General features: G+C 70.5%; 45 protein-coding genes (2 of these 45 cut by a window edge). 13 read left to right on the top strand and 32 right to left on the bottom strand.

The features are described from left to right. From Q8A52_RS33945 to Q8A52_RS33930, 4 genes are all read left to right on the top strand, one after another. Window positions 1-325, top strand: partial view of a citrate synthase gene (locus tag Q8A52_RS33945; protein WP_316758471.1) — the end only. It extends 935 nt beyond the left edge of the window; only the last 325 of its 1,260 coding nucleotides appear in the window; its start codon lies beyond the left edge, outside the window; its stop codon occupies window positions 323-325. Between the two features lie 54 nt (window positions 326-379). Beyond that, entirely contained in the window at window positions 380-1,321 is a 942-nt protein-coding gene (locus Q8A52_RS33940; protein WP_316758469.1) for a sucrase ferredoxin, read from the top strand. Between the two features lie 104 nt (window positions 1,322-1,425). After that, window positions 1,426-3,093 carry a sensor histidine kinase gene (locus Q8A52_RS33935; RefSeq protein WP_316758467.1) on the top strand — a complete coding sequence of 556 codons (1,668 nt, stop codon included), beginning with the start codon at window positions 1,426-1,428 and terminating at the stop codon, window positions 3,091-3,093. Then, window positions 3,093-3,773: a response regulator gene (locus Q8A52_RS33930; RefSeq protein WP_316758610.1), complete on the top strand. Its 681-nt coding sequence runs from the start codon at window positions 3,093-3,095 to the stop codon at window positions 3,771-3,773. Before Q8A52_RS33935 ends, Q8A52_RS33930 begins: the two co-directional genes overlap by 1 nt. A gap of 18 nt (window positions 3,774-3,791) precedes the next feature. On the opposite strand, the gene Q8A52_RS33925 is transcribed toward Q8A52_RS33930, so the two are convergent. The 3 genes from Q8A52_RS33925 to Q8A52_RS33915 form a co-directional block, all read right to left on the bottom strand. Beyond that, complete coding sequence (locus tag Q8A52_RS33925) at window positions 3,792-4,862, bottom strand: ABC transporter substrate-binding protein (RefSeq protein ID WP_316758466.1); 1,071 nt, start codon at window positions 4,860-4,862, stop codon at window positions 3,792-3,794. A 133-nt stretch (window positions 4,863-4,995) separates the two neighbouring features. Further along, window positions 4,996-5,859, bottom strand: a complete 864-nt coding sequence (locus Q8A52_RS33920; protein ID WP_316758465.1) for an ABC transporter permease — start codon at window positions 5,857-5,859, stop codon at window positions 4,996-4,998. Further along, window positions 5,849-6,664, bottom strand: coding sequence for an ABC transporter ATP-binding protein (locus Q8A52_RS33915; protein ID WP_316758464.1), 816 nt, complete (start codon window positions 6,662-6,664; stop codon window positions 5,849-5,851). The genes Q8A52_RS33920 and Q8A52_RS33915 overlap by 11 nt, the downstream gene beginning before the upstream one ends. Before the next feature lie 159 nt (window positions 6,665-6,823). Here Q8A52_RS33915 and Q8A52_RS33910 point away from each other — a divergent pair, with 159 nt between their 5' ends. Further along, the gene (locus Q8A52_RS33910) at window positions 6,824-7,516 is read left to right on the top strand and encodes a response regulator (RefSeq protein WP_316758462.1); all 693 of its coding nucleotides are present in this window, start codon (window positions 6,824-6,826) and stop codon (window positions 7,514-7,516) included. A gap of 64 nt (window positions 7,517-7,580) precedes the next feature. Here Q8A52_RS33910 and Q8A52_RS33905 read toward each other — a convergent pair whose 3' ends face one another. The 6 genes from Q8A52_RS33905 to Q8A52_RS33880 form a co-directional block, all read right to left on the bottom strand. Continuing rightward, window positions 7,581-9,173: a solute symporter family protein gene (locus Q8A52_RS33905; protein ID WP_316758460.1), complete on the bottom strand. Its 1,593-nt coding sequence runs from the start codon at window positions 9,171-9,173 to the stop codon at window positions 7,581-7,583. After that, the gene (locus Q8A52_RS33900) at window positions 9,170-9,718 is read right to left on the bottom strand and encodes a DUF485 domain-containing protein (protein ID WP_316758458.1); all 549 of its coding nucleotides are present in this window, start codon (window positions 9,716-9,718) and stop codon (window positions 9,170-9,172) included. The genes Q8A52_RS33905 and Q8A52_RS33900 overlap by 4 nt, the downstream gene beginning before the upstream one ends. A gap of 68 nt (window positions 9,719-9,786) precedes the next feature. Further along, window positions 9,787-10,467 carry a response regulator transcription factor gene (locus Q8A52_RS33895; protein ID WP_316758456.1) on the bottom strand — a complete coding sequence of 227 codons (681 nt, stop codon included), beginning with the start codon at window positions 10,465-10,467 and terminating at the stop codon, window positions 9,787-9,789. Beyond that, a complete protein-coding gene (locus tag Q8A52_RS33890) occupies window positions 10,464-11,615 on the bottom strand; it encodes a sensor histidine kinase (RefSeq protein WP_316758455.1) in 1,152 nt (383 codons plus the stop codon). The genes Q8A52_RS33895 and Q8A52_RS33890 overlap by 4 nt, the downstream gene beginning before the upstream one ends. Beyond that, window positions 11,612-12,136: a DUF1453 domain-containing protein gene (locus Q8A52_RS33885; protein ID WP_316758453.1), complete on the bottom strand. Its 525-nt coding sequence runs from the start codon at window positions 12,134-12,136 to the stop codon at window positions 11,612-11,614. Before Q8A52_RS33885 ends, Q8A52_RS33890 begins: the two co-directional genes overlap by 4 nt. A gap of 287 nt (window positions 12,137-12,423) precedes the next feature. Next, window positions 12,424-14,547 carry a DNA gyrase/topoisomerase IV subunit B gene (locus tag Q8A52_RS33880; RefSeq protein WP_316758451.1) on the bottom strand — a complete coding sequence of 708 codons (2,124 nt, stop codon included), beginning with the start codon at window positions 14,545-14,547 and terminating at the stop codon, window positions 12,424-12,426. Between the two features lie 442 nt (window positions 14,548-14,989). Here Q8A52_RS33880 and Q8A52_RS33875 point away from each other — a divergent pair, with 442 nt between their 5' ends. Then, window positions 14,990-15,220: a DUF7455 domain-containing protein gene (locus tag Q8A52_RS33875; RefSeq protein WP_164587710.1), complete on the top strand. Its 231-nt coding sequence runs from the start codon at window positions 14,990-14,992 to the stop codon at window positions 15,218-15,220. A 96-nt stretch (window positions 15,221-15,316) separates the two neighbouring features. Here the strand turns inward: Q8A52_RS33875 and Q8A52_RS33870 are convergent, their stop codons facing one another. The 7 genes from Q8A52_RS33870 to Q8A52_RS33840 form a co-directional block, all read right to left on the bottom strand. Continuing rightward, window positions 15,317-16,180, bottom strand: a complete 864-nt coding sequence (locus Q8A52_RS33870; protein ID WP_316758447.1) for a S1 family serine peptidase — start codon at window positions 16,178-16,180, stop codon at window positions 15,317-15,319. Between the two features lie 120 nt (window positions 16,181-16,300). Then, window positions 16,301-17,842 carry an RNA polymerase sigma factor gene (locus Q8A52_RS33865; RefSeq protein WP_316758445.1) on the bottom strand — a complete coding sequence of 514 codons (1,542 nt, stop codon included), beginning with the start codon at window positions 17,840-17,842 and terminating at the stop codon, window positions 16,301-16,303. 428 nt (window positions 17,843-18,270) lie between these two features. Continuing rightward, on the bottom strand, window positions 18,271-19,158 hold the full coding sequence (locus Q8A52_RS33860) for a FadR/GntR family transcriptional regulator (RefSeq protein ID WP_316758443.1): 888 nt from the start codon (window positions 19,156-19,158) through the stop codon (window positions 18,271-18,273). Between the two features lie 162 nt (window positions 19,159-19,320). Continuing rightward, the gene (locus Q8A52_RS33855) at window positions 19,321-21,582 is read right to left on the bottom strand and encodes an ABC transporter ATP-binding protein (RefSeq protein ID WP_316758441.1); all 2,262 of its coding nucleotides are present in this window, start codon (window positions 21,580-21,582) and stop codon (window positions 19,321-19,323) included. A gap of 109 nt (window positions 21,583-21,691) precedes the next feature. Beyond that, complete coding sequence (locus tag Q8A52_RS33850; protein ID WP_316758439.1) at window positions 21,692-22,450, bottom strand: NUDIX hydrolase; 759 nt, start codon at window positions 22,448-22,450, stop codon at window positions 21,692-21,694. Window positions 22,451-22,581: 131 nt separating this feature from the next. Further along, entirely contained in the window at window positions 22,582-24,555 is a 1,974-nt protein-coding gene (locus Q8A52_RS33845) for a glycogen debranching N-terminal domain-containing protein (RefSeq protein WP_316758437.1), read from the bottom strand. 698 nt (window positions 24,556-25,253) lie between these two features. Beyond that, window positions 25,254-26,831 carry a DUF4192 domain-containing protein gene (locus tag Q8A52_RS33840; RefSeq protein ID WP_316758435.1) on the bottom strand — a complete coding sequence of 526 codons (1,578 nt, stop codon included), beginning with the start codon at window positions 26,829-26,831 and terminating at the stop codon, window positions 25,254-25,256. Window positions 26,832-26,973: 142 nt separating this feature from the next. Here Q8A52_RS33840 and Q8A52_RS33835 point away from each other — a divergent pair, with 142 nt between their 5' ends. Continuing rightward, entirely contained in the window at window positions 26,974-29,139 is a 2,166-nt protein-coding gene (locus Q8A52_RS33835; protein WP_316758433.1) for a RecQ family ATP-dependent DNA helicase, read from the top strand. Between the two features lie 284 nt (window positions 29,140-29,423). Then, window positions 29,424-30,044: a hypothetical protein gene (locus Q8A52_RS33830; RefSeq protein ID WP_316758431.1), complete on the top strand. Its 621-nt coding sequence runs from the start codon at window positions 29,424-29,426 to the stop codon at window positions 30,042-30,044. Window positions 30,045-30,507: 463 nt separating this feature from the next. Here the strand turns inward: Q8A52_RS33830 and Q8A52_RS33825 are convergent, their stop codons facing one another. The 3 genes from Q8A52_RS33825 to Q8A52_RS33815 form a co-directional block, all read right to left on the bottom strand. Further along, the gene (locus tag Q8A52_RS33825) at window positions 30,508-31,137 is read right to left on the bottom strand and encodes a hypothetical protein (RefSeq protein WP_316758429.1); all 630 of its coding nucleotides are present in this window, start codon (window positions 31,135-31,137) and stop codon (window positions 30,508-30,510) included. A 68-nt stretch (window positions 31,138-31,205) separates the two neighbouring features. Next, the gene (locus tag Q8A52_RS33820) at window positions 31,206-31,907 is read right to left on the bottom strand and encodes a ribonuclease HII (RefSeq protein ID WP_316758427.1); all 702 of its coding nucleotides are present in this window, start codon (window positions 31,905-31,907) and stop codon (window positions 31,206-31,208) included. Window positions 31,908-31,986: 79 nt separating this feature from the next. Beyond that, window positions 31,987-32,610, bottom strand: coding sequence for a TetR/AcrR family transcriptional regulator (locus Q8A52_RS33815; protein ID WP_316758608.1), 624 nt, complete (start codon window positions 32,608-32,610; stop codon window positions 31,987-31,989). Between the two features lie 184 nt (window positions 32,611-32,794). On the opposite strand from Q8A52_RS33815, the gene Q8A52_RS33810 reads away from it, so the two are divergent. After that, window positions 32,795-34,342: an MFS transporter gene (locus tag Q8A52_RS33810; RefSeq protein WP_316758425.1), complete on the top strand. Its 1,548-nt coding sequence runs from the start codon at window positions 32,795-32,797 to the stop codon at window positions 34,340-34,342. 335 nt (window positions 34,343-34,677) lie between these two features. Here the strand turns inward: Q8A52_RS33810 and Q8A52_RS33805 are convergent, their stop codons facing one another. From Q8A52_RS33805 to Q8A52_RS33795, 3 genes are all read right to left on the bottom strand, one after another. Next, on the bottom strand, window positions 34,678-35,583 hold the full coding sequence (locus tag Q8A52_RS33805) for an ADP-ribosylglycohydrolase family protein (RefSeq protein ID WP_316758423.1): 906 nt from the start codon (window positions 35,581-35,583) through the stop codon (window positions 34,678-34,680). A 12-nt stretch (window positions 35,584-35,595) separates the two neighbouring features. Further along, window positions 35,596-36,255, bottom strand: coding sequence for a histidine phosphatase family protein (locus Q8A52_RS33800; protein ID WP_316758421.1), 660 nt, complete (start codon window positions 36,253-36,255; stop codon window positions 35,596-35,598). Between the two features lie 119 nt (window positions 36,256-36,374). Next, on the bottom strand, window positions 36,375-36,980 hold the full coding sequence (locus Q8A52_RS33795) for a YdbC family protein (protein ID WP_316758419.1): 606 nt from the start codon (window positions 36,978-36,980) through the stop codon (window positions 36,375-36,377). A gap of 151 nt (window positions 36,981-37,131) precedes the next feature. Between Q8A52_RS33795 and Q8A52_RS33790 the strand changes: the two genes are divergently transcribed. Continuing rightward, window positions 37,132-37,665 (top strand): TerD family protein, encoded by a 534-nt coding sequence (locus Q8A52_RS33790; RefSeq protein WP_332845902.1) that lies wholly within the window; start codon window positions 37,132-37,134, stop codon window positions 37,663-37,665. Window positions 37,666-37,685: 20 nt separating this feature from the next. Here the strand turns inward: Q8A52_RS33790 and Q8A52_RS33785 are convergent, their stop codons facing one another. The 3 genes from Q8A52_RS33785 to nrdR form a co-directional block, all read right to left on the bottom strand. Next, a complete protein-coding gene (locus Q8A52_RS33785; RefSeq protein ID WP_316758416.1) occupies window positions 37,686-38,474 on the bottom strand; it encodes a DUF2785 domain-containing protein in 789 nt (262 codons plus the stop codon). 95 nt (window positions 38,475-38,569) lie between these two features. Then, window positions 38,570-41,464 carry a vitamin B12-dependent ribonucleotide reductase gene (locus tag Q8A52_RS33780; RefSeq protein ID WP_316758414.1) on the bottom strand — a complete coding sequence of 965 codons (2,895 nt, stop codon included), beginning with the start codon at window positions 41,462-41,464 and terminating at the stop codon, window positions 38,570-38,572. A 164-nt stretch (window positions 41,465-41,628) separates the two neighbouring features. Next, the gene (gene nrdR, locus Q8A52_RS33775) at window positions 41,629-42,180 is read right to left on the bottom strand and encodes a transcriptional regulator NrdR (protein WP_316758412.1); all 552 of its coding nucleotides are present in this window, start codon (window positions 42,178-42,180) and stop codon (window positions 41,629-41,631) included. A 565-nt stretch (window positions 42,181-42,745) separates the two neighbouring features. Between nrdR and lexA the strand changes: the two genes are divergently transcribed. Further along, window positions 42,746-43,525, top strand: a complete 780-nt coding sequence (lexA, locus tag Q8A52_RS33770; protein WP_263213418.1) for a transcriptional repressor LexA — start codon at window positions 42,746-42,748, stop codon at window positions 43,523-43,525. A 173-nt stretch (window positions 43,526-43,698) separates the two neighbouring features. Here the strand turns inward: lexA and Q8A52_RS33765 are convergent, their stop codons facing one another. The 4 genes from Q8A52_RS33765 to Q8A52_RS33750 form a co-directional block, all read right to left on the bottom strand. Beyond that, window positions 43,699-45,675, bottom strand: coding sequence for an ATP-dependent DNA helicase (locus tag Q8A52_RS33765; RefSeq protein ID WP_316758408.1), 1,977 nt, complete (start codon window positions 45,673-45,675; stop codon window positions 43,699-43,701). A gap of 211 nt (window positions 45,676-45,886) precedes the next feature. Beyond that, window positions 45,887-46,687: a GNAT family N-acetyltransferase gene (locus Q8A52_RS33760; RefSeq protein WP_408649301.1), complete on the bottom strand. Its 801-nt coding sequence runs from the start codon at window positions 46,685-46,687 to the stop codon at window positions 45,887-45,889. Window positions 46,688-46,725: 38 nt separating this feature from the next. Then, window positions 46,726-48,684 carry an IucA/IucC family protein gene (locus Q8A52_RS33755; protein WP_408649300.1) on the bottom strand — a complete coding sequence of 653 codons (1,959 nt, stop codon included), beginning with the start codon at window positions 48,682-48,684 and terminating at the stop codon, window positions 46,726-46,728. Between the two features lie 132 nt (window positions 48,685-48,816). After that, complete coding sequence (locus Q8A52_RS33750; protein ID WP_316758406.1) at window positions 48,817-50,346, bottom strand: diaminobutyrate--2-oxoglutarate transaminase family protein; 1,530 nt, start codon at window positions 50,344-50,346, stop codon at window positions 48,817-48,819. 286 nt (window positions 50,347-50,632) lie between these two features. Between Q8A52_RS33750 and Q8A52_RS33745 the strand changes: the two genes are divergently transcribed. Both Q8A52_RS33745 and Q8A52_RS33740 read left to right on the top strand, forming a co-directional pair. Then, window positions 50,633-51,865, top strand: a complete 1,233-nt coding sequence (locus tag Q8A52_RS33745; protein ID WP_316758404.1) for a trypsin-like serine peptidase — start codon at window positions 50,633-50,635, stop codon at window positions 51,863-51,865. A gap of 137 nt (window positions 51,866-52,002) precedes the next feature. Further along, window positions 52,003-53,211: a trypsin-like serine peptidase gene (locus tag Q8A52_RS33740; protein ID WP_316758402.1), complete on the top strand. Its 1,209-nt coding sequence runs from the start codon at window positions 52,003-52,005 to the stop codon at window positions 53,209-53,211. A 63-nt stretch (window positions 53,212-53,274) separates the two neighbouring features. Here Q8A52_RS33740 and hflX read toward each other — a convergent pair whose 3' ends face one another. The 3 genes from hflX to Q8A52_RS33725 all read right to left on the bottom strand — a co-directional run. Beyond that, window positions 53,275-54,768 carry a GTPase HflX gene (hflX, locus tag Q8A52_RS33735; RefSeq protein ID WP_316758400.1) on the bottom strand — a complete coding sequence of 498 codons (1,494 nt, stop codon included), beginning with the start codon at window positions 54,766-54,768 and terminating at the stop codon, window positions 53,275-53,277. A gap of 133 nt (window positions 54,769-54,901) precedes the next feature. Continuing rightward, window positions 54,902-56,467 carry a M1 family metallopeptidase gene (locus tag Q8A52_RS33730; RefSeq protein ID WP_316758397.1) on the bottom strand — a complete coding sequence of 522 codons (1,566 nt, stop codon included), beginning with the start codon at window positions 56,465-56,467 and terminating at the stop codon, window positions 54,902-54,904. Window positions 56,468-56,574: 107 nt separating this feature from the next. Beyond that, window positions 56,575-57,671: the 3' portion of a RelA/SpoT family protein gene (locus Q8A52_RS33725; RefSeq protein ID WP_316758395.1), read on the bottom strand. 1,186 nt of this gene lie beyond the right edge of the window; only the last 1,097 of its 2,283 coding nucleotides appear in the window; its start codon lies beyond the right edge, outside the window; its stop codon occupies window positions 56,575-56,577.

Here is a 57,671-nt window from a genome sequence, read left to right as displayed (position 1 = left end):
CTACGCGGGCGAGGACCCACGCGCGCGTGCCCTGTTCGCCCTCCTGGAGCGGGTCCCGCGCGCGGAGCCCGCCCTGCTCGCGGCCCGCGACGTCGTCGCCACCACTGCCCGCCACACCCCGCTGCACGCGAATGTCGACCTGGCCCTCGCCGTGCTCACCGTGTCCTCCGGCATGCCCGCCACGGCGGGCGAGACGATCTTCGCCGTGGCGCGGACGGCGGGTTGGATCGCCCACGCCCTGGAGGAGTACGGGGAACGCCCGTTGCGCATGCGGCCCAGCGGACACTACGTGGGACCGAGACCGCCTCAAGCCCTGCCGGAGTAGCACACCAGCACGACTGGAAGTCACTCCGAGGAAAGTCAGGTTAGGCTCACCTCTGTGAGTAGGTGTGCGACCGTCTCCCGGAGCCTCGAAGAGCCCGTCTCCGGTACGGCGGCCACTGCGACGACATGGCTGCTGCTGGAACAGCCCGGACCTTGGGGTGCCAAAGCGCTCACGTCGAGCCACTTGGACCCCGCTCTGGGGCGCGCCCTGGAGGCGGCCGCCGAGGGAACCGGCGTGCGGATCGCGCTGATCCGGCGTCCCGGACGGCACGCCGACCTCGGCAGGCCCGCCATGCGGCAGGTCTACGCCGCCCACACCGTTCCCGGGAACACCTGGCTGCGCAGCGCCACGACCTGCGACCCGGAACAGTTGCGCGCCCTCGACTTCGCCGCCCTCGGCGCGGGTGACCACCGTTCGTTCGACGTGGCACTGCGCGCCCGGGCGCACCCGGACGGCCCGCTGGCGCTCGTGTGCACCAACGGCAAGCGCGACCGCTGCTGCGCCCTGCTGGGCCGCCCCCTCGCGGCCGAGCTCGCCGCGTCCGGCGTGCGAGACACCTGGGAGGTCACCCATCTGGGTGGTCATCGCTTCTCGCCGACCGTGCTCGTGCTGCCGTACGGCTACGCGTACGGCAGGGCCGAGGCGCACGCCGTCAAGGAGGTCCTGCACGGCGTCCGGGAGGGCCGTGTCGTCGTCGAGGGCTGCCGCGGGTGCTCGGCCTGGGAACGGCCCGGCCAGGCGGCCGAACTGGCCGTGCGCACGGCCGCCGACGAGTACACGGCGGGCACGCTGCGCGTCGAACGGACAGACGGCGGGGCGCCGCGCTGGGAGGTGACCGTGGCCCATGTCGACGGCCGCCGGTGGCGCGTCACCGTGGCCCAGGGCGCCTCGCTGCCGCCCCGCCCTGAGAGCTGCGGGGCGTCGGTGCTCGGTACCCCGGCCCGGATGGACGTGGTGGCGGTGCACGAGCTGACGACGACGGCCCTGGCGAGCTGACGACGTCGCCGGAGCAAGGCCCACCCGGCTTTCCAAGATCCGGTCAAGAGATCCACGCCACACCCCCTACGGCAGGGCGCGCCCGTCCACGTACCTTCGTGGGCATGAGCCCCACTCCCCCCGCACGCCGTCTGCGCCTCGGTCTGCCGCGGCGGGTGTTCTCCCAGGTGCTGCTGATGCAGGTGGCGATCGCCGCGGGAGTCGCGGTGCTCGCGACCGGGCTGTTCCTGGCGCCGCTGAGCAAGCAGCTCGACAACGAGGCCATGCGGCGTGCGTTGGCGATCGCACAGACCACCGCCCAGGATCCGCAGGTCGCGACGGATCTCCAGGACACCCCGCCGACCGCCGGCGGCCCGGTGCAGCGGGAGGCGGAGCGCATCCGGCACGCCACCCACGCCGAGTACATCGTGGTGATGGACCTGCGGGGCATCCGCTGGTCGCACACGAACCCGCGGCAGATCGGCCTGAAGGTCTCGACCAACCCCAAGGAGGCCCTGGCCGGCAAGCAGGTCATGGAGATCGACACCGGCACCCTGGGCCGCTCCGCCCGCGGCAAGGTGCCGCTGTACGACGCCGACCACCGGATCGTCGGGGCGGTCTCGGTGGGCATCGCGTACGACAGCGTGCGGGCCCGGCTCATCAGCGCGATCCCGGGGCTGTTCGCCTACGCGGGCGGCGCGCTCGCGGTCGGCGCGCTGGCCGCCTGGCTGATCTCCCGGCGGGTCCAGCGGCAGACCCGGGACCTGGCCTTCTCGGACATCTCGGCGCTGCTCGCGGAGCGCGAGGCGATGCTGCACGGCATCCGGGAGGGCGTCGTCGCCCTCGACCGCACCGGCCGCATACGTCTGCTCAACGACGAGGCACGAAGGCTGCTGGGCATCGGTGACGAGGCCGTCGGCCGGACGCCGGACGAGGCGCTGGGGGCGGGCCGTACGACGGACGTCCTGGCCGGCCGGGTGACGGGCACCGACCTGCTCACCGTGAGAGGCCAGCGGGTCCTGGTCGCCAACCGCATGCCCACCGACGACGGCGGCGCGGTGGCCACTCTGCGCGACCGCACCGAACTGGAGCAGCTCGGCCGCGAACTCGACTCCACGCGGGGCCTCATCGACGCCCTGCGCGCCCAGGACCACGAGCACGCCAACCGTATGCACACCCTGCTGGGCCTGCTGGAACTGGAGATGTACGACGACGCCGTGGAGTTCGTCGGAGAGGTGGTCGGCGCCCACCGGGTCACCGCGGAACAGGTCACCGAGAAGATCCAGGACCCGCTGCTCGCCGCCCTGCTGGTCGGCAAGGCGACCGTCGCGGCCGAGCGCGGGGTCGCTCTCTGGGTCTCGGACCGCACCCGGCTCCCGGACCGGGTGATCGACCCCAGGGGCCTGGTCACCGTCGTGGGCAATCTGGTGGACAACGCGCTCGACGCCGTCGCGGGCACTCCGCACGCGCGCGTGGAGGTGGAGTTGCGCGCCGAGGGGCGTACCGCCGTCCTACGGGTACGCGACACGGGTCCCGGCATACCGGCGGAGCAGCGGGAAGTGGTCTTCACCGAGGGGTGGTCCACCAAGAAGCCGCCCGCGCACGGCAAACGCGGCATAGGGCTCTCCCTGGTGCGCCGGCTCGCCGAGCGGCAGGGCGGGAGCGCCACGGTGAGCGAGGCGGACGGCGGGGGCGCCGAGTTCACGGTCGTACTGCCGGAGGCCCTGACCGAGCCGGACCTGGCGCCGGCACTCACCGCATCCGTGGCGAACGCTGACGAGGAGGAGGCGTGATGATCGAGGTCCTGGTCGTGGACGACGACACGCGGGTCGCCCGGGTCAACGCCGCCTACGTCGAGAAGGTGCCGGGCTTCCATGTGGCCGGCGAGGCGCACACCGCGGCCGAGGCGCTGCGCCGGATGGAGGAGCTACCGCGGCTCGACCTGGTCCTCCTGGACCACTACCTGCCCGACAAAACCGGCCTCGCGGTCGTCCGGGAGATGCGCCGACGCGGCCACCAGACCGACGTCATCATGGTCACGGCGGCCCGGGACCTGTCGACCGTGCAGGCGGCGATGCGGCACGGCGCCCTGCAGTACCTGGTCAAGCCGTTCGCCTTCGCGGGCCTGCGGGCCAAGCTGGAGGCGTATGCGCAGCTGCGCCGCACTCTGGACGGCGGCGGCGAGGCCGAACAGGCGGAGGTGGACCGTATCTTCGGCGCGCTGTCCGTGCCGTCGGAGCCGGGACTGCCCAAGGGCCACTCCCGCACCACCGCCGAGTTGGTGCGGCAGTCCCTGATGAACGCCGAAGGCCCGCTGTCGGCCCAGGAGATCGCCGAGCGGACCGGGGTGAGCCGGCAGACCGCCCAGCGCTATCTGAAGCTCCTGGAGCGTACGGGACGGGCCCGGCTGACCCTCAAGTACGGCGACGCGGGCCGCCCGGAACACCGTTACGTGTGGGCGACCCGCGTCTGACCGCGGCCGATACGTCCGTCAGCCGGCCTGCTTCGCAGCCTTCTCGACGAATTCGGTCGTGTACGTCTTGCTCAGGTCCACCGTGGCGTTCTTGATGGTGGGGTTGAACGCCTTGAGGACCTTCTCGACGGTCTCGGGGCCGTTCGTGGGCATCACACCGTCGTCGGTGAACATCGGAAGGGTGCTTTTGATGGCCTCCGCGTAGAGCGTCTTGTTGCCCTGGGAGTAGTCGGCGGGCATCTTGGCCGCGATCTCGTCCGCGCTGTGGGTGGACATCCACTTGAGCGTCTTGACGAATGCATTGGCCAACTTTTGGACGGTGTCCTTGTGGCTGTTCACCCAGTCCGTCTGCATGTACAGACTTGACGACGGGTACGGACCGCCCAGTGCCTCCTGCGAGCCCTCGGGGGTCCGCATGTCGAGGAGGATCTTGCCCGCCTTCTTGTCCAGGATCGTGGCGACGGTCGGGTCGGTCGTCATGCCTGCGTCGATCGAGCCCTGCTGCAGGGCGGAGATGAACGTCGGGCCCGCACCCACGGCGACCGGAGTGAACTCGCTGGTCTTCACGCCGTTCTTGACCGCGAGGTACTTGGTGAGGAAGTCGGTCGAGGCACCGAGACCGGTGACGCCGAGCTTCTTCCCCTTGAAGTCCTTGGCCGAGGTGATGTCCCCCGCCTTCTTGGTGGAGACGACCTCCACCTCGCCGGGGGCGTGCGAGAACTGCACGACGGACTCGACTGCCTTGCCCTTCACCTGGAGGTCGAGGGTGTGGTCGTAGAAGCCGACGGCGCCCTGGACCTGGCCGGAGACGAGCGCGGTCTCCGCCTGGACGCCGGCGGGCTCGCTGAGCAGCTCCACGTCGAGGCCCTCGGCGTCGAAGTAGCCGAGCCGCTGGGTGAGCATCGCCGGCAGGTAGATGACCTTGTCCAGGCCACCGACCATGATCTTGACCTTGGTGCCCTTGCCGTCGCCCTTGCTCCCGGAGCCGGTGGAGGCCGTGCTGGCCGCGTCATTGGCGCACGCGGTGAGCGAGGAGAGGGCGAGCAGGCCGACGGCGGCGAGCGATGCGTATCTGGCGGACTTGCGCATGGCGGTTCACGTCCTTGTGAGAGGGCGGTGCGGGGATGAAAGAAGGGTCTGCGGGGGGCCGTTCAGCCGGCCGGAGCCGGTCGCTGGGCGAAGGGCGTCCGCCGGGCGAAGCGGGTTCGCCGTGCGGGTCGGATCAGCTGTCCGAACCGGTCGGCTTCCACCGGAAGATGCGGCGCTCGGCGAAGGTCAGCAGGCCCTCGGCGAAGAGTGCGACGACGGCGAGGATCACCATCGCGGCGTAGACGCCGGCGGCGTTGAAGGTGCCCTGCGACTGGGCGACGAGCAGGCCGATGCCCTTGGTGGCGCCGATGTACTCGCCGACGATGGCGCCGATGAGGGCGAAGCCGAAGCTGACGTGGAGGCTGGTGAAGATCCAGGAGGTGGCCGACGGGATGACCACCTGAAGGGTCACCCTGCGATCACTGGCACCGAGGATCCGGGCGTTGGCGACCAGGTTGCGGTCGACCTCACGGGCGCCCTGGAAGGCATTGAAGAACACCGGGAAGAACACCAGCACCACGGCCGACGCGACCTTGGAGGCCGGGCCCAGGCCGAACCAGATCACGAAGATCGGGGCGAGGACGATCCTGGGGATGGAGTTGAGCACCTTGATGTATGGACCAAGGACATCGGCCAGGAAGGCGATCCGCCCGAGGGCGATACCGAAGACCACACCGGCGACGACACCGATGATCCAGCCGAGCAGAGCCTCATGGAGCGTGTACCAGATCTGCTCGCCGAGGGAGCCCTGCGCGGTCCCGTGCATGATCCAGGTGTAGATCTGGTCCCAGATCTTCGACGGCATCGAGAAGTTGAACGGATCGATGACACCGGCACGGGACAGCGCCTCCCACAGGCCGAGTACGGCGACCAGGAGCAGCACACGAGTGCCGGCGACGACGATCTTGCGTCTGCGTGCGGCCTGCGCCCGCGACTGCGCACGGCCCGGTGCCTTGACGGTGTCGACGACGGGCGTGGTGATGACCTCAGGCGACATGGGCGGCACCCCTTTCGCGGGTGATGCGGACCTCTTCGCCGAGGGACTCCCAGATCTCGCGGTAGATCTCGATGAACCGGGGCTCCAGACGCACCGACTCGACCTTGCGCGGCCGGGGCAGGTCGATGTCGAAGACCTGTTTCACGGTCGCGGGTCCGGCGGTCATCACGACGACCTTGTCGGCCAGCGCGATGGACTCCTCCAGGTCGTGGGTGACGAAGACGACCGAGGCGCCAGTGCCCTCCCACAGTTCCAGGAGCTCGTCCGACATCAGTGCCCGGGTCTGCACGTCGAGCGCGGAGAAGGGCTCGTCCATCAGCAGGATCTCGGGGTCGTTGACGAAGGTGGCGGCGAGAGCGACGCGCTTGCGCTGTCCGCCGGAGAGCTGGTGCGGATAGCGGTCCTCGAACGCGGCGAGCCCGACCCGGGCCAGCCACTCGCGGGCCTTCTCCTTGGCCTCCGCCTTCGGCACGCCCCGGAAGCGGGGGCCCGCCATGACGTTGGACAGGACCGAGCGCCAGGGGAAGGTGGCGTCCTGCTGGAAGACGAAGCCGACCTTGTCACCGACGCCGGAGACCGGCCGCCCAGCCACCAGCACCTCACCCTCGGTGGGCTCCTCCAGCCCGCTGACCAGGGTCAACGTGGTCGACTTACCGCAACCGGTCGGGCCGACCACAGCCACGAACTCACCGCGTCCGACAGTGAGGTCCAGGTCGCGGACGGCCGTGTGCAGACCCCCCGAGGGGGTCTTGAAGATCTTGCTCGCGCCCCGCAACCGGATGGCGGGGCTGGTGTCTGCGCTCATGGCCCGGGACGGTAGGTGTGGCCCGGGCCACAGCAGCAGTCTTCTGGGCGCAAGCCGTTCTTTTGCTCGCAAGGGCCTGTTGTGCTCATTTTGCTCGCGCTACAACTGCGGAGCACGAAACACGGGCTTAACGCTCGCCGGCCTTGAAGGAGAGGCCTGATGATTGACGTCCTGGTCGTGGACGACGACTTCCGTGTCGCCGAGATAAACGCCAAGTACGTGGGAAAGGTTCCCGGCTTCCGGGTGGCCGCCCGCGCGCACAGCGCTGCCCAGGCCCTGGCCACCGTGGAGCGCGGGGGCATCGACCTGGTGCTGCTCGACCACTACCTGCCGGACCGGACCGGCCTCGAACTCGTCCACCTCATGCGGGAACAGGGCCACGGCACCGACGTCATCATGATCACGGCGGCCAGCGATGTGACGACCGTGCAGAAGGCGATGCGGCTGGGAGCCCTGCACTATCTGGTCAAGCCGTTCACCTTCGCCGCCCTGCGCACCCGCCTGGACTCCTACGCCGCCCTGCGCCGCACCGTCGACCGGGTCGGTGACCGGGGCCTGACCGGACAGGAGCAGGTCGACCGCATCTTCGGCGCGCTGCGGACCGCGCCCGCGCCGAACGCACCCGGCCTGCCCAGTGGCCACTCAGAGCCCACCACGGACCTCATCTGCGGCGTCCTGCACCGCGCCGAGCACCCGCTGTCCGCCCACGAGGTCGCCGCCGAGACCGGTCTGAGCCGCTCCACCGCCCAGCGCTACCTCCGCCATCTGGAACAGGCGGGCCGACTCCGCCTCTCACTGAGGTACGGCGACACGGGGCGTCCCGAGCACCGGTACGCATGGGTGGCACCCTGACGGGTCTCCGTCCGGGAGCACGGATGACGCCGCAGCGGTTCGCCGCCCTGGCACGCGGGCCGCACTACACGGCCCCCGCTCCGGTCAGCGACCGCACCTCGGTCTCCGCGTGCTTGGCCTCGTCCGGGACCTCGGCCGAGGTGACCGTCCCCAGCCAGCCCGCGAGGAAGCCCAGCGGGATGGAGACGATGCCGGGGTTCTGCAACGGGAAGTACTGGAAGTCGACCGCCGGAAACAGCGAATCCGGGCTGCCGGACACGACCGGGGACAGCAGGACGAGCCCCAGGGCCGGAACAAGCCCTCCGTAGACGGCCCATGCCGCGCCACGTGTGGTGAAGCCGCGCCAGAACAGCGAGTAGAGCAGCACCGGCAGATTGGCCGATGCGGCCACGGCGAAGGCCAGGCCCACCAGGAAGGCCACGTTGAGGTCACGGGCCAGCAGACCCAGCCCGATCGCGACTACGCCGATGCCGACCGCCGCGACCCTGGCCACGCCCACCTCGCTGCGCGGCTCGCCGCGCCCGCGCCGCAGTGAGGCATAGAGGTCGTGGGCCACCGACGCTGAGGAGGCGAGCGTGATTCCGGCCACCACCGCGAGGATCGTGGCGAAGGCGACGGCCGCGACGACCGCGAAAAGCACCGTTCCGCCGGTGGAGCCGGCGCCGCCGCCCAGGTTGAGCGCCAACAGCGGAACCGCCGTGTTCCCGGCCGCGTTCGAGCCACTCACGGCCTCCGGCCCGACGATCGCTGCCGCCCCGAACCCCAGCACGATCGTCATCAGGTAGAACCCGCCGATCAGCCCGATCGCCCACACCACCGAACGGCGGGCGGCCCGCGCGGTCGGCACGGTGTAGAACCGGGACAGGATGTGCGGCAGTCCGGCCGTGCCCAGCACCAGCGCGAGCCCCAGGCTGATGAAGTCGAATCGTGCGGTCCAGTCCCCGCCGTACTTGAGGCCGGGCGCCAGGAACGCGTCCCCGTGACCGCTGCGCTCGGCGGCCGTGAGCAGCAGTCGGTCGACGTCGCCGTGGAACCGCAGCAGGACCAGCACGGTCAGCGCGATCGTCCCGCCGAGCAGCAGAACCGCCTTCACGATCTGAATCCACGTCGTGGCCCGCATCCCTCCCAACGACACATAGATCACCATGAGCGCGCCGACCCCGATGACTGTCCACGCCTGCGCCGCCTCACCGGTCCGCCCGAGCAGCAGCGCCACCAGGCTGCCCGCCCCCACCATTTGCGCCACCAAATAGAGAACGGACACGGTGACCGAGGAAGTTCCCACCGCGATCCGCACCGGACGCTCGTTCATCCGCGCGGCCACCACGTCGGCCAGCGTGAACCGCCCGCAGTTGCGGACCAGTTCGGCGACCAGGAACAACACCACCAGCCAGGCCACCAGGAAGCCCACCACGTACAGCAGTCCGTCGTAGCCGAACAGGGCGATGAGACCGGTGACTCCGAGGAACGAAGCGGCCGACATGTAATCGCCCGCGATGGCAAAACCATTCTCCATCGGGGAGAAGAGTCGCCCGCCGGCATAGAACTCCTCAGCGGAACCACGCCGGTTACGGCTCACCCATGTAGTGATCGCCAGCGTGGTCGCCACAAAACCGCTGAACAGCAGTAGTGCCAGCATCTGGTGATGGCCCGTCATGAAGCACCACCTTGCACACCACGCGTCAACTCCTGTGTGTCCCAGCGCAGATCGAGCGCCGCCCGGTCCCTGTGCAACCGTGCATGCCGGGTGTAGGCCCAGGTGAGGAGGAAAGTGGTGACAAACTGCCCGAGTCCCGCGAGTATGCCCACGTTCACCGCACCCACCACGGGCCTGGCCATGAACCCGGGCGCCGTCGTCGCCGTGACCACGTACCCCACGTACCAGGAGATGAAGACCGCGACCCCGGGCACCACGAACCTGCGGTACCGCCTGCGCACTTCCTGGAAGGCCGCGCTGCGCTGCACCTCCAGGTACACATCGCGCGCGCGAAAGGCCACCCGCTCCTGCCCTTCACGCGCGGCCGGCAACACCGGGGTGGGCACGCCCGTGCCGTCCAACTCGCCCCAGCCGGAGGCCAGTGCGTCGTACCAGGGGTCTTCATATCCCACGTCGTGGGAAGCCGGGCCATGGTCTTCGTGGTTCCCGGCCGGACTCTCGGGGCCGCCTCCGCCTTCACAGGAGCGGCCGTTGCTTGACTGCATGCCCAAGGATGGACAGATCGGGAAGATCCCTGACTCTTCTTCCCTCGGCTCTCACCCCATCAGGTGACTCAACCGGCGGGTGGGCGCACCAGTCCCTTCCCGTACGCGTAACGCACCGCCTGGGCACGGTCCTTGAGCCCCGTCTTGGCGAAGAGGTTGTTGATGTGGGTCTTCACGGTCGCCGTGGAGACGTGCAGCCTGCGGGCGATCTCCTGGTTGGTGAGGCCCTCGGCGATCAGTACCAGGACCTCGGTCTCCCGCGCCGTCAGCCCGTCGGGCGCCTCGGCGCGCTCCGGTCTCGGCTCGGGCTCCGACAGCCGTTCCAGCAGCCGCCGTTGGACACTCGGCGACAGCCCCGCGTCACCGGAGAGCACGCTTTCCACGGCCCGCACGATCTCGTCGCCGCCCGCGTCCTTGGTCAGGTAACCGCGAGCCCCCGCTCTCAGCGCGGGGAACAGCGACTCGTCGTCCGCAAACGTGGTGAGCACCACGACCTGGGTCCCGGGGTGCTCCGCCCGGATCCGCCGGGTCGCCTCGACCCCGTCGCAGCGGGGCATCCGCAGGTCCATCAGGACGACGTCCGGGGCGAGTTCGGCCACCAGCTTCACCGCCTCCTCGCCGTCGCCCGCGGCTCCGACGACCTCGACGCCGGGCAGCAGCCCGAGCAGCATCACGATGCCCTCCCGGACCACGGTCTGGTCGTCCGCCACGACCACCCGTGCGGGCCTCGGCCCTGCCTCCTCCGTCATACGGGCACCTTCAACGTCACCGCGAACCCCTCCTCGTCCGGCCCGGCCTCCAGCGACCCGCCCAGCAGCTCGGCACGCTCCCGCATGCCCAGCAGACCGTACCCGGCGCCCGACCCGGTGAGTTCGCCCGCTGCACCGCCCGAGTCCCGCACATCCAGGGTCACTTCGTGGTCGCTGTAGTCCAGCCACACCCGGACCTTGGCGCCGTGGGCATGCTTGCGAACATTCGTGAGCGCCTCCTGGGCGACCCTGCGCACGGCCTGGGACGCCTCCGCGGGCAACGTTCTGCGCTCACCCGTGACGGTGACCGCGGCGCCGTCGGCCGAGCTGACGAGTTCGCCCAGGAAGTCCTCCAGCGGGGTCAGTTCACCGCGCAGTGCGGACAGTGCCTGCCGGGTCTCGGCGAGACCGTCCCGGGCCATCCCCCGCGCCGCCACCACCCGCTCCAGGATCTGCTCCCGGTCGGCACCACGCTCGATCAGCAGGCGGGCCGCCTCCAGGTGCACGAGTTGCGCCGAAAGGCTGTGCGCGAGCACGTCATGGATCTCCCGCGCGATCCTGGCCCGCTCCGCCAGCGCCGCCGACTCCGCCTCGGCCACCCGGGCGGCACGCTCCTGCGCGAGCAGACGCTGGGCGGTGCCGCGCGCCTCGGCGTCGAGGCGCAGGACATAGCCGGCGAGGGCCATGCCCGCGACGGTGGCGGCGGTGGTCAGCCAGACGTCGTTGTCGAAGGCCGAGTACGAAGCGAGGGCCACGGAGGTCACGGGCAGAGCGGCGCCGAGGGGAAGTCGCTCCAGGGCGGAGATGCCGCAGCCGCACCAGATCACGAGGGCAGGTCCCTTGAAGCCCGTGGCCTGTGCCGCCACCGCAATGCCCAGCAGCACCCCGATGAGAGCCAGGGAGGGCAGGAGCCGGTGCGCGTAGGTCGTGCGGAAGAAGGCCCAGGAGACGACTGCGGCCACTATGACGGCCACGGCGGCGGCGACCGCGCCCAGGGCATGGACGTGACGTGAGTCGAAGGCTTCCCAGAGGAGTATGGCGAGCACCAGGAGCCGCACGGCCCAGGCAAGCATCCGCCGGGGCCGGGAGATTCCCGCGCGACCCAGCGCCTCGCGGGAGGGCCAGCGCGTCCAGGCGTTCTCCGTCATACACGCTCCTTCCACGCCGGCCCGGCCACGCTGTCACCGTACGCCGTGCCCTGTGCGGCGGGCGCCCTCAGCGCCTGCGCACGCCAGGCCAGGATCCCGGAGCGAACCAGCAGGGTGCCCGCGAGCGCGACCATCAGCGCGGAGCTGTCCTGGTGCACGCCGACCAGGGCGCCGAGCGCGAAGAGTCCGACCCGCACGCCGATGCCTGCGCCCCAGACGAGGACGCTCGCCTTGGTGCTCTTGGTCCAGACGACGCCGTCCGGCTCCTCCCACACACGGGTGGTCCAGGCCCAGCCGACGCCGGTGGCCAGGCCTATGAGCACCTCGGCGGCGAGCAGCAGAGCGGACCCGGTGCGGTGGTGGGCGTCGAGTATGCCGGGCTCACGCAGCGCCAGGACCGCGAGGATCACGGGCACGACCCACCAGCGCCGGTCGGTGTCGATCGGACGGGCGCGGAACTGACGCACGACCACCAGCACGACAACGGCCGCGATCACCAACGCGTTGACGAGCCCGGACATCAGTACCTCCGTGAGCGGGAAGGGGATGCCGGCAGCGAGTCCTGCCGACGCCTTCGACGCTACGGAAGTTCGCAGGTCAGCAGATCGGAGCGGGGGTGGATCGTGGGTGGATCCCGTAGGCGGGCCTCGTCTACCCACGGGTGGAGAAGCAGCTCAACGGCCCTCAGAAAAGGCTCACCGCGGTCCGCCGGGCCAGTGCAGCCCGGCCGAGCCTGAGCAGTCAGTGGAGCCGGTCATGGAACCGGGCCTGGGCCGGTTCCATGACCGGCCCAGGCCCAGCGCAGCCGCTACGCGTCGATCCGCGACCGGTCCAGCGTCGCCGCCGAGCTGGAGATGAACTCCTTGCGGGGCGCGACGTCGTTGCCCATCAGCAGATCGAAGACCTGCTCGGCGGCCTCCAGGTCGGAGAGGTTGATCCGGCGAAGGGTGCGGTGGCGCGGGTCCATCGTGGTCTCGGCCAGCTGGTCCGCGTCCATCTCGCCCAGACCCTTGTAGCGCTGGATGGAGTCCTTGTGCCGGACGCCCTTGCTCTTGAACTCCATGAGCTTGTCGCGCAGCTCACGGTCCGAGTAGGTGTAGACGTACTTGTCCTGGCCCTTCTTCGGCTGGACGAGCTCGATGCGATGCAGCGGCGGTACCGCGGCGAAGACGCGGCCGGCCTCGACCATGGGCCGCATGTAGCGCTGGAACAGCGTCAGCAGCAGGCAGCGGATGTGGGAGCCGTCCACATCGGCGTCCGTCATCATGATGATCTTGCCGTACCGGGCCGCGTCGAGGTCGAAGGTCCGGCCCGAGCCCGCCCCTATGACCTGGATGATCGCGCCGCACTCGGCGTTCTTCAGCATGTCCGTCACGGACGACTTCTGGACGTTGAGGATCTTGCCGCGGATCGGCAGGAGCGCCTGGAACTCGGAGTTCCGGGCCAGCTTCGCCGTGCCCAGCGCGGAGTCACCCTCGACGATGAACAGCTCGCTGCGCTCGACGTCGTCGCTGCGGCAGTCGGCGAGCTTGGCAGGCAGGGACGAGGACTCCAGGGCCGTCTTCCGGCGCTGCGCGTCCTTGTGCTGACGGGCCGCGATGCGCGTACGGGCGGCGGCGACCACCTTCTCCATGACCACCCGGGCCTGGGCGGCCGCGTCGCGCTTGGTGGAGGTCAGGAAGGCCTTGAGCTCCTTGGCGATCACGTTGTTCACGATCCGGCGGGCGGCCGACGTGCCGAGGACCTCCTTGGTCTGGCCCTCGAACTGCGGCTCCGCGAGACGGACGGTGACTACCGCGGTGAGCCCCTCCAGGGCGTCGTCCTTGACGATGTCGTCCTCGGCGACGCGCAGCAGCTTCTTGCCGCGCAGCACCTCGTTCAGCGTCTCCTTGACGGCCTGCTCGAAGCCTGCGACGTGGGTGCCGCCCTTGGGGGTGGCGATGATGTTGACGAACGACTTGAGCGTCGCGTCGTAGCCGGTCCCCCAGCGCATAGCGACGTCGACGCCGAGCTCACGCGTGACTTCGGTGGGCGTCATCTGGCCGTGGTCGTCAAGGACCGGGACGGTCTCCTTGAAGGTGCCCTGTCCGGTGAAGCGGAGGACGTCGCAGACCGGCTTGTCGGTCGCCAGGTACTCGCAGAACTCGCTGATACCGCCGTCGAAGCGGAAGGATTCCTCGCCCTTGCTGCCGCCCTCGCCCAGGCCGTACTCGTCGCGGACGACGATGGTGAGGCCTGGCACGAGGAACGCGGTCTGGCGGGCGCGCTGGTGCAGCGTCTCCAGGGAGAGCTTCGCGTCCTTGAGGAAGATCTGGCGGTCGGCCCAGTAGCGCACGCGCGTGCCGGAGCGGGTCTTGGGGATCCTCTTGGCCTTGGTCAGGCCGCCCTTGGCCTCGAACTTGGCATCCGGGCCGTCCGCCGCGAAAGCACCCGGGACTCCCCGGCGGAAGCTGATGGCATGGGTGTGGCCGCTGCGGTCCACCTCGACGTCGAGACGGGCGGACAGCGCGTTGACCACGGAGGCGCCGACGCCGTGCAGACCGCCGGAGGCCGCGTACGAGCCACCGCCGAACTTGCCGCCGGCGTGCAGCTTGGTCATGACGACCTCGACTCCGGACATGCCGGTCTTGGGCTCCACGTCCACGGGGATACCGCGGCCGTTGTCCCGCACTTCCACGGAGCCGTCGTCGTGGAGGATCACCTCGATGTGGTCGCAGTGGCCACCGAGGGCCTCGTCCACTGAGTTGTCGATGATCTCCCACAGGCAGTGCATGAGGCCGCGGCTGTCGGTCGATCCGATGTACATACCGGGGCGCTTGCGCACGGCCTCGAGGCCCTCAAGGACGAGCAGGTGCCGCGCGGTGTAGTTGGAACCGTCCCGGTCTGCTCCTGCCAGCAGCGCTGTGGACGGCACGGACTTATCGGCGGTCACGCGGTTCGCTCCTCGCTGAATTTCAGTTGGGCCCCTTCTGGGTAGGGGCCCGGCTTCGGTCGCCGCTCAGAGGGTACCGAGGCCTGGTAGAGCCGTTGTAACGCCACCCTCACTCTGAACTCAGACTAGTCCAGAGTCGCATGAGTGTTCGATCCCTCGATGGAGTGAAGTACATATCACGTTCCCTTCGAGGCATGAACCATTTAGGCTCCGGGCACGTCCTCATGAACAACCGGCAACCCAGCCGGGGGGACCCAAACCGATAGACAGCGCGAACCCGTAAGCACACAAGACACGCAATACGGCACATTCGCCGCCAACCGGCAGCAGACAGCCGCCCCGGAAAGATTTTTTTCGAGGAAATGCCACGAGCGGGAACGTTTTCGGGCTGGTTGGATGTTGACCCTGGTACGACAGCTCGTCGAGCTAGAGAAGAGGCGACGTGACTACTGTTCTGACCCCCGCGAGCCCGCTGACGGCCGCCGATCGCTGCGACCGCTGCGGCGCCCAGGCCTACCTGCGTGTAGTCCTGCTCAGCGGCGGTGAACTGCTCTTTTGCGCCCACCATGGCCGCAAGTTCGAGCCGGAACTCAAGAAGATCGCCGCTGAGATACAGGACGAGACGGAGCGGCTGACGTCCGCCCCGGCATCCGCCTCCGAAGAAGAGCGCTGACCTCTCGCATCCACGACGAGCCAGCCCCGGCAAAGGCCGGTGATCGGGCGGCCGCTCCTCCCAGGAGCGGCCGCCCGTCCTCGTCCCCACGGCCCCTCAGGCCACCTGGTGCTCCTTGCGCGCCCCACCCCCGCCCACCTGGCCCAGCGTCCGTACGACCTCGGACACCCGGGTGTAGACCCCAGGGCTCCCCGCCCGGCCACAGCCGTCTCCCCAGGAGACGAGGCCGATCAGCCGCCCGTTGGCGACCAGCGGGCCCCCACTGTCGCCCTGGCAGGCGTCTGGACCGCCCTGTGTCTGCCCCGCGCACAGCATGGAGCCGGCCTGGTACGTGCCCTCGTCACTGCCGGGATAAGCCTCCTTGCAGAGTTCGTCGGGCAGCACACGTACACGTGCGGCGTGCAGTTGCCGCGTGTAGTCGCCACCACCCGTCGTGTCGCCCCAACCGGTGACCATGGCGCTCGTTCCCGGGGTGTACGCGGCGTCACCAGCGGCCGCCATGGCGATGACCGAGCTCTGCGGCAGGGGCTTGGCAAGGGTGAGCACGGCGAAGTCCCCGGAATTGCGGACCGGGTCGTAGTGCGGATTGATCCGGACCGCGCGAACGGCAATCTCCTCGCCCTGGCCCGACAAGAGGTCCGTGCGGCCCGCGATGACCCTGAGGTCGCCCGTCTCGTCCGGCGGGCCCCCAAGGACGTCCTCGCCCAGGCAGTGGGCGGCGCTCAGCACGGTGCTGCGGTCGATCGCCACGCCACCGCAGAACTGTCCCGCCCGCATACCCCCGAACCGGTCACGGCTGGACAGGGCGACCGTCCAGGGAACCTGTGACACATCGACGGGAAAGCCACCTACGACAACGCTGTCGGCGGCCACCGGGACCGCGGTCACCAGCGGTATCGCAGTCACGGCAGCCGCCATGACCAGCGGCCGGACCAGTGCCCGCGCAAACGTACGACGCATGCTCGCTCCTCACTCCGGGTGCTCTTGGAAAACCCAGAGTCATCCAGAGCGCCGCAGCGCGCAGCGCGAAGACCCGGTCCCCCACGGGAAACCGGGCCTTCGAGGTCGTACGAGCGCGACCTAGTCGAGGTAGTCGCGCAGCACCTGGGAACGCGACGGGTGGCGCAGCTTCGACATGGTCTTGGACTCGATCTGGCGGATCCGCTCGCGCGTCACGCCGTACACCTTGCCGATCTCGTCGAGGGTCTTCGGCTGACCGTCGGTGAGACCGAAACGCATGGACACGACGCCCGCCTCGCGCTCGGACAGGGTGTCGAGGACGGAGTGCAGCTGCTCCTGGAGGAGCGTGAAGCTGACCGCGTCGGCCGGGACGACGGCCTCGGAGTCCTCGATGAGGTCACCGAACTCGCTGTCGCCGTCCTCACCCAGCGGGGTGTGCAGCGAGATGGGCTCACGGCCGTACTTCTGGACCTCGATGACCTTCTCCGGGGTCATGTCGAGCTCCTTGGCCAGCTCCTCCGGGGTGGGCTCGCGGCCCAGGTCCTGGAGCATCTGGCGCTGCACGCGCGCGAGCTTGTTGATGACCTCGACCATGTGCACCGGGATACGGATGGTGCGGGCCTGGTCGGCCATCGCGCGGGTGATCGCCTGACGGATCCACCAGGTGGCGTACGTGGAGAACTTGTAGCCCTTGGTGTAGTCGAACTTCTCGACCGCGCGGATCAGACCGAGGTTGCCCTCCTGGATGAGGTCCAGGAAGAGCATGCCGCGGCCGGTGTAGCGCTTGGCCAGCGAGACCACCAGACGGAGGTTGGCCTCCAGGAGGTGGTTCTTGGCGCGGCGACCGTCCTCCGCGATGATCTCCAGCTCACGCTTGAGCTTCGGCGCGAGCTTGTCGGCGTTCGCCAGCTTGTCCTCGGCGAACAGACCGGCCTCGATACGCTTGGCGAGCTCGACCTCCTGCTCGGCGTTGAGCAGGGGGACCTTGCCGATCTGCTTGAGGTAGTCCTTGACCGGGTCGGCGGTGGCGCCGGCCGCGGCGACCTGCTGCGCGGGCGCGTCGTCCTCGTCCTCGTCGGACAGCACGAAGCCCGCGCTCTCGGCGCCCTCGGGCTCCTCGGCGCCCTTGGCCTCCTCGAGCACCTCTTCCTCGATGAGCTCGGCGTCGTCCTTCTTGGCGGTGGTCTTCTTGGCCGCCGTCTTCTTGGCGACGGTCTTCTTCGCGACCGCCTTCTTGGCGGTCGTCTTCTTGGCTGCGGCCTTCTTGGCGGGTGCGGCTTCCTCGGCGGGATCGACGGCGGCAGGTTCGGCGGACGCGACCGGGGCAGCCGTGGTGGCGGTGGCCTTCCTGGTGGTCACCGTCTTCGCCGCGACCGTCTTGGTGGCGGTGCGCTTGGCCGGACTCTTCGCTGCGACGCTCTTTCGGGTGCGCTTGGGCTCCGCGGCACTGACCATCAGCGTCACACCCTCTTCCTCGAGGATCTGGTTGAGGCTGCGCAGTACGTTCTTCCACTGAGTGGCCGGAATCTGGTCAGCTTCGAAGGCCCGACGCACGTCATCGCCGGCGATCTGCCCCTCAGCCTTTCCCCGCTCAATGAGCGCCATGACAGAGACGGACTCGGCAATCTCCGGCGGGAGCGTACGGGATGTGCTGGCCGACACGAACAACCTCTCGGAACGTTGGAAAACGGCTTCCGGCCCCGTCCAAGACGGACTGGAGCCGACCGCCGGCTTGGGGATGGGCCGACGGCGCGGGCGGGGGCCGGGAAGATTCACAGCGCCATGAATGGCGTCCGTATTCCCTCCGCGGCTGTCACCTCTTAGGTCATCGCGCTGACCCCGCGAGTGTTACGCCCAATCTGCGTGGCCCGAGTCACACCGCGTAAGCACTCAAAAACGGTCAGACATGGACAGACGATGTCACTGATGACCTTGACCGGGGCCACTCCGACAGATATGCACCCTCGTCGCACCGCCGGACCCCGCCGGACTTCTGAGTGTCCGGCGGGGTCCGGCGGCAGACGGGTTCCGGGGCCCGGCGCAGCCACGAGATCGCGGCACTCACCGACCGCACCGCCCGCGAGGCGGGCTCAGTGTTCGCGTGGCGCGGGCACCACACGCTCTACCTCGGGATGAACGGTCAGCAGTTGCCGCATGGCCGTCTCAGCGGCCGCGCCGTCGCCGGTGCCGAGGGCGTCGACGATCCGCGCGTGCTGGGCCAGGGAGCCCTCGTTCGGCCGGTCGCAACCGGTGACCGGGCCGCCGGACACCTGCAGAGCGGCCGACACGATGCCGGAGAGGTGCTCCAGCATGCGGTTGCCCGCGATCTGGATGAGCAGCATGTGGAACTCGGAGTCGGCGCGGGAGAAGGTGAGCGCGTCACCCTGCCCCATGGCGTGGCTCATGATCTCGACCATGTCGGAGAGGCGCTGCTGGACGTCCTCGCGCCCGTGCCCGGCGGCGAGGCGCGCGGCGAGCGGCTCGATCGTCCAGCGCAGCTCGCTCAGCTCGCGCCGCTGGTCGTCGCGCTGGGGCCCGAAGGCCCGCCACTCGATGATGTCCGGGTCGAGAAGGTTCCAGTCGCTGACGGGCCGCACGCGCGTGCCGACGTTCGGGCGGGCGCTGACCAGGCCCTTGGCCTCCAGGACGCGGAGGGACTCGCGGACTACGGTGCGGGAGACCTCGAAGCGCTGGCCGATCTCCTCGGGGACGAGCGGGCGGTCCGCGCCCAGGTCGCCCGAGACGATCATCTGGCCCAGCTGCTGAACGAGTTGGCCGTGCAGCCCGCGTCCGCGACTGCCCGCGGCGCGCCGGCCCACACGGCCCAGCTCGGGCTCCGCACCGTCCCAGACAGGCGCTCCGACGCGGTCGGTGGCGGGGGCCTCCGCGTAGGGGTAGCGGTCGAGTTCGCCCGGGCCGACCAGACCGGAGTCTGCGGGGCGGGCGGCGGTCATCATGGTGTGCGCAAGGGTACTCACGGATCCTTTGTCGGCGCCGTCTCCAACTCCCTTGAGGTCTTTGGTGAAAAGCACACGAAAGGGTGATCGCTCACCCCGTCGCAATTGACGCCTTATCGGAAAGAAATGGGCGTTCTCCGGGGGGTTGTGTGCACGGGCGGACCTGAAGCGTACGGACGGTCGTCATCGGACCCTGCTCCGCAGGGTCGTCAGCACATACGCGCAGAGCAGGGCGGTCAGCGACAACGTGAGTGCACCGCCCACGGGTTGGGCGAGCACCCGGGCCACCGCGGTCAGATAACGCTCTCCCCCGAAGGGCCACTGCAGCAGGAAGACCTCCCGCATCCGCCAGGGAAACCCCGCCGCCATCCGCACCGCAGGCCCCTGGAGAACCTTCTGCACCAGGGGTACGACCGCGACGGGCACGGCGAGCACCGCGGCGAGCCCGGCCGCGGTGGACCGGAAGACGCCCGCGGCCAGCACTCCGGCCCAGGCACACCCGATCACAAGCCCGAACCAACTCGCGGTCACCGAAAGCCAGTCGGCGGGAACCTGCGTGAGCTCCCGGCCGTATACGAGATAGAGCAACTCGGCGTCGCAACCCACGGTGAGGAAGGCGAGCAGCAGCGCCGTGGCACCGGAGACGAGGAGTTTCGCGGTGAGCAGCCCCAGCCGACGGGGCACGGTGCCGCGGTCCGCCGCCAGGGCGGGGTGGCGGAACTCGTCGCCGAAAGCCAGCGCGCCGAGCAGCCCCGCACCGAGCGCCGCGGGCGGCAGAGGCAGGTCCTGCGGCCATGCCGCGAACAGACGCGCCTGCGTGGTGTGGCCGAGGCGAGCGAGCAGTACGGCGGTGAACGCGGACACCACGAGTACGGCCCCGCATGTGACGAAGCCCGTCCCGATGCCGGCGGCCCGGCGGAGTTCGTAGCGGAGGGGGCGGAGAGGGCTGGGGGCGGGACGGACGGAAATGGGGGGCGGGAGGGGGGACTGATCACCGGGGGCGAGGGAGTCGGCGGGGTGTGAGGGGCCTGCCCGGAGCCGGGTTCCGGACGCGTGGTGGCGATGGGCGGGGTAGGTGGACGGGGTGGGGTTGTCGGGTTCCGGGCTGTCATCCGTTGCCTCCACGTCGGCAGTGCGCGCGCCGCTGGCGTGAGGGTGCTCGTTCTCGGCGGAGGAGACCGGAGCGGCGAGCGGCCCGGCGGGCACTGCGGTCGGCGGCGCGTCCGGGGCGGTCGGACCGAGGTCGGACCGCGACCGACCTGACACGTGGGGCTCGTCAAGGGTCTGGGGTTGGCTCAGCTCAGGGAGGCCGTCAGGGATCTGCGACCGATCTGTCGCGGCTGCGTCGCCAGGCGTTTCCGGTCGATCTGCGGCGGCGGGATCGTCAGGCGCCTTCGGCTCGTGCGCCGCAACCGGGCCGCCAACCGTCTCCGGCTGCCCCACCGCCATCGCACCGCCGGAGGTCTTCGGCTGTTCGGCCGTCAGCGGCTCGTCGGCAGGTGCTGGGCGATCCGCCTCCGCCGATCCGTCGACCGGGTGGAACCCGTCCATCGTCAGCGTTCCGGCGCCGGGGCCCATGTCGCCCGTCTCGTCCGCGAGTTGGTGGACGAGGATGCCGTGGCGGAACGCGGCCTCACCCACGTCGGCGGTCGTACTGCCGTACACGGAGAGGCGGTTGCCGCCCTCGTGTACGACCTCGACGGAGCGGCGGGCGGTGCGGGCCTCCTTGGCGAGTACGGCCGCCAGGCGGGCGGCGTGCGGGCTGCGGACGGCCACGCGGGGACGCAGGCGTGTGCGGCCGAACTCCGCCGCCTCCTGGTAGGCGACAAGCCTTCCGCCATCCAGGGTGACGACCTGGTCGGCGGTGCGCGCGGCTTCCTTGGGGTCGGCCGTGGCGAACAGGACCGTGCCGCCCTGGTTCGCGTGCGCCTTGAGCATGCCGTGCAGCCAGCGGGCCTCGCGGGCCGACAGCCCGTGCGCGGGGTCGTCCAGCACGAGCGTGTGCGGGTCGGACAGCAGGGCGCAGGCCAGGCCGAGCCGACGGTCCATGCCCCGGGACAGCGTGCCCAGGCGCTCCTCGCGCAGGCCTGCGAGGCCGACCACTTCGAGAACCTCGTCGGCGCGCCGGGCGGGGACCCCCGCCGCAGCACACAGCATGCGCAGGTGTCCTCGGACCGAGCGGGCCGGATGCCCGGGCACATCGCCGAGGAGGACGCCGACTTCGCGCGAGGGGTGTGCGATGCGGTGCAGGGGGCGGCCCCTGAAGCAGGTGATCCCGCGGCCCTGTTGGAGTTCGAGCATCAGCCGGAGCACCGTCGTCTTGCCCGCGCCCGATGCCCCGAGGAGCGCGGTGACACGGCCCGCGCGCGCCTCGAACGAGACGTTGTCGACGGCGGGCAGTTGCGCCTTGCGGGGATTGCTGGTCAGTCCGAAGGCCTGGATCACCTGAAGCAAGATAGCGCGCTTCTTCCGATTTTTCGGGTATCACCCCATCTATCCCGTCAGGGCCGCCTTTCCCGCTGGGGCCGACCGTCCGGTCTCCACCGCCGCGGTGTCACACCTCGGGGCGCAGCATCGGGGGATTGAGCAGTGTGGCGCCGCCCGCGCGGAAGAGCTGGGCCGGGCGGCCGCCCTGGCGTGTGGTCGTGCCGCCGGCGGGGACGAGGAACCCAGGAGTGCCGGTCACCTTGCGGTGGAAGTTGCGCGGGTCGAGAGCCACGCCCCAGACAGCCTCGTAGACGCGGCGCAGCTCTCCGACGGTGAACTCCGGCGGGCAGAAGGCGGTGGCCAGCGACGAGTACTCGATCTTGGAACGAGCCCGCTCGACCCCGTCGGCCAGGATCTGTGCGTGGTCGAAGGCGAGCGGCGCCACCGGCTCGCCGTCACGGCCGTATCCGCCCTGCTGGAGCAGCTCCTCCACCGGTGCCCAGCGCGCGTTGCTTGCGTCGCCGCCCGCCCGGGGCGCCGGCAGGTCGGGAGCGAGGGCGAGGTGCGCGACGCTGACCACCCGCATGCGCGGGTCCCGCTTGGGGTCGCCGTAGGTGGCGAGCTGCTCGAGGTGGGCCCCGCCGCCCTGGACGGGGGCGGAGGGGTCGTGGGCGTGCAGCCCCGTCTCCTCGGCGAGCTCGCGGGCCGCGGCCTGCGTCAGGTCCTCGTCGGCCCGTACGAAGCCGCCGGGCAGCGCCCAGCGCCCCTGGAACGGGGGCTCACCCCTGCGCACCGCCAGCGCGCACAGGGCATGGCGGCGCACGGTCAGCACGACCAGGTCCACGGTGACGGCAAAGGGCGGAAACGCTGACGGGTCGTAGGGCATGCGGCGATCATAGTCGTCTGCCTGACGATAAACACTCCCTTCTCGCGCCGCATCGAGGGCTGATCCACTTCCGCCCGGTATCGGGCCCCCGAGTCGGCTCGCGTCCTTGGTACGGGTCGCGTCGTACGAGGTCACACTCCCAATTGCAGGCGCTCCGCCGCCTCCTCGACCATGGCGAGCCCGAGTCTGCTGACCCGTACGGAGAAGGGGGCCCCGGCGATTCGCAGCCCCGTGAAGCCGATCTCGCCCAGGGGCACGCTCTGCACGGGCCGCAGCGTGATCGTCCGGGCCGGAGAGTCGGGGCGGATGCCCGCGAGCGCGGTGAGCAACAGGACCCCGGAGGCCGCCGCCATGGCCGCCGGGCGGCAGGCCGCCGGGTGGGGAACGGGTGCGCTCCCCTCGGAGCGCTGCTCGCCCGCGTACATCTCCGGCAACCGGTGGCCGAAGCGCTCGGCAGCCGCGAGGACACCGCGCAGCAGGCCGCTCGCCTCCTGCTCATGGCCCGCGGCGGCCAGCCCGGCGACGGCGAGCGCCGTCTCCTGGACGCGTACCGCGCCGGTCCGGTGGCCGAACGGGTTGTATCCCGCCTCCTTCGTGCCCAGTCCGCGCAGTCCCCAGCCCGAGTCCAGGGCCGGGCCGCCGAGCAGCCGGGCGAGCTGGTCGGTCTGCGCTCTGTCGAGCAGACCGGGCGCCAGTTCTCCCGCACCGAGCAGACCGGTGTCGAGGAGGTGGGCGGCGGCAGCGCCGAGGTGCGGAAGCAGGCGTCCGTCAGGGGCACGGGCGGCCGCCGGACGACCGCCGCGACGGTCCTCGATCCAGAAGCCGCCTTGGAAGGCCGCCCGCAGTTCCCGCGCCCACTGCCGCAGTTCGGTGCCGCCGGGCCTGCCGTATGCCTCGAGGAGGTCGGCGCCCAGCAGCGCCGCGCGATGGGCGTGGGCCTGGGTCTCGCAGCGGATGGGACCTCCGGGCTGCGGGTCGCACAGGTACGTGCTGCCGCGCACGGTGGTGCGTAGCCAGGTCAGACACCACTCGGCCGTGGGCAGCAGTTCCTCGGCCTCCTGCTCCGGGAGCCCCCAGCGGCGGGCCTCCGCGAGCAGGACGGGAAACAGCAGTGTGGCCTCCGTACCCGTGCAGCCAGGGGGCATGTGCGTGCCCGCGTCGCGTCGCGGTCCGGGGATCATGCCCGTCTGCGGTCCCGCACCGGTGAGTTGTGTACGGGCGAGGGTGCGCAGTGTGCCCACCGCGAGCCTGGTGCCGAGGGGCAGCGTCATGCGCGCGGCGGCGAGTGCCTCGGCCGGGGCCATGCCGCAGCGCCAGGGCGCCCCTGCCGCGAGATAGGTGTCGGTGGGGTGGGCCGGATCCCGCAGCAGCAGGGCCTGAAGATCCTCGATGCTCGTCCGCATCAGGGTCGCGACCCTGGGGTCGTCGCCCGCCGCCCGGGCGTGCGCCAGGGGGTTCGTCGCCGCACGGCCCGCGGCTCTGAGCGGTCCCGCTCCGCCCGGCCGTACGCGCAGCTCCACGGTCACCGTTGCGCCTGGTGGCAGTTCGAACTCCCAGCGCAGCAGCCCCGCCGAGGCCAGGGCGTCGGCAGGCGGCGGGGCGGCCGTGACCGTGGCGCTCCCCGCGGTGCAGGTCCAGCGCAGGCCGGAGTCGTGGACGGTGGCGGGCAGTTCGGGGCCCGCGTTGCCGGAGGCGATGGCGCTCAGGTCCGCGAGGTCCGTGCCGAGAGCCACCTCGACCGGCAGCCGCAGCGGGCGAAGGGCAGCGCTGCGCAAGGTGATGCGTTCGGTGCCGTCGGCGTGCCGGATCCGCTCGACGACGACGTCCGGGTCCGGTCCGGCGGCCGAGGCGGTACGCACCGTTCCCACGAAGCGGGCCTGATCCGCTCCGGCCATCCTGGCCTGCACCGCCAGCGGTTCTCGTCCGCCCACGCTGACCTGGCAGCGCGAGAGCAGCCGACGGCCGGCCCGGTAGAACCCCTCCAGGCCCCGCCCGGCCAGCTGCCCCTCCTCCGTGGAGATGGCGAGGCCCGGCAGGGCGACGCAGATCAAGGCCGTATGGGTGGAGGGGAGGTCGGCGGAGCGCTGGAGGGTCGGCTGCGGCATGCCTGCGCCGGCCCCCTGAGGCGGGGACGCGGACGGACGTGGGCCCCGACGCGCAGGCACGGACGGGGACCGGTCTCGAGGCGTCGAGGAGGCCGGAGGCCGGCTCTGCCGCGCGGACGACGACCGGTGGGAGTCTTCGGTGAGCCGGAGGTCCGTGAGCTGGGTGAAAGACCCGGACTGCCAGGGCGCGGGCACGGGGTCGGGTCCCAGAGCCTGGGGCAGGGCCGGGGTCGTCGTGCTGTTCGGTCGCGGGGAGCCCGTCGCGCTTGGCGGTGACGGTGCGGGGCTGTCGGGGACAGGAGGGTAGTCGTCGGTTGCGAAGGGCGGAGTCGGCTGATGCATGGGGCGGTTTCTTCTGCGCTCTGTGCGCCTCGGACCTGCTCGGCGCCGGGTGGTGTGCTCCGGAGGAACATCGGACGTGCGGCGGCGCAGCCCGTCCGGGGGTACCGCCACCCAGGTGAACGGAACGGGAGTCCTCCTGGTCACGCCTCCCATCAGGGAAGCGACCGAATGGCGGCGGCTCTCGAGTGCGGGTTCACCCTTCGGGCCGACAGCCTGGCGCCGACACCAATGCGGCGGCAGCGGGCCACCGGCACCGGCGCGCGCTCGCCGGGCCAGTCGCCACATGCCCCGACCGGGCAGCAGGCACCAGGCGACCAGCAGGCACCAGGCGACCGCGGCAGCGCCCCAACCATTGCTCATGCGTCCGCCTCTGTGCCATTGGCTCCGGACCGGTTGCCTCCTGATGCGGCGTCGTCGCGTCGCGCGTCGCCCTTCCCTGCGGCACGCGTGCGCGTATTGGCCGGCCCTGAGGCACCGGGGCGCGTACGGCCCGGTGCCGGGGTGCGCGGGCGCGTGGCGTCCGGCCGGGGCCGTCGGCCCTTCGCCCGTGCCGGGCGCGGAGGGGCGTCGGCGCCGTCGGCGGTATGAGGGCGGTGGTGTCGGTGGGAGGCGCTGTCCGAGACTCCCAGCCGAGTCGGGGCCGTGTCCGCGTCGCCCTCCGTCCCCTCCTCCTCAGCGGCCTTCGTCTCCGCACCTCCCGTGCGTTCCGCACGCAGGCAGCGGCGGATCGCCTCCGGATCCAGACCCTCGTTGCAGGCCTGGTGCAGAAGCCGGGCGAACAGGTAGTCCGGGTCCGCGCCCAGTGCCATCGCCAGGGCCTCCCTGGCTTCGAGGTCGTCACCGCTCGACCAGGCGACCCAGCCCGCGAGGGTGAGGGGCGCAGCGGCGTGTTCGCCGTACGGCCCGACACATCGGCGGGCCAGTGCCCGCCACAGACGCAGGGCCGGACCGGTCTCGTCACCCTCCATCCATGCCGCGGCCCGGTCCCGGGTGGTTCGGTCCTGCAGGCCGAGGATCAGCTTCGCCGCTTCCTCGTGTGTGATCAGTTCGTCGTCGCGAAGGTCCGCGGGGAGCATGCCGGAGACCGTCGGCGCTGCGGCAAGCCGGGCCATGACCTGCTCGGCGAGGCCGAGGGTCTCCTCAGCGAGTTCCGCGCGCGTGGCGTCGTCGAGGATCCTGGGCACCACGGTCATGCCTGTGGTGTCGAGGACGATCTCCTGCTCCAGTGCGGCAGACGTCTCCCAGGGAAGGAGCCTGGCCCGCAACTCGCGCAGCGTGCCACGTACTTGGATACCTGCGTAGGTGGCCGCGGCCGCCAGTACGGAGGTGCCGGGCAGCCCCATAGGTGTTCCGTCGTCCGGACAGCACCCCTCGTTCGGGCAGCAGTAGGACCAGAAGCGGCCGTCCGAGATGCACACCGCCTCGATGACCGGTACGTCGAGGTGCCCGCACTCGGTGCGCAGCAGTTGGGCGAGCGGACGCAGCCGCCGCATGACGTCCCGGCCCGACTCACCCTTTGCCGGTTCCTGACAGACGTAGGCGACCATCTGCTCGGGCCGGGCGCCCCTGCGCTCGCTGCCGGCCACCAGTCCCTGGGCCAATTGACGGGCGGCCGATTCCCAGTCGTCCGTGCTCGCGGGAATGCCGAGCCGGGCCCGGCCGCCGAAACGGCCACGTCCGCCCCGGTCGTGCAGGGCCACCAGCACGATGCTGTCCTCGGGGCGGTAGCCGAGCAGATAGGGCAGGGCGTCGGCCAGTTCTGCCGGGGTGCGCAGGGTGACCTGGCTTTCGTGTGCCGTGGGGCCAAGGTCTGCGATGCGCGCTGTCTCTGTTTGCTCCGCTCGCCCCGCGTCCGCGGTGCGCCCGCTGTGCGCGTCTCGTCCTGCGATGTCACTGTTTTCGGATGGTCCGGTCGATTCGCCGTGATTCGTCATGCGCAGACGATCTCGCGGATCTTGACATTCCGCTTTGACCTGTGGATAAGTCCGAACAGGAACACGACAAACAACCGAAGCACTTCCGCCCGGCGCCCCGCGGACCGCCCGGATGTCAGTGCCGTCCTGTTGTATGGGACGCATGGAGCACACGAGCAACGCGGACCTCCGGACGCAGGCCGACGCTGTCCTCGCCCGTCTCGTCGGGGACGCCACGGGCACGGCCAGGCTGCGCGAGGACCAGTGGCGGGCGATCGAGGCGCTGGTCGCCGACCGGCGCCGGGCTTTGGTCGTCCAGCGCACGGGATGGGGCAAGTCCGCCGTCTACTTCGTGGCGACGTCGCTGCTGCGCGCCCGGGGCAGCGGCCCGACCGTCATCGTCTCGCCGCTCCTCGCGCTCATGCGCAACCAGGTGGAGGCGGCGGCCCGCGCCGGTATCCACGCCCGGACCATCAACTCCTCCAACACCGAGGAGTGGGACACCGTCCAGGGGGAGATCGCGGCGGGCGACGTCGACGTGCTGCTCGTCAGCCCGGAACGCCTCAACAACCCCGACTTCCGCGACCAGGTCCTGCCCAAACTGGCCGCCGCGACCGGACTGCTCGTCGTGGACGAGGCCCACTGCATCTCCGACTGGGGCCACGACTTCCGCCCCGACTACCGACGGCTGCGCACCATGCTCGCCGACCTCCCGTCGGGTGTACCCGTACTGGCCACCACGGCCACGGCCAACGCGCGGGTGACCGCAGACGTCGCGGAGCAGCTCGGCACCGGAGGCACGTCCGACGCACTGGTGCTGCGCGGCCCGCTCGACCGGGAGAGTCTGAGCCTGAACGTGCTGCGCCTGCCGGACGCCGCGCACCGCATGGCCTGGCTCGCCGACCACCTCGACGACCTGCCGGGTTCCGGCATCGTCTACACGCTCACCGTGGCCGCGGCCGAGGAGGTCACCGCCTTCCTCAGGCAGCGGGGACACGCCGTCGCCTCGTACACGGGAAAGACGGAGAACGCCGACCGGCAGCAGGCCGAGGACGATCTGCTCGCCAACCGGGTCAAGGCACTGATCGCCACCTCCGCACTCGGCATGGGCTTCGACAAGCCCGACCTCGGCTTCGTGGTGCACCTCGGCTCGCCCTCCTCCCCCATCGCCTACTACCAGCAGGTCGGCCGTGCGGGGCGCGGTGTCGAGCACGCCGAGGTACTCCTGCTGCCGGGCAAGGAGGACGAGGCGATCTGGGAGTACTTCGCGTCGCTGGCCTTCCCTTCCGAGGATCTGGTGCGCCGCACCCTGGATGTCCTCGCCCGGGCGACCGGCCCCATGTCCCTGCCCGCCCTGGAGCCGCTGGTGGAGCTCCGCCGGTCACGTCTGGAGACCATGCTCAAGGTCCTCGACGTCGACGGGGCGGTCAGGCGGGTCAAGGGCGGTTGGATCGCGACCGGTCAGGAGTGGACGTACGAGTCCGACCGGTACGCCTGGGTGGCGCGGCAGAGGGCGGCCGAGCAGCAGGCGATGCGTGAGTACGCGTCCGCGACGGGCTGCCGGATGGAATACCTGCAGCGGCAGCTGGACGACGAGGGTGCGAAGCCCTGCGGCCGCTGCGACAACTGCGCGGGAGCGCGTTTCACGGCGGACACCTCGACGGCCGCGCTGGATGCGGCGCGCGTCGATCTGGGCCGCGCGGGAGTCGAAGTAGAACCCCGTCGCATGTGGCCGACGGGGCTGCCGGCGATCGGCATTGATCTCAAGGGGCGCGTTCCGGCCGGAGAACAGGCGTCGGCGGGGCGGGCGTTGGGGCGACTGTCGGACATCGGCTGGGGCAACCGGCTGCGGCCGATGCTCGCGCCACAGGCGCCGGACACTCCCGTGCCGGACGATGTGGCGAGGGCCGTGGTGGGCGTCCTGGCCGACTGGGCCAAGGGTCCCGGCGGCTGGGCATCCGGCGAGGAAGGCGCGCCGCCCCGCCCGGTGGGCGTCGTCACCGTCGCCTCGCACACCAGGCCGCGGCTGATCCAGTCCCTGGGCGCGCACCTCGCGGAGATCGGCAGGCTGCCGCTGCTGGGCTCCGTGGAGTACATGGGCGAGATGCCGCGCGGCTCCCGCAGCAACAGCGCGCAGCGCCTGAAGGTGCTCGACGGCGCGCTGACCGTTCCGCCCGCCCTGGCCACCGCTCTCACCGAGGCCCGGGGCCCCGTTCTGCTCGTGGACGACTACACCGAGACCGGCTGGACCCTGGCGGTCGCGGCCCGGCTGCTCAGAAGGTCCGGGGCGCAGGGGGTCTTGCCGCTGGTCCTGGCCATGCAGGGCTGATCCACGGCATGCGCGGGCGCCGCCGCCGTCCACGGCGTACGCACGTGTCGTGCTCGAACGTCACGTACGTTGCCAGGAGCCTCACAAGGTAGGGATATAAGCCACGCACCACCAGATAACAGTCGGTGGCCCCAATTGCTCGTTGCCGCATCCAAGTTCGACAGGAAGAATTGAAGTCCGCTCCCCGCACGGCTCGCTCGTGATCCGGTTGGGCTTCTCTGCGGTGTGCGCTCCCCCGAATCCGACCCCGCCCGCTGTATGGGCGCGTAGCCGAAGGGAGGAACGTGACCTTCGGATTCGCTCCGTCCTCGGTGGCCTCGCTGTCGACGTCCGCGTCCGCCGCTTCCGCCAGTCGTCTGCTTGAGCCTGCCGAGTGGGCGTCCGCCGGCATCCCGCTGCTGCGCAATCCCCGCGAGGTCGTCAGCGGGCTGCACACGCGGCACTGTCCCAGGGCGGCGACGGCGATCGTGGCCGTCCTCGACCCGGAGGAACGGCTGCTGGCGAGCGCGTCGTTCACCCGGCGCCCCGCCCCGGCCGACGGATGGATGTTCCGCAACGCCCTGCTGGACCAGCTGCGCCGGGTCATACCGCACGATCTGCGGCGCCGCACACCGGTGCGCACCGCCGTGCTGCTCTACTGCCGCGAGGGGGACGCGCGTTGGACGGAGGAGGACGGCGCGTGGATGTGGGGGCTGCGTGACGCCTGCACACTGCACGGGCTGCGCTGCGGGGCGTACATCACGCTGACCCGCGACGGCTGGCAGGTACTCGGCGAGGGCCGTGGCGGCCGCCGCCCGCACTCGGACTCGACACCTGAGCCCTTCGGCATATCGGACGTGCCGGCCCCGTCGCCCCGCACCGGCGGCGCCATGTCGGACGTGCTGCGCCGCGCCGCGGCCCGCTGAGGAGTACCGGCTACGCGTTCGCGTGGCGCCGGGCCGAGCCTCCGCCGGGTCGACCGCTCTCGAAGCGCTGCGCGCCGCGCAGGTGGTGACGGGTCCACGGCGGCTCGAGGAGGGTGTCCCGCCCGGGCCCCGACGGCGCCGATGGGTTCCTCGGAGCCTTCGCGCCCGGGACACGGGACCCGCGGACGCACCGGTGACAGCGAGTGGGGTACCGCGCCTGGAGATGCCGCTCCGCGGACCGGGGACGGATACGACACCCCGGACCCGCCGCCCGACGGGCGGGTCGGCGTCCTCACGCCGCACGCCCCCGGCAAACCCTGAGCCCGCCCGTCCACCCGGAGGCCGCCCCTCAGCGGGGCATGGCCATTACCGGATTCCGGGCACGGGAAATGGCCCACCGTGCCGGTGCCGCCGCTGCGGCACCTTCGGCACCTCCGGTGCTCCCGGAGGTGCCGGACAGGGGTCAGACGCCCGCGCCCAGCACCGAGTTGATCTGCTGCGGGTCACCGCAGACGATCAGCAGGGCACCTGCCCGGGTGTGGGCCAGCGGCAGGGCGGTCGCGGCAGCGGCGGCAGGACCACCGTTGACGGCAACCACGACGACAGGACGGGACGCGGCACGGGAGGCCATGGCGGCACCCGTGTAGAAGACGTCGTCGCCCGCGTCGTGCTGGGCCCAGTAGGAGGCTTCACCGAAGGACAGCTCGTGGTCGGCCCACGGGTGCGCGTCGCCGGTGGTGATCACCAGCACGTCACCGGGGGCACGGCCCGAGTCCAGGAGCAGGTCCACTGCCTCCTCGGCGGCGTCGAGGGCACCCTCGACAGAGGCCGGGATCAGCTGGATCTGCGGAGTCGCCGCAGCTGCGGCGGGAGCGGCCGGACCGGACGGGACCGGCTTGGCGGCCACGTCGCGCGGCGTACGTTGCACCGGCTGCCCGGGCCGGAGAGGGCCGGGACGACCGGGACGCGACGGAGCCGCGGGGCGGGGGCCGGGTACGGGGCGGGGGGTCGGCGCGGTACGGCCACTGGCCGGAGTGGCGCGGGGACCCTGGGCACTCTCGTGAATCTGAGGCTCCTCGGGAATGAGAGGCATGAGCTGATGTTTATCAAACGTCGGTGCGACTCGCGCGACCGGGTGGCACAACAGTGCGGGTGGAACGGTCAGAAATCGAAGCCCAGCTGACCCTCGATCTCAGGAACGCTTCCCTCCGCCCAGCCGCGGACCTTCTTGAGGTGCCGCCACTGGGGCAGCGCATCAAGATACGCCCACGACAACCGGTGGTACGGGGTGGGGCCCCGCTCCTCCAGTGCGGCCTTGTGCACGGGCGACGGATACCCGGCGTTGTCCGCAAAACCGAAGTCTGCATGGTCGATACCCAGTTCGGCCATCATTTTGTCGCGCTGAACCTTGGCAATCACCGAAGCCGCCGCCACCGCCACGCACGAGCGGTCGCCCTTGATCACCGTGCGGACCTTCCAGGGGGCTCCGAGGTAGTCGTGCTTCCCGTCGAGGATCACCGCGTCGGGGCGGACCGGCAAGGCCTCCAGGGCCCGTACGGCGGCGAGCCGCAGCGCCGCCGTCATCCCCAGCTCGTCGATCTCCTCCGGGGAGGCGTGGCCCAGGGCATAGGCCGTCACCCACGTCAGCAGTTGCGCGGAAAGCTCCGTGCGGCGCTTGACGGTTAGCAGCTTGGAATCGGTGAGGCCCTGGGGTGGCCTGCGGAGTCCGGTGACCGCTGCGCAGACGGTGACAGGTCCCGCCCAGGCGCCGCGTCCCACCTCGTCGACACCGGCGATGACCTTCGCTCCGGTCATGGCGCGGAGGGAGCGCTCGACGGTGTGAGTAGGCGGTTCGTACGGCATGGCGCCCTTAGCCTACGCCGCCGAGATCCCCGAGCGACACCCGGCTTCCGCGGCCGGCCCGGGGCCGACGCGCCCCGGATCAGACCCCGTCCGGCCGCAGCAGCGGAAGCATCAACTGGTCGACCATCTCTTCAAGATCCCGGTCAGTCCATTCGCTGGCGCACATCTTGGACCGATACATCATCATCGCCGGAATGGCGTCGAAGACATAGCTGTTCGCGGCATCGGGGCGAACCTCTCCCCGCCCTATTCCACGGGTGATGACCTCACGCAGCAGCCTGATGGTCGGCTCCACGACCCCTTCGAAGATCAGGCCATGGAAGCGCTCGGCCTGTGCGGGATCACATTCGTGAATGACCGCGCGGAGGGCGAAGCCAGGTCGAGAGAACATCGCGCAACGCGCCTGGCGGCACAGGGCGAGCAGATCCTCGCGCACCGTCCCCAGGTCGGGCGCCTCCGCCGGACGCGGCAGTCCGGCCTGGAGCGCGTCGGCGACGAGATCCTCCTTGGACGGCCAGCGGCGATAGACGGCCGCCTTGCCGGTCTGGGCGCCGGCGGCGACACCCTCCATCGTGAGGCCCTTCCAGCCGACCGTACTGAGCTGCTCCAGCGCGGCGTCCAGGATCGCGCGTTCGAGCACGGCGCCGCGCCGGCGAAGGGAAGCCGTCCGAGCGGGGGCGGCCGTCCAGCGCGAGGTAACCATCTGAGTTTCTCCAACGAGCAGGGTGAAGCGGGGATTGCGGGCCGAACACATCGCGCGACGCCAGAGGGGGACGCGGCACGCGACGCCGAGCTAAGTGAACGCTTGCGTTCTCTGTAGGGAACTCACTACCGTTGACGGAACAGTGAACGCATGCGTTCACTAACGCCTTCGTGGGGGACCCATAGTGACAACCTCTCAGCTGATACAGGACGGAAAACCAGGAGCAGCCCGCCGGGAGGGACACCCCGGCATCGCACTCACCGTCATCGCGGCCTGCCAACTCATGGTGGTACTCGATGCGACGATTGTGAACATCGCTCTCCCGCACATTCAAGACGCGCTCAAGTTCAGCACCACGGACCTCACATGGGTGGTCAGCGCCTACACGCTGACCTTCGGAGGCCTCCTCCTGCTCGGCGCGCGAGCCGGTGACATCCTCGGTCGCCGCCGAGTATTCATGACCGGCATCCTGCTGTTCACCTTCGCCTCGCTGCTCGGCGGCATCGCCCAGGAGCCCTGGCAGCTGCTCGCCGCGCGTGCCTTGCAGGGCATGGGTGGCGCCATCGCGTCGCCCACTTCGCTGGCGCTCATCACCACCACGTTCCCCGAAGGGCCGGAGCGGAACCGGGCGTTCGGTGTCTTCGCCGCCGTCTCCGCAGGTGGTGGCGCCATCGGCCTGCTCGCGGGCGGCATGCTGACCGAGTGGCTCGACTGGCGCTGGGTGCTCTTCGTCAACGTGCCGATCGGCGTGCTCATCGCCGCGCTCACCCCGCTCTACATCAACGAGTCCGAGCGGCACCCCGGGCGCTTCGACATCGCGGGCGCGCTGACCTCGACAGCCGGTATGGCATCGCTCGTGTACGGCTTCATCCGGGCCTCGGAGGACGGCTGGCGCGACAGTCTGACCCTCGGCTCCTTCGGTGCCGCGGTGGTCCTGCTGCTGGCCTTCGCCCTCACCGAGAAGCGGGCCAAGGAGCCGATCACCCCACTGAAGATGTTCGCCGACCGCAACCGCTCCGGCACGTACGTGATCATGCTGAGCCTGGCGGCCGCGATGTTCGGCATGTTCTTCTACATCGTGCTGTTCGTGCAGAACGTGCTCGGCTACAGCCCGATCAAGGCCGGCCTTGCGTTCCTGCCCGTGACGGCTGCCATCGCGGTCGGCGCGGGTCTCTCGCAGCGGTTCCTGCCCACGCTCGGCCCCAAGCCGTTCATGATGACCGGTGCGACGCTCGTCGTGATCGGGCTCGCCTGGCAGACGTTGATCACCCCCGACAGCTCGTACGCCGGAGGCGTGCTCGGCCCGATGCTGGTGTTCGGCTTCGGCATGGGGCTGAACTTCGTGACGGTGACCGTGACGGCCGTCTCCGGCGTCGCACAGCACGAGGCGGGTGCCGCGTCCGGACTGCTCAACGCCACTCAGCAGGTGGGCGGTTCGCTGGGTCTGTCGATCCTCACCACGGTCTTCGGCTCGGCCAGCAAGGACGAGGCGAAGAAGCAGCTGCCGAAGTTCCTCGCCAACGGCTCGCCGGAACAGAAGGCGGAATTCGCCAAGACCCACCAGCTGCCCGCGCCCTGGGGTCACGAGGTGCTCGCCCACGGCATCTCGACCGCGTTCATCCCCGCCGCCTCGATGGCCGTGCTCGCCCTGGCCACCGCGTGGCTGGTGATCAAGGTCCGCAAGAGTGACCTCGAAGCCCTCGCCGGCACGGCGGGCCCGGGGATCGGCTGACCCGACCGGGTCCGCGCACGACCGCGGAAGGCCGGACCGCGCCCGGGGGACAGATGGCGAGGGCGACGGTCCGGCCCTCCGCACTACGGCCAACAAGGCCAAGAGAAACACCGGCACGCCCACCAGCACCAGCACCAGCACCAGCACCAGCACCAGCACCAGCACGAACGACACCACAACACCCCCTGCCCCCCGCTGAACCCCCCGCCCGTGCGCATCCACACGCCACACGGCAGATGCCAGGACAACGCCCGGCCATCACACAGAGTTCCCGGCGAACACAGAGAGTTTCGGGAGGCGGCTCCCCCGCCGGGGTCAGCTCGGCCCCACGCGCATCAGGCGGACTCGGCCATCCACTCCGGCAGCGTCTCCGTACGCTCCACCCACTCGGCGGGTGGTGTCCCCGCCTTGCCGGACGCGAGTACGCCGCCCACGATGGCGCAGGTGGTGTCCACGTCCCCGCCGACCTGTGAGGTGGTCCAGAAGGCCGTCTCGTAGTCGCCGAGGGCCCGTGCGGCCGACCAGAGGGCGAAGGGGACCGTGTCATGGGCGCTCGTACGCCGTCCGCAGCCCAGGACGGCCGCGACGGTGCCGGCGTCGCCGTAGTCGAGCATGTCCCGGGCGCGCCGCAGGCCCGCGCCGACGGCGCTCTTCGGCACCAGGGCGACGACCCCGTCGAGGAGTGCCTCAGGGGTGGGCGGACCACCGGGGGCGGCAGCCAGCGCGGCCGCCGCGGCGACGGCCATGGCACCGACGACGGCCTCACGGTGCTGGTGCGTGGGGTACGCCGAGATCTCGGCCTGGTGGGTCGCCTGCTCCGGGTCGTCCGCGTACCAGGCGCCCAGCGGTGCGATCCGCATGGCGGCCCCGTTGCCCCAGGACCCCTGCCCCTTGAACAGGCCGGCGGCCAGCTCACGCCAGTCGCCGCCCTCCCGTACGAGGCGCAGCAGTCTGTTGACCGCGGGGCCGTAGCCCCGGTCGAAGTCGTGGTGCTCGGCGAAGGAGAGGGCCAGCGCGTCCTGGTCGATGCGGTGGTGGGCGGCGAGGACGGCGACCACGGAACAGGCCATTTCCGTGTCGTCCGTCCACTGCCAGGAGCCGGGCGGCAGCTCGCGGCGCTTCAGCAGTGGGTAGTTCGCCGGAACGAAGAACTGCGAGCCCAGCGCGTCCCCCACCGCGAGTCCGCGCAGGCTGGCCATGGCGCGGTCCAGGCGCCCGAAGGAAGAGGAGTCAGCGGTCATCGCCCTGCCACTCTATCCGGTGACCCAGTGCGGCACCGGGTCCCGCCAGCGCTCGAAGGGCCGGTCCAGTGTGTACTTGCCGTCGTCCCCGAGAACGAGCATCCGCATCTCGGCGTTCCCCGGGTTCGAGAGCGACTCGAATTCGGCGACCGTCCAGTGGAACCAGCGCATGCAGAACAGCCGCATGGCCAGACCATGGGTCACCAGCAGCACGTTCGGCGGATGGTCGGGGTCCTCGAAGCTGCGGAACAGGCTCTCCAGGAAGCCGCCGACCCGGTCGTACACATCGGCGCCGGACTCGCCCTGGGGGAAGCGGAAGAAGAAGTGCCCGTACGCGTCCCGGTAGGCCTTCTGCAGGCGTACGTCGTCTCGGTCCTGCCAATTTCCCCAGTCCTGCTCGCGCAGCCGGGGTTCCTCGCGCACCCGTATGAGCTCGGGGTCGAGGTGGAACGCGCGGAAGGTCTCGTGGGTACGGCGGTACGGGGAGACGTACACGCTCACCCGCTCCCGCCCGAAGATCTCCCTGATCCGCTTGCCGGTCTCCTCCGCCTGCCGCCAGCCCCGCTCGGTGAGTGCCAGAGCGTGGTCGGGTTCACGCTCGTACACGGAGTCATCAACATTGCCCGTTGACTCGCCGTGCCGGACAAGGACGATGCGCCGTGGTCGTGCCATGCCAAAACCCTAGATCGGCCGACGCCCGATCGAGCACTCGTACGGGCTCCATACGGCGTACGTCACACGAATCCCGCACCAGGAGCCACACAGAGGCACACTTTTTACGCGTTCGGCTTTCAAACCGTCCAGGACGGTTCCAGCTCCACGATGTCGCCGGTCAGCGATGCGATGTCCGCCTCCGTCTGGGCCCGCAGAGCGAGGCGCTCCACCCGTTCGGTGCGGTACTTACCGTGCTCCGCGGCCGACCGCCACATCGACAGGACGAGGAACTCGTGCTCCGGGGCCTCGGCGAACATCCCCCGGATCATGCCGGGTGAGCCGGCCATCGCGGGGTTCCACACCTTCTCCTGCATCAGTGTGAAGTGTTCGACGCGCTCCTCGTGGACACGACAGAGGGCGACACGGATCAGGTCGGAGTCCGTGAACCGCGGTTCGAAGCCGGTCTTCACGTCGAACCGGTACTCGAAGAGTTTGACCTGCGCGTCCTTGAACGTGCCGGACTGGGAAGCCGCCAGCCGGTCATGGGATCGGGCCATGAAGGAGTCGTAGAAGGCACGGCTCTCCCAGAAGGCGAAGATGTGCGCCACCCCCGGCCGCTGCCGGCTCCAGCCACCGCCCTGTCCCCGAAACCCCGGCTCCCCCGGAAGCCCCGCCCACTTTCGCTGCCCCCGCTCGAAGCCGCGGCGGTCCACCACGGTGCAGCGAATCCACTTGACCAGCACCGCGCCATCGTAAGGCCATAGTGCGTGGCGTCGGTCACGCTCGGGCAGAGATCACCCGCGCACACTCCCCCGCGCGCATGGCACGATGGACAACGTGCCTCGGCTGCCCAGGAGTTGGGGCAGGAGGCCGCGAGGGGGAAGGGGACGCCTGGTGAACGGCTTCAACAAGGGGCTCCGCAAGGTCGAGGTAGCACTGAAGTGGGACCCGAGTCCGGCGGGGCAGTCGCCCACCGATCTGGACATCATCGCCGCTCCGTACGCGGCGAACGACCTTTACGGTGCACCGGCGTACCTGGTGCACTTCGACAGCCGCTCGCCCGACGGCACGATATTTCTCAACCGGGACAGCAAGGACGGCAAGGGCTTCGGCTGGGACGAGGTCATGACGCTCGAACTCGACCGGCTCGACACCCGGTACACGCGCGTGGTGGTCGGCATCGTCATCCAGCAGCGCACGATGGAACGGACCTTCGTCAATGTCCGGAATCCGTCAGTGCGTATTCGGGAGGGCTACAACGTCCTGGCCGAGGACGACTTCGGTTCCGTGCTCGGGGCGACGGCGGCCACGGTCGCGGAGTTCGTGCGCGACGAGTCCGGCGGGTGGAACTTTCAGCCCGGCATACACGGCTTCGACGACGACCCCGCGAGCTTCACCCGGCACATGGGCCGGGCCCATCAGTCCTGAGGGTCACCCCGTGCTGGGGGTCACCCCATGCAGGGGGCGACGATCGCGAGCGTCCGCGCCAGTGCCTCGATGACCGTTTCCCGATGGGTGAGCATGCGCGGCGCCTCGTCCGTGTTGCGCCCGCCGACACCGCGGTGGGCCAGAACGTAGAGCATGCGCAGCGTGCGCATGGTGTTGGAGGCCCAGGCGGGGACCGGTCCGGGCTCGCCCGTCCGGAAGGCCTCCGCCACGGGCGTCAGCCACTGCGCCGACTCGGCTTCGGTCAGGTCCTGACGGCACAGGACCCGGGCGAGCGCGTAGGCGATGCGGTCGTCCTCCTGCGCGTCGAAGAGGTGGTCCGTGGGGGCCAGCAGCCGGGCGACGGCGGACTCGGCGAGTGGCAGTGGGTCCTGTCCGGGGAGCCGGGCAAGCGCCGCCAGCAGGTCGGCTCCGTGGGCGGCGGCGTGCACCCAGCCGAGTGCCGGGTCATGGCCGCGCAGATCCGTTTCGGCCGGATACCACGCGGTGAAGGCGCGCCACCACTCCTGCCGCCAGTCGCCCGCCTCGACGATCCGGGCCAGGACCAGCGGCGCGAAGGCACGTGCCTGGACGGCCGGATCGGTGAAATGCCGGGCCATTGCGTCGCCGAGGTCGTGCCGCTCGGTCCTGTCGAGAGCCGGTGTCCAGCGCACTACGGCGAGATAGGCCCCGTCGTCGCGCACGGCGGGATCCGGGGAGCGCAGGTCCGCGACGAGCGCTTCGAGAGCCACGGCACGGGCCCGCCCGGACAGTTCCCGGATGTCACCGTCGTACCTCTGCGGTGTGGTCATGAGCGAAGGCTACGGTCCCGTCGGGGCGCGCGGGCACGGAAAAGGGGCGCCGGCCCATGGCCGGCGCCCCTCACCTCAAGGGCTTGCCGTCGGCGTCAGCTGCAGCCGCTCGTCGAGCCGCAGCCCTCGCAGATGTAGCAGGAGCCGGCCCTCTGCATCTTCGTGCCGCAGGAGAAGCAGAGCGGGGCGTCCGCCTGGATGCCCAGTTGCATCTCCACCAGTTCCGCGCTGGTGTGGGCCTGCTTCGGGGCGGGCTGGGCCGCGCCGGACTCGGCCTTCGGCGTGGCGACGGCCTTGAGGTCCGTCTGGCGCGGCGCCGACTGGGCCAGGCCCTCGACGTCGACCTCGTCGTCGGCCTGCTCGTAGGAACCAGTCTCCAGGTGACGCTGGCGCTCCTCGGCGGAGTGGATGCCGAGCGCGGAGCGAGTCTCGAACGGCAGGAAGTCCAGCGCGAGGCGGCGGAAGATGTAGTCGACGATCGACTGCGCCATCCGCACGTCCGGGTCGTCCGTCATGCCGGCCGGTTCGAAGCGCATGTTCGTGAACTTCGAGACGTACGTCTCCAGGGGCACGCCGTACTGGAGGCCGACGGACACCGCGATGGAGAAGGCGTCCATCATGCCCGCGAGGGTCGAGCCCTGCTTGGACATCTTCAGGAAGACCTCGCCGAGACCGTCGTCCGGGTAGGAGTTGGCGGTCATGTAGCCCTCGGCGCCACCGACGGTGAAGGACGTGGTGATGCCGGGACGACCCTTCGGGAGGCGCTTGCGGACCGGGCGGTACTCGACGACCTTCTCGACCGTCTCGCGGATGGCCGCCTCGGCCTTCTCCGTGATCTCGGCCTTCTCCTTCTCCTTGGTCTTGGCGGAGAGCGGCTGACCGACCTTGCAGTTGTCGCGGTAGATGGCGAGCGCCTTGACGCCCATCTTCCAGGCCTCGAAGTAGATCTCCTCGACCTCTTCGACGGTCGCCGTCTCCGGCATGTTGACCGTCTTGGAGAGGGCGCCGGAGATCCACGGCTGGATCGCGGCCATCATGCGGACGTGGCCCATCGCGGAGATGGCGCGCTCGCCCATGGCGCAGTCGAAGACCTCGTAGTGCTCGGGCTTGAGGCCCGGGGCGTCGATCACATTGCCGTGATCGGCGATGTGGGCGACGATCGCCTCGATCTGCTCCTCCTGGTAGCCCAGGCGGCGCAGGGCCTGCGGAACGGTGCCGTTGACGATCTGCATCGAGCCGCCGCCGACCAGCTTCTTGAACTTGACCAGGGCAAGGTCGGGCTCGAGGCCGGTGGTGTCGCAGGACATCGCGAGACCGATGGTGCCGGTCGGGGCGATGACGGACGCCTGGGAGTTACGGAAACCGTTCTGCTCACCGAGGCGGACGACGTCCTGCCAGGCCTCCGTGGCGGCGGCCCAGATCGGCGTGTCCAGGTCGTCCATGCGGACGGCCTTCTCGTTGGCGTCGGCGTGCTGCTTCATGACGCGCTTGTGGGCGTCCGCGTTGCGGGCATAGCCGTCGTACGCGCCGACGACCGCGGCGAGTTCGGCGGAACGGCGGTAGGACGTGCCGGTCATCAGGGAGGTGATGGCACCGGCGAGGGCGCGGCCGCCGTCGGAGTCGTACGCGTGGCCGGTCGCCATCAGCAGTGCGCCGAGGTTGGCGTAGCCGATGCCGAGCTGGCGGAACGCGCGGGTGTTCTCGCCGATCTTCTGGGTCGGGAAGTCCGCGAAGCAGATGGAGATGTCCATCGCGGTGATGACGAGCTCGACGACCTTGGCGAAGCGCTCGACGTCGAAGGACTGGTTGCCCTTGCCGTCGTCCTTCAGGAACTTCATCAGGTTCAGCGAGGCGAGGTTGCAGGACGTGTTGTCCAGGTGCATGTACTCGCTGCACGGGTTCGAACCGTTGATACGGCCGGACTCCGGGCACGTGTGCCAGTGGTTGATCGTGTCGTCGTACTGGATGCCCGGGTCGGCGCAGGCCCAGGCGGCCTCGGCCATCTTGCGGAACAGGGCCTTGGCGTCGACCTCTTCGATGACCTCGCCGGTCATCCGCGCGCGGAGGCCGAACTTGCCGCCCCGCTCGACCGCCTTCATGAACTCGTCGTTCACACGGACCGAGTTGTTGGCGTTCTGGTACTGGACGGACGTGATGTCGTCGCCGCCCAGGTCCATGTCGAAGCCCGCGTCACGCAGGGCGCGGATCTTCTCCTCCTCCTTGACCTTGGTCTCGATGAAGTCCTCGATGTCGGGGTGGTCGACGTCGAGGATGACCATCTTGGCGGCGCGGCGGGTGGCGCCGCCCGACTTGATCGTTCCTGCGGAGGCGTCGGCGCCGCGCATGAAGGAGACGGGACCGGAGGCGTTGCCGCCGGAGGAGAGCAGCTCCTTGGAGGAGCGGATACGGGAGAGGTTCAGGCCGGCACCGGAGCCGCCCTTGAAGATCATGCCCTCTTCCTTGTACCAGTCGAGGATCGACTCCATGGAGTCGTCGACGGACAGGATGAAGCAGGCGGAGACCTGCTGGGGCTGCGGGGTGCCCACGTTGAACCACACGGGGCTGTTGAAGCTGAAGATCTGGTGCAGGAGGGCGTACGCCAGCTCGTGCTCGAAGATCTCGGCGTCGGCGGGCGAGGCGAAGTACTTGTAGTCCTCGCCGGCCTTCCGGTACGTCTTCACGATGCGGTCGATCAGCTGCTTGAGGCTGACCTCGCGCTGCGGGGTGCCGACGGCACCACGGAAGTACTTGCTGGTGACGATGTTGACCGCGTTCACCGACCAGAAGTCGGGGAACTCGACGCCACGCTGCTCGAAGTTGACCGAGCCGTCGCGCCAGTTGGTCATGACGACGTCACGGCGCTCCCAGGCCACCTCGTCGTACGGGTGCACGCCGGGGGTGGTGTGGATGCGCTCGATACGCAGCCCCTTGGTGGCCTTGGCCCCCTTGGCTCGGGAACCTCGTGCCGGACCGCTCGCCGTCTCTGTCATGCCGCCTCCCTGTACGGGCTAAAACGCCCTGAAGTGCCACGATGTTCCCGTGACACGGTGTTCTGTCATGTGTTGCGGGCACCCTCACGCTGCCGCCCGCAACAGGTCTTCGATCGCCGCCGTCCAGCCGGATCCGGGGCCTCCGCCCGGCTCCGGTCCGCCGGTCAGTCGGCGGAGTGGGCGGGCACCGGAACCTGGCCGGTCCCTCCGGTCCCGCGGTCGTCTTCCTGGCTCCCCGCTCCCGTGTCTTCGTCGTCCACGGCGGGGCCTCGCTTCGTTTCCCTGAGCTCCGCGATGGCTGCCTCGAAGTCCTCCAGCGAGTCGAACGCCCGGTAGACGGAGGCGAATCGCAGATAGGCGACGAGGTCGAGCTCCTGCAACGGGCCGAGTATGGCCAGACCCACGTCATGGGTGGTCAGCTCGGCGCTTCCGGTGGCCCGCACCGCCTCCTCGACCCGCTGGCCGAGCTGGGCGAGTGCGTCCTCGGTGACAGGCCGCCCCTGGCATGCCTTGCGCACACCGTTGATGACCTTGGTACGACTGAAAGGCTCCGTGACTCCGGACCGCTTGACCACCATGAGCGAGCACGTCTCCACGGTCGTGAAACGACGGGAGCAGTCAGGACACTGGCGGCGCCTGCGGATCGACGTGCCGTCGTCGGTCGTACGACTGTCGACCACACGGCTGTCGGGGTGCCTGCAGAAGGGGCAGTGCATGATCTCCAACCCTCCTCACAGCAGACTGAACAGCCCCGGGAGACCTCTTGGGCCCCACGAAGCAGCCCCAAGCATAGGCGATCTCAGAGACACCGAAGACCCGGGGGACCACAACTTGTGGGCTGCTGTTGCAATCCAACCACTAGATGTGGGGGCTTGGCTGATACATCGACCGTACTCGCGTGTCGCACGCGCGCGTATCCGCACGACACGCCAGGTCGGCTGCTACGGAACACACACGTGCGCCTGCGTACCGCTGCGACACTCACGGAGATACGGTGGGCGCCGCACGGAGGTCATGTAGGACTCCGGCACGGAAGGGGACCGGAGTCCCGGTTGACCGGGTTCCGGATGGCAGACTTGGGAAACAACCCACGAGGTCATCACCCCGGCGGTGAAGAGTACAACAATGGGCCCTTTTGTCCGCCAGGTGCCGCGTTAGCCATACACCCAGACACATGATCGCGTCAGGTGAATCGCGGTTTTTCACTCGAACGTGTGTTTGGCGCAACCTTTCGAAAGCAACTACCGTTGTCCAGCAGGGAGACCATCGAGAGGGGCTGACGTGACCACCACCGCAGACAGTGCCACCATCACTGCCCAGGACCGCTCCCAGGGCCGACTGGACCCGGTGCATGCGATGAATGAAGCCACGAATCCCGAGGCGCACAAGCGCTCACTGCCGGGCCGACCTCCAGGCATCCGGGCGGACAGCTCGGGGCTCACCGACCGGCAGCGCCGGGTGATCGAAGTCATCAGGGATTCCGTGCAGCGGCGCGGCTACCCGCCGTCCATGCGGGAGATCGGCCAGGCCGTCGGCCTATCCAGCACCTCCTCGGTCGCGCACCAGCTGATGGCACTGGAGCGCAAGGGCTTCCTGCGCCGCGACCCGCACCGCCCGCGCGCGTACGAGGTGCGCGGCTCCGACCAGGCGGTGACGGTGCAGCCGACGGACACCGCGGGCAAGCCCGCCGCGTCGTACGTCCCGCTGGTCGGCCGAATCGCCGCCGGCGGTCCGATCCTCGCCGAGGAATCGGTCGAGGACGTGTTCCCCCTGCCCCGGCAGCTCGTGGGTGACGGCGAGCTGTTCGTCCTCAAGGTCGTCGGTGACTCCATGATCGAGGCCGCGATCTGCGACGGCGACTGGGTCACCGTGCGCCGTCAGCCGGTTGCCGAGAACGGCGACATCGTGGCCGCGATGCTGGACGGCGAGGCCACTGTCAAGCGCTTCAAGCGCGAGGACGGCCATGTCTGGCTCCTCCCGCACAACTCGGCCTACGAGCCGATCCCCGGCGACGACGCGACCATCCTGGGCAAGGTCGTCGCGGTGCTGCGCCGCGTGTGACGGCTGCGGCGGGCGAGCACGACAGGCTCGTCCCCTGACCGGGCCCCGGAACCCCTGCGCCGGTTCCGGGGCCCTGTTTTGCCCCGGCCCGGCTCCCGGCCCGATTGGTATCGCTGGGTAGCCTGTCCCGGCGCCGGGACAGGCTACCCGGCGATCGACAGGCTACCCAGCGATCACTCCGCTTCCCGCTGCCTTGCCGCCGCGTCGATGGCGGCCAGCGACTTCCGGACCTGGTTACGGTCCGTGGTGAACCAGAAGTCGGGCAGTGACGTCTTGAGATAGCCGCCGTACCGCGCGGTGGCCAGCCGCTGGTCGAGCACGGCGACCACACCACGGTCCCCTGACGCCCGGACGAGACGCCCCGCGCCCTGCGCCATCAGAAGCGCCGCGTGAGTCGCGGCCACCGCCATGAAGCCGTTGCCGCCGGCGTCCTCCACCGCCTTCTGGCGGGCGCTCATCAGTGGGTCGTCGGGGCGCGGGAACGGGATCTTGTCCATGACGACCAGCTGGCAGCTGGGCCCTGGGACGTCAACGCCCTGCCACAGCGACAGCGTGCCGAAGAGGCAGGTCTTCGGGTCCGCGGCGAAGTTCTTGATCAGTTCACCGAGAGTCTCCTCGCCCTGGAGCAGAATCGGGAACTCGGGAATCCGCGAGCGCAGTTCCTCGGCGGCGAGCTGAGCGGCGCGCATCGAGGAGAACAGACCGAGCGTGCGGCCGCCGGCCGCCTGGATGAGCTCGGTCAGCTCGTCGAGCATGTCGGCACGGTCGCCGTCGCGCGCCGGGCGCGACAGATGCTTGGCGACGTAAAGAATCCCCTGCTTGCGGTAGTCGAAGGGCGAGCCCACGTCGATGCCCTTCCACTGGGGGAGGTCCTCGCCCTCCGTGCCCTCGGGGGCGAGCCCGAGGGAGGCGCCCACTCCGTTGAAGTCACCGCCGAGCTTGAGCGTCGCCGAGGTGAGAACGACGGAACGGTCAGCGAAGAGCTTCTCCCGGAGGAGACCGGAGACGGACATCGGGGCGACACGCAGCGAGGCACCGAAGCGGTCGTGCCGTTCGTACCAGACGACGTCCCACTCCGAGCCGTTCACGACGCGCTCCGCCACGTCGTGCACCGTCTCCACCGAGGCCAGCGCCTGCTTGCGGACCGCGTCCTCGTCCTGAACGGACTTGTCGCGGGTTGTGCCGATCGCGGAGATCACGGTGCGGGCGGCATCCCGGAGCGCCATCAGGGCGTAGCCGAGATCCTCCGGGATCTCCTCCAGGCGGCCCGGAAGAGCCAGCTCCATCAGCCGCTCGAAGCCCTCGGCGGCGGTCTGGAGCTGGTCGGCGGCCTTCTCGTTGACCAGCTTCGCCGCGCGGCGCACCGCACGGTTGACCTGCCCCGGCGTGAGCTCGCCCGTCGCGACACCGGTGACGCGCGAGACCAGCTCATGGGCCTCGTCCACGATCAGCACCTCGTGCTGCGGCAGGACCGGGGCGCCCTCGATGGCGTCGATCGCGAGCAGGGCGTGGTTGGTGACGACGACCTCCGCCAGCTTGGCTCGCTCGCGGGCCATCTCGGCGAAGCACTCGGCGCCGTACGCGCACTTCGAGGCGCCCAGGCACTCACGGGAGGACACGGACACCTGGGCCCAGGCCCGGTCGGAGACTCCGGGCGTGAGGTCGTCGCGGTCACCGCTCTCGGTCTCGTCCGCCCAGTCCCGCAGACGCAGCAGGTCCTGACCCAGCTTGCTGGTGGGCGCGGCCGCCTCGAACTGGTCGAAGAGGCCCTCCTCCTCGTCCTGCGGCACGCCCTCGTGGAGCCGGTGCAGGCACAGGTAGTTCGACCGGCCCTTGAGCATCGCGAACTCCGGGCGGCGGCGCAGCTGCGGGTGCAGTGCGTCGACGGTGCGCGGCAGGTCGCGCTCCACGAGCTGGCGCTGCAGGGCGAGGGTGGCTGTCGCCACGACGACGCGCTCCCCGTGCGCGAGGGCGGGCACCAGATAGCCGAGCGACTTTCCCGTGCCGGTGCCGGCCTGGACCAGCAGGTGGGATCCGTCGTCGATCGCCTCGGCGACCGCTTCGGCCATGGTGACCTGGCCGGGGCGCTCCGTACCGCCGACGGCTGTGACGGCGGCATGCAGGAGTTCGGGGAGTGAGGGCTTCGTCATAGCCCGACCACCCTACGGCCCGGCACTGACAAACGGGTGATCAACGGTGGGACCTGGGGTGGGACCGGGGACGGGACCGGGGGTCGGAGCACGGCCGGGACTCCTCGGGCGGACGGGGAGAGAGGGGTGAGACGGGGTGGCGGGTGAGACGGAGCGAGGGATGAGGCGGAGCGAGGGATGAGACGGGAAGAGGCGTCGTCCTCCCTCGGCGCTACATCAGATCGCGCAGAGACCTGTCCCGGATCATGAGGGCGGCCCTCTTGGCGGGCAGGTCGACCTCGCCGGCGAACCGGAACCCGGCATTCAGGAACGCGGCCACCGACGGGGCGTTGCGGAGATCGGGCTCCGCAACGACACGCGCACAAGCTGAGCGTCGATCGAGCACCAGGTCGGCCACGGCTCTGAGCAGGGCGGACCCCAGTCCCCGCCCACGGTCGGCGACGCCGCCGATGAGGAGGTGGACACCGGTGTCGTGCGGGCGGGCCGGATAGTGACGGGCCAGCGGGTCCAGGTCCGCCCGGTAGATCTCCCAGTAGCTCATCGGGGTGCCGTCCAGCACGCCGACGCACGGGACGCTTCGCCCGTCACCGTTGAGCTGCGCCCGCACATGATCCTCGGTCTGGGCGCGGGAACCGGCGAGCTCCCAGAACGCGGCGACCGCGGGGTCGTTCATCCAGCGGCTGATGAGCGGAAGGTCGCGTTCGAGCTGCACGGGGACCAGCTGGAACGGACCCATCGGTGTGGCGAACGGGCCCCAGTCGCCGACGCGGTCCAGCAGGTCGTTGTCGAAGGACGCGAACCGGTCCTCGGCCGGCACAAGCCTGTCCTCCTCGGCCGGCACAACCCTTTCCGCGCCCGGGGCGGGACTCTCCGCCGCCTCTCCGGCGATGACGGCGAGAAAGTCGTCGGGCAGGCGCAGGTCCAGCGTGTCCTCGCTGTCCGAGCCGAGACCGGAGCAACCGGGGTGAACAGGGACAGGGAAGGCATCGGCGCTCGCGTCGGTGGGAGACACGGCGGCTCCTCTCAGAAGACGAGGTGGGTCGTGTGGGTTCAGCAGTGCAGGGGGTTGGCGACGGTGACATAGACGGACTGGGTGTCGACCGGGCCGACCAGCTCGTCGAGGCCGTGCAGCCGCGTCAGCAGATTGGCCTTGCAGCGCAGCACCGGTGAGTCCAGCAACCGGGCAGGCAGGGAGGTCCGTAGCGGGGCGGGTCCTGAGGCGACATCGGTGAGGAAGCGGCGGAAGGCGGCGAGCAGCAGCCGCTCGTCGACGAGGCGCTGGGAGCCGAACGCGCCGATCAGGCCGAGCACATTGTTGATGGCGAGGTAGTACGCGAAGCGCTCGTCGGTGACCTCGTCGGAGACGAAGGTGTCGCTGTGCTCGCCGATGCCGGGCAGTCGGGCGTCGAGTTCGGCGCGCCGGGACTCACGGAAGTAGTAGCCCTGGTTGTCGCGGTAGCGGCCGCCCGCGGGCCAGCCGTCGCCGTCCAGCAGGAGCAGGGTGTTCTGCTGATGTGCCTCCAGGGCGATTCCAGCCTCGCCGTCCAGCCACAGCACGGGGCGCACGACGTGTTCCAGATAGCGCAGGAACCACTCCGCGGCAACGGCTCCCCGGGGCCGGCCGGTCCTCTCGGCGAGCCTCGTGACGACGTGGGCGAGACGGGATCCGGCGTGCGGCAACCCTCCCGCCATGGGGCGATCGGCGGAGGCAGTGGCAGTGCAGGGCCGGGGCGAGACCAGACCGGCGATACAGGAGACGTCGTCGGACGGGGCGAACGGGTTGTGCCGGATGACCACGTCCAGTCCCGGCACGGGGCGGCCGTCCGGGCCGTCCACGGCCAGCCAGGCCGGGTCCCGGACGATGTCGAAGCCCGGGTGCACGGCCTGCCACGCCTTGGACAGGCCGGCGCGCAGCAGGCGGTGCACCTCGATCCCGCGGTGGAGCTCCTTGCGCAGGTTCTCGCGGCGGGAGTTGGTGATCCGCAGGCCCAGCGACAGCTTGAGCATCGCGGGAGCGCCGGACCGGTGAACGGTGCGCACGGAGGAGGTGGGGTGCCACGGCGAGCCGTGGGGGCCGAGGTCGCGGAGCAGACCGGCGTCGAGCAGGGCAGTGGTCTCGTCCCGGTGCCGGACTTCGCGTGACTGCCAGGGGTGCAGGGGCAGGGCCGCGTAACCGTCGGGCAGCGGCAGTCCGGGGCCGGCGAGCCGGGTCGTCAGCAGGTCCGCGGGAAGGAGGCGGCCGCGCTCGGTCCAGGCCGAGTCGACCGCGAGCGCGGAGGGGGCGACAGCCATCCAGTGCAGAGGGAAGGAACCGCTCACCTCCGGTGAGTACAGGCGGGCCTCGCCCTCGGACAGGCCCTCGCGGCTCTTCGGGGTCGGGTGGAAGGGGTGGCCGAGCAGGAGTGCCTGCTCGGCGCCGAGGAAGAGGTCGGGGGCGTCGGCAGGACGCTCGCGCCGGTCGGTGATGAAGGTGACGGTACGGCGTACTGAGTCGGCGACCCGGGCCACGAGGTCAACGCCGTCGTTGCTCACGGCGACGGCGGCTTGCGGACCGCTGGAGGCGGCCTCCGATCCACCGGGCGTCTCCCTGGTGAGCAGCGCCGCGAGCGTGACCGCGTCCAGCGGCGGTGCGTCCTGCGGGGCGCCGGCCACGCGCGGAAGCCCGAAGCGGTGCCAGCCTGTCGGGGACCAGTAGTGGACCCGTGCGGTCAGGGAGATGCCGCTGGTGGGCAGCGGGATGTGGAGGGTGTCGGTGCCGGGAGCGGCGAGGTTCGTCTCCCGCACCCAGCAGCGGAGCAGGTTCTCCACGGCGGCGGCCTGGGCGGCGGTGTGCGGGTCGGGGTGGTCCAGGAGGTCGGCGGCGGTACCGCGTGGGTGCTCGGCTTCCGATGTGCGGGGCTGCTGCTGGGGTACCGGCTCGGCCGGCGGCACGGGCGGGGCTTGGGTGCCGTGGGAGTCGTCGTGCTCGGGGGTGTGGGAACGGCCGGTGGAGATGGGGATCGCGTTCAAGACTGTTCCTTGCAGCGTTCGGATGTGCGGGGAACTTCGTCGCCGGTGCATCACCGTCGGGTGCCTGACGAGTCGCGCCACGGCGAAGCGAGACCGTCAGGGCGCGGTGCACAGGGGCCGGAGGGGCCTGGCTCAGCGTTGCGACCGAGGTGGGACGACCTGTGCGGTGGCGCCGCGGGCCACCGCCGCCACCGCGTCGGTCAGGCGGTCGAGTACCGCCGCCGCCTGCTCGTCGCTGATGGTGAGGGGCGGGAGGAGCCGTACGACGCTCGAGTGGCGTCCGCCGATTTCCACGATCAGACCGCGGCCCAGGCACTCCCGCTGCACGGCGGCGGCGAGTTCGGGGGCGGCGGGACGAGGAGTACGGGCGGATTCCAGCCCGGCGACCGTCCGCTCGGGAGCTTCCGCGGGACCCGGCCCGAGTCCGCCCGGGCCGCCCTCCCCCATGAGATCCGCCGCCACCGGAGCCGCCCCTAGCGGAGCCACACTCAGCGGATCCGTGCCCACCGGATCCTCCCCGTCCGGATCCACCAGTTCGACGCCGATCATCAATCCCCGCCCCCGGACATCCCCCACGCACGGAAACTCCCGCTCGAGTGCGCGAAGTTGGGTCAGCAACCGGGAGCCCAGCAGGGCCGCGCGCTCCGCGAGGCCGTTCTCGCGGACATGGGCGAGGGTGGCGGCGCCGGCGGCCATGGCGAGCTGGTTGCCCCGGAAGGTGCCGGCGTGGGCGCCGGGTTGCCAGACGTCGAGGTCTTCCCGGTAGACCACCACGGCCAGTGGCAGGCTGCCGCCGATGGCCTTGGACAGGACCATCACATCGGGGGTGACTCCGCTGTGCTCCACGGCCCAGAAGGCGCCGGTGCGTCCCACGCCGGTCTGGATCTCGTCCGCGATCAGCGGGACCGACCGGTCGGCGGTGATCTGCCGCATGCGCCGCAGCCAGTCGTCGGGGGCGGGAATCACCCCGCCCTCGCCCTGGACGGGTTCCAGGATCATCCCGGCGGGGAGGGGTACGCCGGACTTGGGGTCGTCCAGGACGGACTCGGTCCAGCGAGCGGCGAGTTCGGCGCCGCGGGGGCCGCCGACTCCGAAGGGGCAGCGGTAGTCCTGGGGGTACGGGAGGCGGGCCACCCGTACGTCACAGGCGCCGCCGGACGCGGCCAGGGCTCCGCTGGTCATCCCGTGGTAGGCACCGGTGAAGGCCAGGATTCCGGTGCGTCCGGTCGCCGCTCGGACCAGCTTGAACGCGGCCTCGACCGCGTCGGTGCCGGCCGGTCCGCAGAACTGTACGCGGGCGCGATCGGCGAGGCCGGGTGGCAGTGTGCGGAACAGTTCGGTGATGAAGGCGTCCTTGACGGGGGTCGCCAGGTCCAGGACGGAGAGCGGCGCGCCCGAGTCGAGGACCTTGCGGATGGCCTCGAGGACGACGGGATGATTGTGGCCGAGGGCGAGTGTTCCGGCACCGGAGAGGCAGTCGAGGTAGCGCCGGCCGTCGGCGCCCTCGATGGTCAGCCCGCGCGCTCGGACCGGCACGATCGGGAGGGCGCGCGCGTAGGTGCGCGCTGCCGACTCGCGCGCCGACTGGCGCCTCAGAATCCCCTCGTGCGCGGCGCGCACTCCCCCGGATGTCCCCCCGGTCACCGATTCGGTCACGGCCACGGCTCGCTGTCCTCCCGCTGTCCAGAGGCGAGTTGATGCGCGGGGACCGGGCGTGGGCAGCAGCCCCCACACCGCTACAACCCGGAAGTGCCCAGCTGGTTACGGGTTGCTTCAAGATCCTTGCCGTGACGGAACCGTTGCCGTTCCGTCGGAAGTCCCCCACAGCGAGCGCATAGTGTGTGATGCCGTTCCGGACGTCCGTGGGACCGTCGTGAACTCCCCATGAGTTCCGGCCGGTGTCGCGGACACAGCGCCTAGTTCCTTTACAGCAGGGGGAGTCAAGACCATGCGATCCATACGGCCGTCCTTCACCGTTCGCCGAGGAGGGAGCGCGCCTCGCAGAACCTCCCCCGTGCTGGCGGCCGTCGCCCTCGCCTCGGCGCTGGCGCTCACCGCCACCGCCTGCAACGGCTCCGGTGACGACAACGCCGGCACGCAGGCGACCGCCTCCGCGACCGGCGGGGACAGCGGCGACGGCAAGATCAAGATCCCGGACGACATCAAGAACAAGCTCAAAGAGCACGGGATCGACATCGACAAGTGGAAGAACGGCGCCTGGAAGAACTGGGACCGGGACGACTGGCTGCGCGAGGCCAACGACTTCATCAACCCGATCATCAAGGGTCTGTGGGACCCGGACCGCATGCGGGGCGCCAACGACCCCGACAAGGGTGTCGACGAGAACGACATCTCCGGTGACCAGGGCGTGACCGACCCGACGCCGGCGCCGGTCAAGGCGCAGGCGGTGCAGCCGGCGTACCACGCCCATGCGGCCACTGCCGGCAAGGTGTTCTTCGACTCCCCCGAGGGCAAGATGGTCTGCTCGGCGACGGTGGTGAAGGACCCGGCCCACCCGGGCAAGTCCAACCTCATCTGGACGGCGGGCCACTGCGTGCACGCCGGCAAGAAGGGCGGCTGGTACCGCAACATCGTGTTCGTGCCGTCGTACAACGACAAGGGCATGACGAACGAGCAGCTCCAGAAGGCCACCCGGGACGAGGTCGCACCGTACGGCGTCTGGTGGGCCGACGGGGCCCAGACCTCGCAGCAGTGGATCGACCAGGGCGGGGAGACGGGCGGTGACGGCGCCTCGTACGACTACTCCGTGATCCATGTGACGCCCGAGCAGGGCAGCGGCGGCAAGTCGCTGGAGGAGACGGTCGGTTCGGCGCTGCCGGTGAACTTCAACGCCCCGGCCGTGCCGAAGGTGCAGAGCATCACGGCCACCGGCTACCCGGCGGCGCCGCCGTACGACGGAAGCCTGCTGTACCAGTGCCAGGACAAGCCGGGACGGCTGTCGATCAACAAGTCGGACCCGACGATGTACCGCATCGGCTGCACCATGACCGGTGGCTCCTCCGGCGGCGGCTGGGTGGAGACGGGCTCGGACGGCAAACCGGCGCTCGTGTCCAACACGTCCATCGGCCCGGTCACCGCAGGCTGGCTCGCGGGTCCGCGGCTGGGTGATGTGGCCAAGGGCGTCTACGACTCGGTCAGCAAGAAGTTCGCCGGGCAGTAGCGGTCCGCCGGCACGGCCGGGTGACGACGGACGGCGGCGAGGCGGGTCACGGAAACCTTCACCGGCCCGCCGCCGTTCGTCCCAACCCCATGGGCATAGTGGGGTGTCAACATCGCTTCAACGGGGGTAATCGCAGCATGCGTTCCATAGGTACGCCCTTCGCGCACCGGCGCGGACGGCGGCGCACCGTCCTCGCCGCCACCGGTCTGGTCGCGGCCCTGGCGCTCACCGCCACGGCCTGCAACGGCTCCGGTGACGACAAGTCGAGCGAGCAGTCCGGCGCCACGGCCACCTCGGCGGCCGACGACGGTGGCAAGGTCGAGATCCCGGCCGACATCGCGAGCAAGCTCAAGGAGCACGGCATCGATGTCGACAAGTGGACGAGCGGCGGCTGGAAGAACTGGGACAAGGACAAGTGGCTCAGTGAGGCCAAGGACTTCGTCAACCCGGTGATCGCGGGCCTCTGGAAGCCGGAGCGGATGCGGTCCGCGAAGGAGGCCAACAAGACGGTCACGGCGAAGGACGCCGCCGCCGACCAGGGCGTCAGCGACCCGGAGCCGAAGCCGGTGCGGGCCGCGGCGGAGAAGACGCCGTACCACGACAACGCGGCCCCCGTCGGCAAGGTCTTCTTCGACTCCCCCGAGGGCTCGATGGTCTGCTCCGGCACGGTCATCAAGGACGTCAACCACCCCGGCAAGTCCAACCTCGTGTGGACTGCGGGCCACTGCGTGCACGCCGGCAAGGGCGGCGGCTGGTATCGCAACATCACCTTCGTGCCGTCGTACAACGACCTCGGCAAGCCCGAGTCCCGGCTGGCCGATGCCACGACCTCGCAGATCGCCCCGTACGGCACCTGGTGGGCGGACTGGGCGTCCACCTCGGACCAGTGGATCCAGGGCGGCTCGGAGACGGGCGGCGCGGGTGCCGCGTACGACTACGCGGTGCTGCACGTGAAGCCGGAGTCCGGGGCCAAGTCCCTGGAGGAGACCGTCGGCGCGGCACTGGACGTGGACTTCTCGGCCCCGTCCGCGACCGAGGTCGCCAAGATGGGCGCCTGGGGATACCCGGCGGCGCCGCCGTTCAGCGGTCTGAAGATGTTCAAGTGCATCGACCGGCCCGGCCGGCTCTCGATCAGCCCGGCGTTGCCGACGATGTACCGGATCGGCTGCACGATGACCGGCGGTTCGTCCGGCGGCGGCTGGTTCCGGGTGGTGGACGGCAAGACCGAGCTGGTGTCGAACACCTCGATCGGTCCGGCGGACAACACCTGGCTCGCGGGGCCGCAGCTCGGCAAGGAGGCCGAGGGGCTCTACCAGAACATGAGCAGGACGTACGGCGGTCAGTGACGCCGGCACGCCGAAGGCCCGCCCCCCGCGCCGAGCGGGAGGCGGGCCTTCGGGCTGTACGGGTCAGGCCGCGGGAGTGGGCACGTACGGTGCCAGGTCCGCGGCCAGCTCCTCGTGCACCCGCACCTTGAGCAGCGTGCCCTCCGCGGTGTGCTCCTCGGAGATCACCTCGCCCTCGGTGTGGGCACGGGCGACCAGCTTGCCGTGGGTGTACGGAACGAGCGCCTCGATCTCGACGGACGGCCGCGGCAGCTCGTTGTCGATCAGCGCGAGCAGCTCGGCCATGCCCTGGCCGGTGCGGGCCGAGACCGCGATCGACCGCTTCTCGATCCGCAGCAGCCGCTGGAGCACCAGCGGGTCGGCCACGTCCGCCTTGTTGATCACGACGATCTCGGGCACGTCGATGGCGCCGACGTCCCGGATCACCTCGCGCACGGCGGCCAGCTGCTCCTCCGGCATCGGGTGCGAGCCGTCCACCACGTGCACGATGAGATCGGAGTCGCCGACCTCCTCCATGGTGGAGCGGAACGCCTCGACCAGGTGGTGCGGCAGGTGCCGGACGAAGCCGACGGTGTCCGCCAGCGTGTACAGCCGGCCGCTCGGGGTCTCCGCCCGGCGGACGGTCGGGTCCAGGGTCGCGAACAGGGCGTTCTCGACCAGGACGCCGGCTCCGGTGAGCCTGTTGAGCAGGGAGGACTTGCCGGCGTTGGTGTAGCCGGCGATGGCGACGGACGGCACCTTGTTGCGCTTGCGCTCCTGGCGCTTGATCTCGCGGCCGGTCTTCATCTCCGCGATCTCCCGGCGCATCTTCGCCATCTTCTCGCGGATCCGTCGCCGGTCCGTCTCGATCTTGGTCTCACCGGGACCACGGGTGGCGAGGCCGCCGCCCTTGCCGCCGCCCATCTGGCGGGACAGCGACTGACCCCAGCCTCGGAGCCTCGGCAGCATGTACTGCATCTGCGCGAGCGCGACCTGCGCCTTGCCCTCCCGGGACTTGGCGTGCTGGGCGAAGATGTCCAGGATCAGGGCCGTCCGGTCGATGACCTTGACCTTGACGACGTCCTCGAGGTGGATCAGCTGGCCGGGGCTCAGCTCACCGTCGCAGATGACGGTGTCCGCACCCGTTTCGATCACGATGTCGCGCAGCTCCTCGGCCTTGCCGGAGCCGATGTAGGTGGCCGCGTCGGGCTTGTCGCGGCGCTGAGTCACGCCGTCGAGCACGAGCGCGCCCGCGGTCTCCGCGAGGGCGGCGAGCTCCGCGAGGGAGTTGTCCGCGTCCAGCACGGTCCCCGAGGTCCAAACGCCCACGAGGACGACCCGCTCCAGACGGAGCTGGCGGTACTCGACCTCGGTGACGTCCTCGAGCTCGGTGGAGAGGCCCGCCACGCGGCGCAAGGCCGCGCGCTCGGATCGGTCGAACTGGTCGCCGTCCCGCTCTCCGTCGATCTCGTGGCTCCAGGCGACGTCCTCTTCCATCAGGGCATCGGCCCGAAAACCTTCGGGATAGGCGTGCGCGAGGCGCTTGGTGTCCTGGGAAAAGGAAGAAGAGGAGGTCATTGGATCCTTACGTCGATGGGGATTCCGATACGGCGGTCATTGTGCACAACGTACGAGCCTCCTGGGAGATTCCCGGGCTCGTACCACGCCAACCCGAAGATGGTCGCACGGGACGCCTCGTCCCGTCACCGCCTTATTCGCCGTGCGTGGCCCTGACGGGCACGGCCTTGCCGTGTGCGCTCTTGGCGGGTGCGTCCTTGGTCTGTGCGCCCTTGGCGGGCGGCGTGGACTTCCAGTCCGGGTGGCCCGGCATCGGAGGGGTCTTCTCGCCGTAGAGCCAGTCCTTGAGGAACCCGGCGAGGTCACGGCCGGCGATCCTGGAGGCCAGGTCCACGAAGTCGGCCGTGGTCGCCGTGCCGTCCCGGTGGTCGCGCACCCAGCTCCGCTCCAGACGCTCGAAGGCGTCCTTGCCGATCTCCTGGTGCAGGGCGTACAGCACCAGCGCGGCTCCGTCGTAGACGTTGGGGCGGAAGATGCTGATCTTCTGGCCCTCCTTGGGCGGCTTGGGGGCGGCGGGCGGACCGCCCGAGGCCCGCCAGCCGTCGGAGGCGCCGTAGGCGGCCCTCATACGGTCGACCATGGGCTTGTTCCCCTTCTCCTGCGCGTACAGGGACTCGTACCAGGTGGCGTGCCCCTCGTTCAGCCACAGGTCGGACCAGCTGCGGGGGCTGACACTGTCGCCGAACCACTGGTGGGACAGCTCGTGCACCATGACCGACTCGATGTACCACTTGGGGTAGGCGGGCTCGGTGAACAGCTCCTTCTCGAAGAGGGAGAGGGTCTGTGTCTCCAGTTCGAAGCCGGTGGAGGCCTGGGCCAGGAGCAGGCCGTACGTCTCGAAGGGGTAGGGACCGATCTTGCTCTCCATCCAGGCGATCTGGTCGGGGGTCTTCGCGAGCCAGGGTTCGAGCGCCTTGCTGTCGGCGGCGGGGACCACGTCGCGCACCGGCAGCCCGTGGGGTCCGGTGCGGCGCACGACGTCGGAGCGGCCGATGGACACCTGGGCGAGCTCGGTGGCCATGGGGTGCTGGGTCCGGTACGTCCAGGTGGTCGAGCCGCCGGACCGGGCCACGCCGGCCGGTACTCCGTTGGCCACAGCTGTGAAGCCGTCGGGGGCGGTGACCCGGATGGTGAACATCGCCTTGTCGGACGGGTGGTCGTTGCACGGGAACACCAGATGCGCGGCGTCGGCCTGGTTGGCCATGGCAAGGCCGTCGGAGGTCTGCACCCAGCCGCCGTCGCGGCCCTTGGTGGGCACCGGGTCACTGGTGTGCCGCACAGTGATCCGCATCCAGGAGCCCCTGGGAAGCGGGACCTGAGGAGTGACGACCAGGTCCTCGCCCGCGGCGGCGAAGGTGGCCGGCAGGCCGTCGACTTCCACGGACTCGACCTTGCCGTGCGCGAAGTCGAGGTTGAGGCGGTCCAGGTCGGTGGTCGTCCGGGCGCCGATGGTGGTGACGGCCTGGAGGGGCTTGTCGTTGGTGCCGGGATAGGTGAAGGAGAGGTCGTACGACGCGACGTCGTACCCCGGGTTGCCCAGGTACGGGAAGAGGCGGTCGCCGACGCCCAGCGGCTCGGCGGGGGCGCTCGCGGCCAGGAGGCAGACGGAGACGGCGGAGGCGAGGAGGGCCGCCGTGCGGTGCCGGGAGGTCCTCGTCTTCTTCGGCCGGGGAGGCCTGGTGCGAAGGGTGAGCAGCATGCACCACGGCTACCAGCGCGCGCCCGCCCTGCGGCGGCGACGCGCGCCCGGCCCACCCGAACGGGTTGATCCGGACGGGTTCCTCAGGAGGCCTGCGGTCTCCTCCCTCAGGAGGAGGCGGAGGTCTGGTGCTGGGCCCTGCTCACGTCGTACACGCCGGGCACGTTGCGCATCGCCCGCATCAGGGCCGGGAGGTGGGCCGCGTCGGGGAGTTGGAGGGTGTACGTGTGACGTACGCGCTGCTGGCTGGGCGGTTCGACGGTCGCGGAGACGATCTCGGCGCCTTCCAGGGCGATCGCCTCGGTGAGGTCGGCGAGCAGATGGGGGCGGCCGAACGATTCGGCGACCAGCGTGACCCGGCACGCGGTGGTGTCGCCCCAGCGCACTTCGACCTCTGCGCGCCCTGTGCTCGTCATCCGGGCCACCGCGGCGCACTCCATTCGGTGCACGGTCACCACGCCTCCGCGCACGGCGAAACCGGTGATCCGGTCGGGTGGTACGGGCGTGCAGCACCCGGCGAGCCGTACGGCGGCTCCCGGCGGGTCCACGAGGACGTCGGCGCCTCGGGGATGCGCGGCCTGGGCGTTGCTCCCGGGGCGAGCGCCAGGGGCATCCGTCGTGACGCGCGCGGCGCAAGCGCCGGGACCGGCTGCCGGGCCGCCCGTGCCGGTAACGGCCTCGGTCTCCCGGGCGTGCGTGCCGTCGGACGCGTCCCGGGCCGCCTCGGCCGCGCGGGCCGCGGTGCCGTCGGACGAGTGTGCCGCCCCGCCCGTGTGGGCCCCGGCCTCCCCCGTCTCGCCCTCCGGATGCGCCGCCAGCCACCGCTGGATGGCGATGCGCGCAGCCGGGGTGTGCGCGTGCTCCAGCCACTCTCTGGAGGGCTCGGAGGCCGGGTCCTGACCCATGAGGAGCTGGACGCTGTCGCCGTCTCTCAGGACCGTGCTCAAGGTGGCGAGGCGGCCGTTGACGCGGGCGCCGATGCACGCGTGCGCGTCCTCGCCGTACTGGGCGTAGGCGGCGTCGACACAGGTGGCGCCCTCGGGCAGGCCGAGCGTGCCGCCGTCGGGCCGGAAGACGGTGATCTCACGGTCCTGGGCGAGGTCCTCCCGCAGGGTGGACCAGAACGTGTCCGGGTCGGGCGCGGCCTCCTGCCAGTCGAGGAGGCGGGAGAGCCATCCGGGGCGGGTGGGGTCGGCGCGCTCGC

Origin of the sequence: Streptomyces herbicida, assembly GCF_032656585.1 — a bacterium.
Classification (GTDB): domain Bacteria; phylum Actinomycetota; class Actinomycetes; order Streptomycetales; family Streptomycetaceae; genus Streptomyces; species Streptomyces herbicida.
Note: the sequence above shows the minus strand (reverse complement) of the source record. Positions and strands in the feature narration are given on the sequence as shown.

Excerpts from the sequence above, each read along its gene's own strand:
- Q8A52_RS33935 (WP_316758467.1), top strand. The coding sequence starts at position 1,426 with ATGAGCCCCACTCCCCCCGCACGCCGTCTGCGCCTCGGTCTGCCGCGG.
- Q8A52_RS33930 (WP_316758610.1), top strand. The coding sequence starts at position 3,093 with ATGATCGAGGTCCTGGTCGTGGACGACGACACGCGGGTCGCCCGGGTC.
- Q8A52_RS33925 (WP_316758466.1), bottom strand. The coding sequence starts at position 4,862 with ATGCGCAAGTCCGCCAGATACGCATCGCTCGCCGCCGTCGGCCTGCTC.
- Q8A52_RS33920 (WP_316758465.1), bottom strand. The coding sequence starts at position 5,859 with ATGTCGCCTGAGGTCATCACCACGCCCGTCGTCGACACCGTCAAGGCA.
- Q8A52_RS33915 (WP_316758464.1), bottom strand. The coding sequence starts at position 6,664 with ATGAGCGCAGACACCAGCCCCGCCATCCGGTTGCGGGGCGCGAGCAAG.
- Q8A52_RS33910 (WP_316758462.1), top strand. The coding sequence starts at position 6,824 with ATGATTGACGTCCTGGTCGTGGACGACGACTTCCGTGTCGCCGAGATA.
- Q8A52_RS33905 (WP_316758460.1), bottom strand. The coding sequence starts at position 9,173 with ATGACGGGCCATCACCAGATGCTGGCACTACTGCTGTTCAGCGGTTTT.
- Q8A52_RS33900 (WP_316758458.1), bottom strand. The coding sequence starts at position 9,718 with ATGCAGTCAAGCAACGGCCGCTCCTGTGAAGGCGGAGGCGGCCCCGAG.
- Q8A52_RS33895 (WP_316758456.1), bottom strand. The coding sequence starts at position 10,467 with ATGACGGAGGAGGCAGGGCCGAGGCCCGCACGGGTGGTCGTGGCGGAC.
- Q8A52_RS33890 (WP_316758455.1), bottom strand. The coding sequence starts at position 11,615 with ATGACGGAGAACGCCTGGACGCGCTGGCCCTCCCGCGAGGCGCTGGGT.
- Q8A52_RS33885 (WP_316758453.1), bottom strand. The coding sequence starts at position 12,136 with ATGTCCGGGCTCGTCAACGCGTTGGTGATCGCGGCCGTTGTCGTGCTG.
- Q8A52_RS33870 (WP_316758447.1), bottom strand. The coding sequence starts at position 16,180 with ATGCGTCGTACGTTTGCGCGGGCACTGGTCCGGCCGCTGGTCATGGCG.
- Q8A52_RS33850 (WP_316758439.1), bottom strand. The coding sequence starts at position 22,450 with ATGCCCTACGACCCGTCAGCGTTTCCGCCCTTTGCCGTCACCGTGGAC.
- Q8A52_RS33845 (WP_316758437.1), bottom strand. The coding sequence starts at position 24,555 with ATGCCGCAGCCGACCCTCCAGCGCTCCGCCGACCTCCCCTCCACCCAT.
- Q8A52_RS33840 (WP_316758435.1), bottom strand. The coding sequence starts at position 26,831 with ATGACGAATCACGGCGAATCGACCGGACCATCCGAAAACAGTGACATC.
- Q8A52_RS33835 (WP_316758433.1), top strand. The coding sequence starts at position 26,974 with ATGGAGCACACGAGCAACGCGGACCTCCGGACGCAGGCCGACGCTGTC.
- Q8A52_RS33825 (WP_316758429.1), bottom strand. The coding sequence starts at position 31,137 with ATGCCTCTCATTCCCGAGGAGCCTCAGATTCACGAGAGTGCCCAGGGT.
- Q8A52_RS33820 (WP_316758427.1), bottom strand. The coding sequence starts at position 31,907 with ATGCCGTACGAACCGCCTACTCACACCGTCGAGCGCTCCCTCCGCGCC.
- Q8A52_RS33815 (WP_316758608.1), bottom strand. The coding sequence starts at position 32,610 with ATGGTTACCTCGCGCTGGACGGCCGCCCCCGCTCGGACGGCTTCCCTT.
- Q8A52_RS33805 (WP_316758423.1), bottom strand. The coding sequence starts at position 35,583 with ATGACCGCTGACTCCTCTTCCTTCGGGCGCCTGGACCGCGCCATGGCC.
- Q8A52_RS33800 (WP_316758421.1), bottom strand. The coding sequence starts at position 36,255 with ATGGCACGACCACGGCGCATCGTCCTTGTCCGGCACGGCGAGTCAACG.
- Q8A52_RS33785 (WP_316758416.1), bottom strand. The coding sequence starts at position 38,474 with ATGACCACACCGCAGAGGTACGACGGTGACATCCGGGAACTGTCCGGG.
- Q8A52_RS33780 (WP_316758414.1), bottom strand. The coding sequence starts at position 41,464 with ATGACAGAGACGGCGAGCGGTCCGGCACGAGGTTCCCGAGCCAAGGGG.
- nrdR (WP_316758412.1), bottom strand. The coding sequence starts at position 42,180 with ATGCACTGCCCCTTCTGCAGGCACCCCGACAGCCGTGTGGTCGACAGT.
- Q8A52_RS33765 (WP_316758408.1), bottom strand. The coding sequence starts at position 45,675 with ATGACGAAGCCCTCACTCCCCGAACTCCTGCATGCCGCCGTCACAGCC.
- Q8A52_RS33745 (WP_316758404.1), top strand. The coding sequence starts at position 50,633 with ATGCGATCCATACGGCCGTCCTTCACCGTTCGCCGAGGAGGGAGCGCG.
- Q8A52_RS33740 (WP_316758402.1), top strand. The coding sequence starts at position 52,003 with ATGCGTTCCATAGGTACGCCCTTCGCGCACCGGCGCGGACGGCGGCGC.
- hflX (WP_316758400.1), bottom strand. The coding sequence starts at position 54,768 with ATGACCTCCTCTTCTTCCTTTTCCCAGGACACCAAGCGCCTCGCGCAC.
- Q8A52_RS33730 (WP_316758397.1), bottom strand. The coding sequence starts at position 56,467 with ATGCTGCTCACCCTTCGCACCAGGCCTCCCCGGCCGAAGAAGACGAGG.